This is a genomic window from Petropleomorpha daqingensis (assembly GCF_013408985.1).
Lineage (GTDB): Bacteria > Actinomycetota > Actinomycetes > Mycobacteriales > Geodermatophilaceae > Petropleomorpha > Petropleomorpha daqingensis.
Genome location: NZ_JACBZT010000001.1, coordinates 2,200,341 through 2,255,622, shown reverse-complemented (window position 1 = coordinate 2,255,622; position 55,282 = coordinate 2,200,341). Strand labels below are relative to the sequence as shown.

At 74.0% G+C, this 55,282-nt stretch carries 54 protein-coding genes, 2 tRNA genes and 1 pseudogene (2 of these 57 only partly in view); 30 read left to right on the top strand and 27 right to left on the bottom strand.

Annotated elements, in window-relative coordinates:
* A protein-coding gene (locus GGQ55_RS11125) for a prephenate dehydrogenase/arogenate dehydrogenase family protein (protein WP_179716686.1) crosses the window boundary here: on the top strand, nt 1-623 show its 3' portion. Its footprint begins 274 nt before the window's first position; only the last 623 of its 897 coding nucleotides appear in the window; its start codon lies off the left edge, out of view; its stop codon occupies nt 621-623.
* On the opposite strand, the gene GGQ55_RS11120 is transcribed toward GGQ55_RS11125, so the two are convergent.
* Genes GGQ55_RS11120 through GGQ55_RS11110 form a run of 3 tightly spaced genes read right to left on the bottom strand, consistent with a single transcriptional unit; the run spans nt 575 to nt 3,633 of the window.
* Nucleotides 575-1,432, bottom strand: a complete 858-nt coding sequence (locus tag GGQ55_RS11120) for a YhjD/YihY/BrkB family envelope integrity protein (protein ID WP_179716684.1) — start codon at nt 1,430-1,432, stop codon at nt 575-577. The two genes, GGQ55_RS11125 and GGQ55_RS11120, sit on opposite strands and share 49 nt — an antisense overlap.
* A 48-nt stretch (nt 1,433-1,480) precedes the next feature.
* The gene (locus GGQ55_RS11115) at nt 1,481-1,930 is read right to left on the bottom strand and encodes a MarR family winged helix-turn-helix transcriptional regulator (protein ID WP_179716682.1); all 450 of its coding nucleotides are present in this window, start codon (nt 1,928-1,930) and stop codon (nt 1,481-1,483) included.
* Nucleotides 1,927-3,633, bottom strand: a complete 1,707-nt coding sequence (locus GGQ55_RS11110; protein ID WP_218859251.1) for an MFS transporter — start codon at nt 3,631-3,633, stop codon at nt 1,927-1,929. The genes GGQ55_RS11115 and GGQ55_RS11110 overlap by 4 nt, the downstream gene beginning before the upstream one ends.
* 146 nt (nt 3,634-3,779) lie before the next feature.
* Here GGQ55_RS11110 and GGQ55_RS11105 point away from each other — a divergent pair, with 146 nt between their 5' ends.
* From GGQ55_RS11105 to GGQ55_RS11095, 3 genes are all read left to right on the top strand, one after another.
* Nucleotides 3,780-4,016, top strand: a complete 237-nt coding sequence (locus GGQ55_RS11105) for a DUF2630 family protein (RefSeq protein ID WP_179716678.1) — start codon at nt 3,780-3,782, stop codon at nt 4,014-4,016.
* Between the two features lie 83 nt (nt 4,017-4,099).
* Nucleotides 4,100-5,095, top strand: coding sequence for a UDP-glucuronic acid decarboxylase family protein (locus tag GGQ55_RS11100; protein ID WP_179716676.1), 996 nt, complete (start codon nt 4,100-4,102; stop codon nt 5,093-5,095).
* A gap of 96 nt (nt 5,096-5,191) precedes the next feature.
* Nucleotides 5,192-6,859, top strand: a complete 1,668-nt coding sequence (locus GGQ55_RS11095; protein WP_179716675.1) for a substrate-binding domain-containing protein — start codon at nt 5,192-5,194, stop codon at nt 6,857-6,859.
* Here GGQ55_RS11095 and GGQ55_RS11090 read toward each other — a convergent pair whose 3' ends face one another.
* Nucleotides 6,860-7,330: a MarR family winged helix-turn-helix transcriptional regulator gene (locus GGQ55_RS11090; RefSeq protein ID WP_179716673.1), complete on the bottom strand. Its 471-nt coding sequence runs from the start codon at nt 7,328-7,330 to the stop codon at nt 6,860-6,862.
* 89 nt (nt 7,331-7,419) lie between these two features.
* On the opposite strand from GGQ55_RS11090, the gene GGQ55_RS11085 reads away from it, so the two are divergent.
* The gene (locus tag GGQ55_RS11085; RefSeq protein ID WP_179716671.1) at nt 7,420-8,001 is read left to right on the top strand and encodes an NADPH-dependent FMN reductase; all 582 of its coding nucleotides are present in this window, start codon (nt 7,420-7,422) and stop codon (nt 7,999-8,001) included.
* 50 nt (nt 8,002-8,051) lie between these two features.
* On the opposite strand, the gene GGQ55_RS11080 is transcribed toward GGQ55_RS11085, so the two are convergent.
* The 9 genes from GGQ55_RS11080 to GGQ55_RS11040 all read right to left on the bottom strand — a co-directional run bounded on the left by GGQ55_RS11080 (nt 8,052) and on the right by GGQ55_RS11040 (nt 16,968).
* Nucleotides 8,052-8,975, bottom strand: coding sequence for a glycosyltransferase family 9 protein (locus GGQ55_RS11080; RefSeq protein ID WP_179716669.1), 924 nt, complete (start codon nt 8,973-8,975; stop codon nt 8,052-8,054).
* Entirely contained in the window at nt 8,972-10,366 is a 1,395-nt protein-coding gene (locus GGQ55_RS11075; RefSeq protein WP_179716667.1) for a PfkB family carbohydrate kinase, read from the bottom strand. The genes GGQ55_RS11080 and GGQ55_RS11075 overlap by 4 nt, the downstream gene beginning before the upstream one ends.
* Entirely contained in the window at nt 10,363-11,043 is a 681-nt protein-coding gene (locus tag GGQ55_RS11070) for a D-sedoheptulose-7-phosphate isomerase (RefSeq protein ID WP_366489054.1), read from the bottom strand. Before GGQ55_RS11070 ends, GGQ55_RS11075 begins: the two co-directional genes overlap by 4 nt.
* Nucleotides 11,040-12,242: a glycosyltransferase gene (locus GGQ55_RS11065; RefSeq protein ID WP_179716665.1), complete on the bottom strand. Its 1,203-nt coding sequence runs from the start codon at nt 12,240-12,242 to the stop codon at nt 11,040-11,042. Before GGQ55_RS11065 ends, GGQ55_RS11070 begins: the two co-directional genes overlap by 4 nt.
* Nucleotides 12,239-13,204, bottom strand: coding sequence for a glycosyltransferase (locus tag GGQ55_RS11060; protein ID WP_179716663.1), 966 nt, complete (start codon nt 13,202-13,204; stop codon nt 12,239-12,241). The genes GGQ55_RS11065 and GGQ55_RS11060 overlap by 4 nt, the downstream gene beginning before the upstream one ends.
* The gene (locus tag GGQ55_RS11055; protein WP_366489053.1) at nt 13,201-14,157 is read right to left on the bottom strand and encodes a glycosyltransferase family 9 protein; all 957 of its coding nucleotides are present in this window, start codon (nt 14,155-14,157) and stop codon (nt 13,201-13,203) included. Before GGQ55_RS11055 ends, GGQ55_RS11060 begins: the two co-directional genes overlap by 4 nt.
* Before the next feature lie 44 nt (nt 14,158-14,201).
* Nucleotides 14,202-15,692 carry an HAD-IIIA family hydrolase gene (locus GGQ55_RS28365; RefSeq protein WP_179716661.1) on the bottom strand — a complete coding sequence of 497 codons (1,491 nt, stop codon included), beginning with the start codon at nt 15,690-15,692 and terminating at the stop codon, nt 14,202-14,204.
* Nucleotides 15,693-15,819: 127 nt separating this feature from the next.
* Nucleotides 15,820-16,257 (bottom strand): MarR family winged helix-turn-helix transcriptional regulator, encoded by a 438-nt coding sequence (locus GGQ55_RS11045; RefSeq protein WP_179716659.1) that lies wholly within the window; start codon nt 16,255-16,257, stop codon nt 15,820-15,822.
* Nucleotides 16,258-16,353: 96 nt separating this feature from the next.
* The gene (locus GGQ55_RS11040) at nt 16,354-16,968 is read right to left on the bottom strand and encodes a hypothetical protein (RefSeq protein WP_179716657.1); all 615 of its coding nucleotides are present in this window, start codon (nt 16,966-16,968) and stop codon (nt 16,354-16,356) included.
* Nucleotides 16,969-17,173: 205 nt separating this feature from the next.
* On the opposite strand from GGQ55_RS11040, the gene GGQ55_RS11035 reads away from it, so the two are divergent.
* The 4 genes from GGQ55_RS11035 (at nt 17,174) to GGQ55_RS11020 (ending at nt 21,574) form a co-directional block, all read left to right on the top strand.
* Complete coding sequence (locus GGQ55_RS11035; RefSeq protein WP_179716656.1) at nt 17,174-18,463, top strand: alpha-hydroxy-acid oxidizing protein; 1,290 nt, start codon at nt 17,174-17,176, stop codon at nt 18,461-18,463.
* Nucleotides 18,464-18,694: 231 nt separating this feature from the next.
* The gene (locus tag GGQ55_RS11030) at nt 18,695-19,492 is read left to right on the top strand and encodes an alpha/beta fold hydrolase (RefSeq protein WP_179716653.1); all 798 of its coding nucleotides are present in this window, start codon (nt 18,695-18,697) and stop codon (nt 19,490-19,492) included.
* Between the two features lie 47 nt (nt 19,493-19,539).
* Entirely contained in the window at nt 19,540-21,009 is a 1,470-nt protein-coding gene (locus tag GGQ55_RS11025; protein ID WP_179716651.1) for an NAD-dependent succinate-semialdehyde dehydrogenase, read from the top strand.
* A 58-nt stretch (nt 21,010-21,067) separates the two neighbouring features.
* Nucleotides 21,068-21,574 (top strand): Hsp20/alpha crystallin family protein, encoded by a 507-nt coding sequence (locus GGQ55_RS11020; RefSeq protein ID WP_179716649.1) that lies wholly within the window; start codon nt 21,068-21,070, stop codon nt 21,572-21,574.
* A gap of 1,078 nt (nt 21,575-22,652) precedes the next feature.
* Here the strand turns inward: GGQ55_RS11020 and GGQ55_RS11015 are convergent.
* Nucleotides 22,653-22,832: a hypothetical protein gene (locus GGQ55_RS11015; protein ID WP_179716647.1), complete on the bottom strand. Its 180-nt coding sequence runs from the start codon at nt 22,830-22,832 to the stop codon at nt 22,653-22,655.
* A gap of 55 nt (nt 22,833-22,887) precedes the next feature.
* Here GGQ55_RS11015 and GGQ55_RS11010 point away from each other — a divergent pair, with 55 nt between their 5' ends.
* From GGQ55_RS11010 to GGQ55_RS28355, 6 genes and pseudogenes are all read left to right on the top strand, one after another.
* Complete coding sequence (locus GGQ55_RS11010) at nt 22,888-24,750, top strand: hypothetical protein (RefSeq protein WP_179716645.1); 1,863 nt, start codon at nt 22,888-22,890, stop codon at nt 24,748-24,750.
* A gap of 236 nt (nt 24,751-24,986) precedes the next feature.
* A complete protein-coding gene (locus GGQ55_RS11005) occupies nt 24,987-26,054 on the top strand; it encodes a Gfo/Idh/MocA family protein (RefSeq protein ID WP_218859249.1) in 1,068 nt (355 codons plus the stop codon).
* Complete coding sequence (locus GGQ55_RS11000) at nt 26,051-27,163, top strand: DegT/DnrJ/EryC1/StrS family aminotransferase (protein ID WP_179716641.1); 1,113 nt, start codon at nt 26,051-26,053, stop codon at nt 27,161-27,163. Before GGQ55_RS11005 ends, GGQ55_RS11000 begins: the two co-directional genes overlap by 4 nt.
* A complete protein-coding gene (locus GGQ55_RS10995) occupies nt 27,160-27,816 on the top strand; it encodes an N-acetyltransferase (protein ID WP_179716638.1) in 657 nt (218 codons plus the stop codon). The genes GGQ55_RS11000 and GGQ55_RS10995 overlap by 4 nt, the downstream gene beginning before the upstream one ends.
* A pseudogene (locus GGQ55_RS28360) lies at nt 27,816-28,274 on the top strand (sugar transferase); the annotation flags it as partial. The gene GGQ55_RS10995 and the pseudogene GGQ55_RS28360, both read left to right, overlap by 1 nt.
* A 184-nt stretch (nt 28,275-28,458) precedes the next feature.
* Nucleotides 28,459-28,680, top strand: a complete 222-nt coding sequence (locus tag GGQ55_RS28355; protein WP_179714519.1) for a hypothetical protein — start codon at nt 28,459-28,461, stop codon at nt 28,678-28,680.
* 102 nt (nt 28,681-28,782) lie between these two features.
* Here GGQ55_RS28355 and GGQ55_RS10980 read toward each other — a convergent pair whose 3' ends face one another.
* From GGQ55_RS10980 to GGQ55_RS10970, 3 genes are all read right to left on the bottom strand, one after another.
* Nucleotides 28,783-31,005 (bottom strand): MMPL family transporter, encoded by a 2,223-nt coding sequence (locus GGQ55_RS10980; RefSeq protein WP_179716636.1) that lies wholly within the window; start codon nt 31,003-31,005, stop codon nt 28,783-28,785.
* Nucleotides 31,006-31,225: 220 nt separating this feature from the next.
* A complete protein-coding gene (locus tag GGQ55_RS10975; RefSeq protein ID WP_179716634.1) occupies nt 31,226-31,420 on the bottom strand; it encodes a DUF1059 domain-containing protein in 195 nt (64 codons plus the stop codon).
* A gap of 5 nt (nt 31,421-31,425) precedes the next feature.
* Nucleotides 31,426-31,797, bottom strand: a complete 372-nt coding sequence (locus GGQ55_RS10970) for a cupin domain-containing protein (protein WP_179716632.1) — start codon at nt 31,795-31,797, stop codon at nt 31,426-31,428.
* 93 nt (nt 31,798-31,890) lie between these two features.
* Between GGQ55_RS10970 and GGQ55_RS10965 the strand changes: the two genes are divergently transcribed.
* From GGQ55_RS10965 to GGQ55_RS10955, 3 genes are read left to right on the top strand one after another with little or no spacing between them, the layout of a single operon-like run.
* The gene (locus tag GGQ55_RS10965; protein ID WP_179716631.1) at nt 31,891-32,472 is read left to right on the top strand and encodes a TetR/AcrR family transcriptional regulator; all 582 of its coding nucleotides are present in this window, start codon (nt 31,891-31,893) and stop codon (nt 32,470-32,472) included.
* Nucleotides 32,473-32,495: 23 nt separating this feature from the next.
* A complete protein-coding gene (locus GGQ55_RS10960) occupies nt 32,496-33,272 on the top strand; it encodes an alpha/beta fold hydrolase (RefSeq protein ID WP_179716628.1) in 777 nt (258 codons plus the stop codon).
* 39 nt (nt 33,273-33,311) lie between these two features.
* On the top strand, nt 33,312-34,094 hold the full coding sequence (locus GGQ55_RS10955; RefSeq protein WP_179716627.1) for an alpha/beta fold hydrolase: 783 nt from the start codon (nt 33,312-33,314) through the stop codon (nt 34,092-34,094).
* Here the strand turns inward: GGQ55_RS10955 and GGQ55_RS10950 are convergent.
* The 4 genes from GGQ55_RS10950 to GGQ55_RS10935 form a co-directional block, all read right to left on the bottom strand.
* A complete protein-coding gene (locus GGQ55_RS10950) occupies nt 34,070-34,243 on the bottom strand; it encodes a hypothetical protein (RefSeq protein WP_179716625.1) in 174 nt (57 codons plus the stop codon). The genes GGQ55_RS10955 and GGQ55_RS10950 overlap by 25 nt on opposite strands.
* A gap of 122 nt (nt 34,244-34,365) precedes the next feature.
* Nucleotides 34,366-34,438: transfer RNA gene (locus GGQ55_RS10945), tRNA-Arg, on the bottom strand.
* A 27-nt stretch (nt 34,439-34,465) separates the two neighbouring features.
* A tRNA-Ser gene (locus GGQ55_RS10940) sits at nt 34,466-34,554 on the bottom strand.
* Between the two features lie 162 nt (nt 34,555-34,716).
* Entirely contained in the window at nt 34,717-35,925 is a 1,209-nt protein-coding gene (locus GGQ55_RS10935; RefSeq protein ID WP_179716623.1) for an MFS transporter, read from the bottom strand.
* Nucleotides 35,926-36,033: 108 nt separating this feature from the next.
* On the opposite strand from GGQ55_RS10935, the gene GGQ55_RS10930 reads away from it, so the two are divergent.
* A complete protein-coding gene (locus GGQ55_RS10930; protein WP_179716621.1) occupies nt 36,034-36,555 on the top strand; it encodes a CGNR zinc finger domain-containing protein in 522 nt (173 codons plus the stop codon).
* Between the two features lie 56 nt (nt 36,556-36,611).
* The gene (locus GGQ55_RS10925; RefSeq protein WP_179716619.1) at nt 36,612-38,048 is read left to right on the top strand and encodes a bifunctional phosphatase PAP2/diacylglycerol kinase family protein; all 1,437 of its coding nucleotides are present in this window, start codon (nt 36,612-36,614) and stop codon (nt 38,046-38,048) included.
* Between the two features lie 4 nt (nt 38,049-38,052).
* Here GGQ55_RS10925 and GGQ55_RS10920 read toward each other — a convergent pair whose 3' ends face one another.
* Together GGQ55_RS10920 and GGQ55_RS10915 are read right to left on the bottom strand one after the other, a co-directional pair.
* The gene (locus GGQ55_RS10920) at nt 38,053-38,379 is read right to left on the bottom strand and encodes a hypothetical protein (protein WP_179716617.1); all 327 of its coding nucleotides are present in this window, start codon (nt 38,377-38,379) and stop codon (nt 38,053-38,055) included.
* A gap of 163 nt (nt 38,380-38,542) precedes the next feature.
* Nucleotides 38,543-39,223: a DUF8692 domain-containing protein gene (locus GGQ55_RS10915; protein WP_179716615.1), complete on the bottom strand. Its 681-nt coding sequence runs from the start codon at nt 39,221-39,223 to the stop codon at nt 38,543-38,545.
* A 132-nt stretch (nt 39,224-39,355) separates the two neighbouring features.
* On the opposite strand from GGQ55_RS10915, the gene GGQ55_RS10910 reads away from it, so the two are divergent.
* From GGQ55_RS10910 to GGQ55_RS10890, 5 genes are all read left to right on the top strand, one after another.
* Nucleotides 39,356-39,946 carry a DoxX family protein gene (locus GGQ55_RS10910; RefSeq protein ID WP_179716613.1) on the top strand — a complete coding sequence of 197 codons (591 nt, stop codon included), beginning with the start codon at nt 39,356-39,358 and terminating at the stop codon, nt 39,944-39,946.
* The gene (locus GGQ55_RS10905) at nt 39,943-41,013 is read left to right on the top strand and encodes a PHP domain-containing protein (RefSeq protein ID WP_179722581.1); all 1,071 of its coding nucleotides are present in this window, start codon (nt 39,943-39,945) and stop codon (nt 41,011-41,013) included. Before GGQ55_RS10910 ends, GGQ55_RS10905 begins: the two co-directional genes overlap by 4 nt.
* 344 nt (nt 41,014-41,357) lie before the next feature.
* Nucleotides 41,358-43,310, top strand: coding sequence for a PKD domain-containing protein (locus GGQ55_RS10900; RefSeq protein ID WP_179716611.1), 1,953 nt, complete (start codon nt 41,358-41,360; stop codon nt 43,308-43,310).
* 155 nt (nt 43,311-43,465) lie between these two features.
* The gene (locus GGQ55_RS10895) at nt 43,466-44,092 is read left to right on the top strand and encodes a nucleotidyltransferase domain-containing protein (protein ID WP_179716609.1); all 627 of its coding nucleotides are present in this window, start codon (nt 43,466-43,468) and stop codon (nt 44,090-44,092) included.
* On the top strand, nt 44,086-44,604 hold the full coding sequence (locus GGQ55_RS10890; protein WP_179716607.1) for a 2'-5' RNA ligase family protein: 519 nt from the start codon (nt 44,086-44,088) through the stop codon (nt 44,602-44,604). Before GGQ55_RS10895 ends, GGQ55_RS10890 begins: the two co-directional genes overlap by 7 nt.
* 1,261 nt (nt 44,605-45,865) lie before the next feature.
* Here the strand turns inward: GGQ55_RS10890 and GGQ55_RS10885 are convergent.
* Together GGQ55_RS10885 and GGQ55_RS10880 are read right to left on the bottom strand one after the other, a co-directional pair.
* On the bottom strand, nt 45,866-47,062 hold the full coding sequence (locus GGQ55_RS10885; RefSeq protein ID WP_179716605.1) for an MATE family efflux transporter: 1,197 nt from the start codon (nt 47,060-47,062) through the stop codon (nt 45,866-45,868).
* Between the two features lie 5 nt (nt 47,063-47,067).
* Complete coding sequence (locus GGQ55_RS10880) at nt 47,068-47,964, bottom strand: glycosyltransferase family 2 protein (protein WP_179716603.1); 897 nt, start codon at nt 47,962-47,964, stop codon at nt 47,068-47,070.
* A gap of 182 nt (nt 47,965-48,146) precedes the next feature.
* Between GGQ55_RS10880 and GGQ55_RS10875 the strand changes: the two genes are divergently transcribed.
* From GGQ55_RS10875 to GGQ55_RS10865, 3 genes are read left to right on the top strand one after another with little or no spacing between them, the layout of a single operon-like run.
* Entirely contained in the window at nt 48,147-49,004 is an 858-nt protein-coding gene (locus tag GGQ55_RS10875; RefSeq protein ID WP_179716601.1) for a WecB/TagA/CpsF family glycosyltransferase, read from the top strand.
* The gene (locus tag GGQ55_RS10870; RefSeq protein ID WP_179716599.1) at nt 49,004-50,464 is read left to right on the top strand and encodes a tyrosine-protein kinase domain-containing protein; all 1,461 of its coding nucleotides are present in this window, start codon (nt 49,004-49,006) and stop codon (nt 50,462-50,464) included. The genes GGQ55_RS10875 and GGQ55_RS10870 overlap by 1 nt, the downstream gene beginning before the upstream one ends.
* Before the next feature lie 3 nt (nt 50,465-50,467).
* A complete protein-coding gene (locus GGQ55_RS10865; protein ID WP_179716597.1) occupies nt 50,468-51,613 on the top strand; it encodes a glycosyltransferase family 4 protein in 1,146 nt (381 codons plus the stop codon).
* Here GGQ55_RS10865 and GGQ55_RS10860 read toward each other — a convergent pair.
* The gene (locus tag GGQ55_RS10860) at nt 51,553-52,737 is read right to left on the bottom strand and encodes a glycosyltransferase family 4 protein (protein ID WP_218859247.1); all 1,185 of its coding nucleotides are present in this window, start codon (nt 52,735-52,737) and stop codon (nt 51,553-51,555) included. The genes GGQ55_RS10865 and GGQ55_RS10860 overlap by 61 nt on opposite strands.
* Before the next feature lie 128 nt (nt 52,738-52,865).
* Between GGQ55_RS10860 and GGQ55_RS10855 the strand changes: the two genes are divergently transcribed.
* Nucleotides 52,866-53,339, top strand: a complete 474-nt coding sequence (locus GGQ55_RS10855; protein ID WP_179716595.1) for an acyltransferase — start codon at nt 52,866-52,868, stop codon at nt 53,337-53,339.
* On the opposite strand, the gene GGQ55_RS10850 is transcribed toward GGQ55_RS10855, so the two are convergent.
* On the bottom strand, nt 53,325-54,290 hold the full coding sequence (locus GGQ55_RS10850; protein WP_179716593.1) for a GDP-L-fucose synthase family protein: 966 nt from the start codon (nt 54,288-54,290) through the stop codon (nt 53,325-53,327). The two genes, GGQ55_RS10855 and GGQ55_RS10850, sit on opposite strands and share 15 nt — an antisense overlap.
* A gap of 83 nt (nt 54,291-54,373) precedes the next feature.
* Here GGQ55_RS10850 and gmd point away from each other — a divergent pair, with 83 nt between their 5' ends.
* On the top strand, nt 54,374-55,282 hold the 5' portion of the coding sequence (gene gmd, locus GGQ55_RS10845; RefSeq protein WP_179716590.1) for a GDP-mannose 4,6-dehydratase. Its footprint extends 102 nt past the window's final position; 909 of the gene's 1,011 nt are visible here — the first part of the coding sequence; the start codon lies at nt 54,374-54,376; the stop codon falls past the right edge of the window.

The following is a 55,282-nucleotide window of genomic DNA, read 5'->3' as shown; positions in this document are numbered from 1 at the left end:
TGCTCGCCGAGCTCGGCGCCCGGTACGGCAGCCGGTACGTCGGCGGCCACCCGATGTGCGGCACCGAGCGCTCCGGCCACGAGGCGACCGATCCGGCGCTGTTCACCGGTGCGCGGTGGGCGGTCTGCCTGGAGGCGGGCACCGAGCTGGCGCGCTGGCTGCGGGTCGCGGAGGTCGCCCTGCAGGTCGGCGCCGAGGTGGTGCCGGTGACCGCGGCCGACCACGACGACGCGGTGGCCGCGATCAGCCACGTGCCGCACCTGCTGGCCGCCGCGCTGGCCGCGGCGGCGGCCGAGGCCGGCCCGCTGGCGCTGAACCTGGCCGCGGGCAGCTTCGCCGGCGGCACGCGGGTGATCGGCAGCGATCCGGAGTTCGTGACGGCGATGGTCGAGGGCAACGCCGGCCCGACCGCGGCCGCTCTCGACCGGGTGCTCGCGCAACTGTCCCGCCCGTGGCACGAGCTGGTGGCGGCCGGGCACGCGGCGGTCACCGGGGGCGTCGGCCGCCGTCCGGTGCGGGTGCCCGTCGACCGGCAGGCGCTGCTCGCGCTCGGCCGCGCCGGCGGGGCCGTGACCTACCGGCTGGCCGCGTTCGTCGAGGGCTGGGTGCCGGAGTCGGGCTGAGGGCGGCGCGCGACGGCGCGCTCCTGCCAGACCTCACCGAGCAGGGCACCCAGCACCACCACGACCGCCACCAGGACGAACCAGGTCATCAGGCTGAAGACCACCCCGACCGCGCCGTAGATCCGGTTGTCGTTGGTGATCGCGGTGGAGAAGTAGAGGGCAGAGCCGCCCTCCAGGACGAGCCAGAGCACGGCGGTGACGAGGGCCGGCCGCACCAGGCTCGGCCACGGCCGGGCGCCGCCGAGCAGCAGGTGCATCGACCACCAGAAGAAGGCGGTCGTCACCGCCAGGACGGCGATCCCCTCCAGGACGACCCCGCCGGGGATGCCGTGGGCGACGCGCGCGAGAACGGCGTCGAGGGCGAGCCACACGCACAGCGCCGCGATCCACAGCAGGAGCCGGAGCAGGTCGGTGCGGTGCCGGCGGCGGCCGCCGAGGATCCGCTCGTAGAACTTCTGCACCGAGCTCGCGACACCCAGGGTGCCGGCCAGGGTGAGCACGATGGCCACCGCGACGGCCAGCACCGAGCGCTGCGCGGAGACGTGGAACAGCTGCCCCACGACGCGCGTGGCCTGCTCGTTGAGGCCGAGGTGGCTGGCCAGGTCCTCCTCGATCCGCCGGTTGGCGAAGGAGCTGAGCAGGACCATGAGCGGCAGCGCGGAGAGCAGGAACGCGGAGCCGAACACCGTCGTCTCGGTGATCACGTTCAGGTCCTTGAGCCGGCCCACGACCGACTCGGCCTGCGACCCGGTGTAGCGCTCCCGAGCCGCGGCCACGAGCCGCTCACCTCTCTGGTGCAGCGCTGCCACGCGCAGATCGTCGGGAGCAGCAGGGCCCTCCGACCAGGGCCGAACGGCTCAGGCGCCCTCGTCCAGCAGCCGGTGCAGGGCCGGGGCGGCGGCCAGCAGCGCCTCCCGGTCCTGCGGCGACAACCGGGCGAGCCGGGCGGACAGCTCGGTCGTGCGGTGCGAGCGCAGCCCGCCGAGCAGCTGCTCACCGGCCTCGGTGATGCGGACCAGCCCCGCCCGGGCGTCGTCCGGGTCCGGGCTGCGCTCGACGTACCCGTGCTCCACCAGGCCGGCCACGATCCGCGAGAGGGTCGGCGGGGCGATCCGCTCCCGCGCGGCGAGGTCGCCCAGCCGCATCGGGCCGGAGCGGCGGATCTCGGCCAGGGCCGAGACCCCGCTCGAGCCGAGCGGGGCGGGCTGGTCCGTGGCCAGGCGGGACAGCCAGCGCCGCGCCCGGGACAGCGCGAGCAGCAGGTCGGCGACCTGCGCCGGCGGCACATCGACGTCGGGGGCGCTCATGCGTCCTCGCCGTGCACGTAGCGGCCGCCGCGCAGCAGCGAGGCCAGCGCGCCGATCACCGACATCGCCGCCGCGGCGGTGAAGACGACGACCAGGCCGCTGTGGAACGGGCCGCTGATCAGCTGCGGGAAGAACTCGCCGCCGGTGAGCGTGGCCGCCTGGTGCGCGCTGACCTGGTCGAGCGCGCCGGTCGGGCCGAGCAGCCGCTGGATCGGGTTGTAGCCGAGGAAGGCGGCGAACAGGCTGGCCACCGGGGGCAGCTGGGCCACCCCGTCGGCCACCTGCGCGCTGACCCCCTGGTGCTGCAGCCCCGAGCTCATCGTCGCGGGCAGCGTCGAGGCCAGGCCGACGATCATCAGCGAGAAGAAGATGCCGATCGACAGCGACGTCCCCGAGTTGAAGAACGTGCCGCGCATGCCCGAGGCGATGCCCCGCTCGGAGGCCGGCACGCTGTTCATGATCGCGGTCGTGTTCGGCGCCGCGAACAGCCCGGAACCGACCCCGTTGAGCGCGATGAGCAGCGCGAACAGCCAGTAGGGGAAGTCGACCGGGATGAGGAAGAGCCCGATGTAGGTGACCGCGGTCAGCAGCAGGCCGCCGGTGGCGAACCAGCGGGCGCCGAACTTGTCCGAGAGCGCCCCCGAAGCCGGACCGGCGATCAGGAAGCCGATGGTCAGCGGGAGCAGGTAGACCGCCGCCCACAGCGGCGTCGACTCGAAGCTGTAGCCGTGCAGCGGCAGCCAGATGCCCTGCAGCCAGATGATCAGCATGAACTGCAGGCCGCCGCGGCTGATCGAGGCCAGCAGCCCGGCGAGGTTGCCCGCCGAGAAGGCGCGGATGCGGAAGAGCTTCAGGTCGAACATGGGGTCGGCGACCTTCGACTCGACCACGCAGAAGGCGACCAGCAGGACGACGCCGCCGATGAGCCCGCCCAGCACCCACGGGTTCAGCCAGCCGGTGGTGTGGCCGCCGTAGGGCTGGATGCCGTAGGTGATCGCGATGAGCAGCACCGACAGGCCGACGGCGAAGGTCAGGTTGCCGGGGACGTCGAGCCGACCGGACCTGCGGGTGCCCAGCTCGTGCAGCGACCTGTAGGACCAGACGGTCCCCAGCAGGCCGAACGGCACGCTGACCCAGAACACCGCGCGCCAGTCCAGCTCCGAGAGCAGACCGCCGACGATCAGGCCGAGGAAGCTGCCCGCGAGCGCGGCGACCTGGTTGATGCCGAGCGCGAGCCCGCGCTGCCGGGACGGGAAGGCGTCGGTGAGGATCGCCGTCGAGTTGGCGAACAGCATCGCGCTGCCGACGCCCTGCACGATCCGCCAGACGATCAGCCACAGCGCGCCGCCCGAGCCGGACATCGGGACCAGCCCGAGCGCCAGCGAGGCGACGGTGAAGACGACGAAGCCGAGCGAGTAGATGCGGACCCGGCCGAACATGTCGCCGAGCCGGCCGAAGGTGACCACGAGCACCGCGCTGGCGAGCAGGAAGCCCATGATCATCCAGAGCAGGAAGCTGACGTTGCCCTCCTGCAGAGGGTCGATGCCGATCCCGCGGAAGATCGCCGGCAGGCTGATGATCACGATCGAGCCGTTGATCGTCGCCATGAGCGTGCCGAGCGTGGTGTTGGACAGCGCGACCCACTTGTAGCGGGGGTGGTCCTTGTCCCAGCGCGTGCGGCGGCCGGTGGGCGGAGTGGGCACGGGCGGAGCTGTCTCCACGGCCACGGTGCGGTCCCCTCGAACTGCTCGAAAACTTAGTTGATGTGAAGCAACCATATCCCCCGGCTCGACCAGGCGACCGCCGAGCGGCGAGACTGGGCCGAGACATCGAGCACAGGGAGCAGCCAGTGGACGAGAAGGACATCCTCGGGCGGATCTCCGCCCTGGTCGACGAGGAGCACCAGCTGCGCGGCAGCAGCGGGCAGCACACCGACGACGAGCGCGCACGCCTGTCCCACGTGGAGACCCAGCTGGACCAGTGCTGGGACCTGCTGCGCCAGTGGCGGGCCAAGCGGCAGTACGGCGAGAACCCGGACGAGGCGAGCGCCCGCCCCGAGCAGGAGGTCGAGAACTACCTCCAGTGACGCCGCCCGGGGAGGGCAGGAGTCGCGACTCCTGCCCTCCCCGGCGCACGTGTGCGGTGGGGATCGCCGGGTAGGGCGCGGGCATGGCACAGGGCACCGGTCCGATCCGCGAGGCGCGCAGCATCGGACGGGCGGTGGTCACCGGCGGCGCCGGGTTCCTGGGGTCGCACCTGTGCGAGCACCTGCTCGACCGGGGCGTCGAGGTGGTCTGCCTCGACAACTTCCTCACCGGCTCCCCGCAGAACGTGCGGCACCTCATGGAGCGGCCCGGCTTCCGGCTGATCCGCTGCGACGTCACCGACTTCGTCCACGTGCCCGGCCCGGTGGACCTGGTGCTGCACTTCGCCTCGCCGGCCAGCCCGCTCGACTACCTGAAGATGCCGATCGAGACGCTCAAGGTCGGCAGCCTCGGCACCCTGCACACCCTCGGGCTGGCCAACGACAAGGGCGCCCGGTACGTGCTCGCCTCGACCTCCGAGGTCTACGGCGACCCGCTGCAGCACCCGCAGGACGAGGACTACTGGGGCAACGTCAACCCGGTCGGCCCGCGTGGGGTCTACGACGAGGCCAAGCGGTTCAGCGAGGCCATGACCACCGCGTACCGCACGTACAAGGGCACCGACACCGGCATCGTGCGGATCTTCAACACCTACGGTCCGCGGATGCGCCCGGACGACGGCCGGGCCATCCCCGCCTTCATCGGCCAGGCGCTGTCCGGTCGCCCGCTGACGGTGGCCGGCGACGGCTCGCAGACCCGCTCGATCTGCTACGTCGACGACACGGTGCGCGGCATCCTGGCGATGGCGTTCTCCGCCGAAGCGGGGCCGATCAACATCGGCAACCCCGACGAGCTGTCCGTGCTCCGGCTCGCCGAGTGGATCACGGAGCTGACCGGTTCGGCGTCGCCCATCGAGTTCATCGACCTGCCGGTGGACGACCCGAAGGTGCGCCGTCCCGACAGCACCCGCGCCGAGACGCGGCTGGGCTGGCGGCCCTCGGTCTCCTCGGAGGAGGGGCTGCGGCGCACGGTGGCCTGGTTCGCCGAGGAGCTCGGCGGGAGGTCCGTCGCGGCGGGCTGACCTGGGACGGCGCCACGGGCGGGGCAGGCCCGTTAGTCTGTGGGGCCGGCGCGCTCGGGGGGAGCGGAACGCTGACCCCGACGACTGAGAGCGAGCATGGGCCGACACGCCGCCCCGAAGAGCCCGGAGCACCCGCCGACCCACCATTCCACGTCCGGCCGCCGCCTCGATCCGCGCGTGCTCCTGGCCGGGCTCGCCGTCCTCGTCGTGGCCGCCGGCGGGATCGTGTGGTGGACCGTGGCGTCGGCCGGTGGCTGCGACCCCACCCGGACCGTGCGGGTCACCGTCGCCCCGGAGATCGGCGACCTGGCGAGGTCGCTGCTGTCCGGACCGCAGCAGCTCGACGACGGCAGCTGCGCGCAGGCCGAGGTGACGACGCAGGAGCCGCTGCAGACCGTGGGCGACCTGGGCGCGCTGCAGGCCTCGGCGCTGCCCGAGGTGTGGGTGCCGGACTCGTCGCTGTGGCTGGCCCGGGCGCCGGAGGGCGGGGCCGTCACCGCCGACGGTGCGCTGGCCAGCTCCCCGGTGGTCGTGGCCACGAGCCGCGCCGCGGTCGACCAGCTGGGCTGGACCGGCTCGCCGCCGTCCTGGCCGCAGGCGTTCGGCACCCAGCAGCCGGTGTCGATCCCCGACATCGCCCAGAGCGCGGAGGCGGTCTCGGCGCTGGGCGCCGTCCGGGCCGGGCTGGGTGGCGGCGAGGACGCCGACAACGCGATCGTCGAGGCCGTCCTGGCGGCCGCGCGCGGGCCGGTGACCACCGCGGAGGACGCGCTGGCCGCCGGGAGCAAGGGCGATGTCGACGCGCCGCTGGTCCCGGTCAGCGAGCAGCAGGTCTACGCGACGACGACCGCCGCGGACTCCTCGCAGCTCGTCGCGGTGTACCCGAGCGACGGGTCGCCGTACCTGGACTACCCGGTCGTGCGGGTCGGCTCGCCGTCCGGGGAGCGGTCGGCCGCGGTCGACGCCGTCGTCGCGCGGCTGACCTCCCGGGCCGCGCACGAGAAGGCGCGCGCCGCCGGCTTCCGCACCCCGGACGGCGCCGCCCCGCCGCACGCCACGGACGCCGGGTTGCGCGCCGACGCCCCGCAGCCGATCGCGCTCGACCCCGCCGACGTCCGCACGCTGCTGGCGCGGCTGTCCAGCCTGGTCGCGCCGTCGCGGATCCTCGCCGTCTTCGACGTCTCGACGTCGATGGAGGCGCCGGTGGGCGACGGCACCCGGGTGACCCTCGCCCGCGACGCGGCGAAGAGCGCGCTCACGCTGATCCCCGACGCCTCGGCGATCGGCCTGTGGGACTTCGCCTACCACCTCGACGGCGACAAGGACTACGCCGAGCTCGTGCCGACCCGGCGGCTGGACGCCGACGTCGAGGGCCAGTCGCAGCGCCACACGCTGTCGGCGCAGCTGGACACGCTGCCCGACCGGCTCACGCCGGGTGGGACCGGGCTGTACGACACGACGCTGGCCGCGGTCCGCGCGGCCCAGGCCGACTACAACCCCGACGCCGTCAACAGCGTCCTCGTGGTCACCGACGGGACGGACGACGACGACCAGAGCATCGGGCTGCAGGGGCTGCTGGACACGCTGCGCAGCGAGGCCAACCCCGACCGGCCGGTGAAGGTGATCGGCGTGGCCCTGGGGCCGGACGCGGACCTCGACGTGCTCCAGCAGATCGCCGAGGTCACCGGCGGTGCGGCCTACTCGGCCAAGGACCCGACCGACCTGCAGGACGTCCTCTTCGACGCGCTGCGCCAGCGGCAGTAGCTACGCGATCTCGGGCGCCAGCCGGGTCAGCACGGTGTCGACGACGCCGCCGAGCTGCGCCAGCTGCCCCGGTTCCAGGACGTCGGCGAAGAACCGGCGCACGGTCGCGACATGGCCGGGCGCCGTCGCCACGACCTTGGCGTAGCCGTCGTCGGTGAGCGTCGCGTTGGTGAACCGGCCGTCCTCCGGGCAGGCGCTGCGGACCACCCAGCCGCGGTTCTCCAGGCGCTTGACCCCGTGCGAGAGACGGGACAGCGAGCCGTTGGTCAGCACGGCGAGCCGGCTCATCCGCACGGTGCGGTCGGGGGCCTCGGACAGCCCGGCGAGCACCATGTACTCGAACCAGCTGATGCCCGCGTCGCGTTGGAGCTGGGCGTCCAGCTCCTGCGGCAGGCGGACGAGGACGACGGACAGCCGCAGCCACACGTCGAGCTCCTCGGCGCTCAGCCAGCGCGGTTCCTCCGTGGTCACGGGCTCATCGTACCGATGACTTGACGCTTCAACTCAGCTCTGCTTCGGTACTGACTTGAAGGTTCAAGTCACAACCCTCGGAGGCCCTCATGCCCCGCATCGCCGTCGTCGTCGGCACCACCCGCCCGGGCCGCAATGCCGAGGCCGTCGCCCGCTGGGTCCACGGACTGGCCGCCGCTCGTGGGGACGCCGAGTTCGAGCTGCTCGACATCGAGGAGTTCGACCTGCCGTTGCTCGACGAGCCGCTGCCGCCGTCGCTGGGCCGCTACACCCGGCCGCACACCCACGCGTGGAGCGAGGCCGTGGCCCGTTTCGACGGGTTCGTCTTCGTCACGCCCGAGTACAACCACGGCATCCCCGGGTCGCTGAAGAACGCGATCGACTTCCTCAACACCGAGTGGGCGAACAAGGCGGCGGGCTTCGTGGGCTACGGCGCCGCGGGCGGCAGCCGCGCGGTCGAGCAGCTGCGGCTGGTGCTCGCCGAGCTCCGGGTGGCGACCGTGCGGGCCGGCGTCTACCTGAGCATGTTCACCGACTTCGAGAACTTCACCGAGTTCACGCCGGGCAGCCACCAGGTGCAGTTCCTCGAGCAGACGCTCGACCAGGTCGTGGAGTGGGCGTCCGCGCTGGCGCCGCTGCGCGCCGAGACCGAGTCCGGCGCCGCCGCCTGATCCCTGCCCCGCAGGTCCTGGTGCTCTGCCCCGCCGGACGGGGCAGAGCACTAGCGCGGGCGCAGGAGCACATCGAGGGCGTCGGTCACCTCGTCGACGGCAACCTTCGCCAGCGCCGGGTCCAGTTCCAGCCCCCAGGGGTCGCCGGTGCCGTCGCCGTGCCAGAGGACCACGTGCTGCGGTCGGGACGGCGGTCCCCACAGCGCCGGCGACACCGGCCCGAACAGCACGACCGACGGCCGCCGGTACGCCGTCGCCAGGTGCGCGACGCCGGTGTCGCCGCACACCACCACGCGGGCGGCAGCGACGACGGCGGCGAGCTCGAGGGACGTCGTGCGCCCCGCCAGGACGGCGTCCTCCCCCAGCCCCGCCTGCGACGCCACGGCGCGGGCGAGCGGCTCCTCGGCCGGCCCGCCGGTGATCCGCACGTCGTGCCCGGCGTCGGCGAGGTGCCGGGCGACCGCGGCGAACCGCGAGGGCGGCCACCGCCGGCCCGGGTACGCCGCGCCGGGGTGCACGACCGCCGCGTCGCGCACCGGCGGGGGCACGGCCGGGATCGCGAGGTCGAGGGCGTCGGGGTCGGCCGGCACGCCGAGCCCCTCGGCGACCAGCCGGCACCAGCGGCGGACCTCGTGCTCGTCGGGCCGCCAGACCGGGCCGGGGTAGCCGGGGCCGGCGAACGTGAGCAGCCGCTCGGGGTGCAGCTGGTCGACGATGACGTGCGAGGCCGGGCCCTTGCCGTGCAGGTCCACCGCGAGCTCGGGCGGCGGCCGGTCCCAGTCGAGCGGTTCCAGCTCGCCGGCGGGCAGCACCTCGTCGACGGCGTCGATCAGCGCGGCGAGCGGCTCGAGCGCCGGCGTCGTCGCCAGGATCAGGTGGTGGTCGGGCACCGCCGCGCGGATCGCGCGCAGAGCCGGCACCCCGGTGAGCAGGTCCCCCAGCCCGAGGGGGCGCAGGACGACGGCGGTCTTCACACGCGGGAGCGCTCGACCAGCGCGGTCGTCGAGTGCCCGTCCAGGTAGGGCAGGACGACGGCCTGCCCACCCCAGCGCCGCAGCACCGCCGCCTCGGGCAGGTCGGCGCCGGCGTAGTCGCCGCCCTTGGCCCAGACGTCGGGGCGCAGCCGGTCCAGCACCGCGGCCGGGGTGTCCTCCTCGAAGACGACGACCGCCTCGACGAACTCCAGCGCCTCGAGCACCCGCGCCCGGTCGGTCGCGGTGACCAGCGGCCGCGACGGCCCCTTGAGCCGGCGCACCGAGTCGTCGGAGTTGATGCAGACGACCAGGCAGTCGCCGAGCCCGCGGGCGGCCCGCAGCGTGGCGACGTGTCCCGGGTGCAGCAGGTCGAAGCAGCCTCCGGTGGCGACGACGGTGCCGCCGGCCGCCCGCACCCGCGCGAGCAGCGCGTCCACCGACGAGTCGGCGACGACGTTCGGCTCGTCGACCGCGGCGTCCCAGGCCGAGGCCCCGCCGCGCGCGACGAACGCCGACGCCGCGGCCACCGCGGCGGCCACCGCCTCGCCGGTCACCGCGCCGTCGGCCAGCGCCAGCGCGGCCGCGGCGGCGAACGAGTCGCCCGCGCCGCACGGGTCTCCCCCGGTCACCGGCACGGCCGGCACCACCATCGGCGCGCCCTCGCCGTAGGACAGCAGCGCACCCCTCGAGCCCAGCGTCACCGCGACCGCGGCGACGCCCCAGGACCGGATCAGCGCCTCCGCTCGGACCCCGACCGCGGCCAGTCCGTCGCCGTCGGCCGGGCACCCCGCCGCGGCGGCGACCCGAGCGGCCTCCGCGCCGTTCGGGGTCACGAGCCGGGCGTTGGGCACCGGGTCGGCGCCGCGCGGGTGCGGATCCCAGACGACCGGCCCACCGGCAGCGGCCAGGGCCGCCCGCACGTCGGGCGCCGCCGTCGTCCCCCGGCCGTAGTCGGCCACGAGCACCGCACCCGCCGTCCGGATCACCTCGGCAGCCTCGGCCGGCAGCGCACCGACCGTCGCGACCGGGGAACCGGTGTCCAGCCGGACGACGGAGTGGTCGCCCACCCGCACCCGCTGCTTGACCGCGGTGCCGCCGGACGAGGGGATCGCCACCAGCCGCACCCGGCCGTCGAGCAGCGCCCGAAGTCGCGACGCGCCCTCGTCGGTGTCGATCGGCGCGACCAGCACGACCTCGCGCCTGGGGCGTCCCGAAGGAGACAGAGCGGCGATCACCGCGGCGATCACCGCGGCCAGCGCCGCGCCGCCGGGCCGCTCGCGGCGTTCGACGTCCTCGACGACCGGCACCGGCGCGTCCGGGGTCAGCCGCGACGCCGTCCCTACCAGGTCGACGTCGAGCAGCGCGTCGCCGACCACCACCAACGGCCTCACCGCGCCACCCCCAGCCGGGACACCGGCACCCGGGCCGGCTCGGCGAGCACGGCCGCGTCGAAGGCGGCGCAGACCAGGTGCAGCGCGACCAGGTGGCACTCCTGCACGCTCGCCGTCCACGGGGAGTCGACGCAGATCGCCTCGTCGGCCGCGGCGGCCAACGGGTTCGGCGCCGGGCCGGTCATCGCGAGCACGGTGATCCCGCACTCCCGTGCCCGGCGGGCGGCGGCGACCGCGTTCGGCGAACGGCCGGAGGTGGACATCAGCACCAGCAGGTCGCCGGCCCGCCCGTGCGCCTCGACCTGCCGGGCGAACAGCTCGTCGGCCGGGTAGTCGTTGGCGATCGCGGTCAGCGACGACGTCTCGGCGGTCAGGCAGATCGCCGAGAAGGGCGGCCGGTCGGCGCGGTAGCGGCCGACCAGCTCCGCGGTCAGGTGCTGCGCCTGCGCCGCACTGCCGCCGTTGCCGGCCGCGAGCAGCCGCCCGCGCCCCTCACCGCAGAGCACGTCGGCGAGCAGCCGGCCCCACCGGTCGACCACGTCGAGCTGCGCGTCCAGCGACCGCAGCGCCGCCGACAGCGAGGCCAGGTGATCGGCCCCGGTGAGGTGGGTGCACGCGTCGGGCGAGGGCACCTCGGCGGCGGTGTTCTCGAAGAACGAGTGGGGTGCCGCGCTCACCGGGCCACCTCCGCCAGCCGCGGCGCGGCCAGCACCTGCCGGTAGACGGCCTCGGTGTCGGCGACCACCCGGCTCCAGCGGTAGCGGGCCTGCGCCCGCTTTCCGCCGGCCGCGCCGTACGCGGCGCGGCGGCCGTCGTCGGCGAGCAGCGCCGCGACCACCTCGCCCAGCCGCTGCGGGTCGCGTGCCGGGACGAGGTCGCCGGTCACCCCCTCGGCGACGCTGTCGACCAGGCCGCCGACCGCGGTGGCCACGACCGGCCGGCCGCAGGCCATCGCCTCGAGCGGGGTGATGCCGAACGGCTCGTACCAGGGGACGGCCAGGACGACGTCGGCCGAGCGGATCCAGGCGGGCACGTCGCTGCGCGGGACCGACCCGGTGAACACCAGCCGGTCGGCGACGCCGAGCTCGGCGGCGACCGCCCGCAGCCGGCCGACGAACGGGTCGTCGTCCAGCTCGGCGGTCGGCGGGCCGCCGACGACGACCAGCTCCGCCTCGGGGATCCGGGTCAGCGCCCGGACGGCGTCCTCGTGCCCCTTGCGCTCGACCAGCCGGCCGAGCACGAGCAGCCGCGGCCGATCGGACCGTGCGGCCACCGGCCCGCGAGGTGTGAACACCGACGTGTCCACGCCGCACGGCACGATCGAGGCGCGGTCGCGGGTCAGGCCCAGCCGGCGCAGCTCGAACACCTCGTCGGAGCAGGTCGCCACGACGTGCGCCACGGTGCGGCACAGCGAGCGCTCCAGGTCGATCCGCTGCGGCGGCGAGGGGTCGGCGGGGCCCTGGTGCCGGCGCTTGACCGAACCGAGTGCGTGGAACGTCTGCAGCACGGGGATCTGCCCGGCGGCGGCGACCGAGGCGAGCCCGCTCATCCAGAAGTGCGCGTGCACCAGGTCCGGCGGGTGCTCGGCCCACGTGCGGCGCAGGAACGACGCGAACTCCGGCATGTGCCGCAGCAGCTCGTCCTTGGGCAGCACCGCGGGCGGGCCGGCCGGCACGTGCACCACGTTGCAGCCGTCCTGCGTCACGACGCGCTCGGGCAACGCCTCGTCGTCCCGGCGGGTGAACACCGTGACGTCGTGCCCGCGCCTGGCCAGGCCGGCGGCGAGCGCCGCGACGTGCACGTTCTGACCGCCGGCGTCCACGCCGCCGATCGCGGCCAGCGGGCTCGCGTGCTCGGAGACCAGGTCGATCTTCACCGCGTCACCTCCTCCAGAAGGGCATCCCAATCGCGGAGGAACCGGGCAAGCCCGTACCGCTCCAGCGCGGCGGCGCGGGCCGCCTTGCCGGCCAGCCGGGCGGCGTCCTCGTCGTGCAGGAAGTGCGCCAGCGCCGTCGCCAGCCGCTCCGGATCGGTCGAGAGCACGCCGGCGTCCGCCGGCACCGCCTCGACGGCCTCGGTGGTGGCCAGCGCGACCACCGGCATCCCGAGGTGCATCGCCTCGAGCAGCGAGAGCCCGAGGGAGGTCCAGCGGATCGGGTGCACGTAGACCCGGCGGCGGGCGAGCTCGGCGTGCATCGCGGCCTGCGGCGGGTCCTCGTGCAGCGCGACCCGCTCGGGGTCGAGGCCGTACGCCTCGTGCAGCCCGGTCAGGCCCATCCCGAAGACGTCGAGCGGCGCGGCGTCGGCGAACGACGACAGCAGGTCGGCGCCGACGTGGCGGCCGCGGCGGACCGGCTCGTTGACGACGACGCCCGCCCGGGCCAGCTCGCCGCTGTAGCGCTCCCCCGGGTCGACGATGCCGTGCTCGATCACCGTCGTCGGTGCCCGGCCGTTGTCGTAGAAGGTCCGGTTGAAGTGGGTGACGTGCGCGACCGGGATGTCGTCGCGGTCGGCCAGCGGGTGCCGCGTGTTCGGCACGCCGCCGTCGGGCGCGTTGTGCTCGAGGAAGACGGCGGGCAGGTCGCGGCCGGGTTCGCGGCCGACCCACTCGCGGACCAGCTCGAGGTCGCGCAGCCGCTGGAGGACGACGACGTCGACGTCCTCGTCGCGCAGCTGCGCCGGCGTCACCTCGCGGGCGGACGACGGCCAGTTCCACGTGCGGGCGCGGCCGAGGCCGTCGGGACCGCGATCGGGAGTGACCGGGATCAGGTACTCGTGGCCGCCCTCGACGAAGGCCGTCGTCCACGAGCCGTGCACGTGCCAGAGCAGGACCTTCACGTGCTCACCAGTTTCTCGACGGCAGCGACCACGTCGGCCGGGCTCACCGACGACAGGCAGGGGTGGCCGGGCACCGGGCACTCGCGGGCCCGGGTTCCGGCGCACGGCGCGCGCTGGTCGCCCAGCAGGACGGTGGGGACGCCGTAGGGCGCCCACCGCTCGGCCGGGACGACCGGGGAGAACAGCGACACGACGGGGGTGCCGACCGCGGCGGCCAGGTGCGCCGGGCCGGTGTTGCCGACCACGACGGCGGCGGCGCCGTCGAGCAGCGCGGCCATCTCGGCGAAGGACGCCGACCCGCCGAGATCGACGCCACGCCGGCCGGCGACGAACGCCGTCAGCTCGCGCTCGGCCGGACCGCCGGTGACGAGCACCCGGTGCCCCGCGTCGGCGAGGGCCTCGACCGCCTCGGCGCAGTGCGCGGCCGGCCACGCGCGCGCGGGCACCGAGGCGCCGGGGTGCAGCACGACGGAGCCGGGCTCGTGCGCGACCGGGGGCAGGGGCCGGCGCACCGCCAACCGCCCGTCGTCCCCGGGAGGGAGGTCGAAGCCGGCCGCGCGGGCCAGCGACAGCGCCCGTTCGGGCTCGGGGAGGTCGTCGTCCACGGTGTGCCGGACGTCGAGCAGCGAGCCGGGGTAGTCGACGCCGATCGCGGCGATCCGCGGAACGCCGGCCGTGCGCAGCAGGAGCGCGAGCGGCAGCGGCGACTGGTGGAACGACGTGGCGACGACGGCGACGTCGGGCGACAGCGCGCGGACCCGCTCGGTCAGCCGCGCGAGGTCGGCCGTGTCGACCGGCGGCGGGTCACCGAGGATCCAGGGGCACGCCCAGGTCCAGACCTCGTCGACGCCGGGCAGCAGCTCGGCCGCCGCGGCCCCGGCGGGACCGGCCAGGAACACCACGCGCTCGGCGCCGGCCGCGACCGCCCGCACCAGGGGTCCCTGGAGGAGCACGTCACCTGCGTTGTCGAGTCGGGCGATGAGGGCTGTTCGAACCACTACCACCTGCCCGTCAGCACGTTCTCGATGCCGACGGCCAGTGTCTTGACCGAACGGGTCGCCGCGGCGACCTCCGACTTCCTGGTGACCGGCGTCGGCACGAGGATGCCGACCGCTCCGGCCGCGGAGGCGGCGTCCACGTCCGCCCCGATGTCACCGATCACCACGCACCGCGCCGGGTCGACGCCGAGCTCCGCGCAGGCGTCCTTGACCATGCCGGGGGCCGGCTTGCGGCAGGCGCAGCCGTCGTCCGGACCGTGCGGGCAGTACCTGATGACGTCGAACGGGCCGAGCAGCTCGGCGAGCCGGGCGTTGCAGGCCTCGACCTGCTCGGTCGTGATCAGCCTGCGCGCGACGCCGGACTGGTTGCTGACGACGCCGACCCGCACACCGCGGGCCCGCAGCCGGTCCAGCGCCTCGCGGGCGCCGTCGACCGGCCGCACCCAGTCGGGGTCGCCGTTGTACGGGAAGTCGTGGACCAGCGTGCCGTCGCGGTCGAAGAGGACCAGGTCGGGCAGACCGCGCCACGTCTGCACGCCGCGGTGCTGCACGACGCCCTTCAGCCAGTGCCAGGTGGCGAGCGGAGGGATCGCCGCGCTGGTCAGAGCCATCGTCGTCACTTCTGCGCGGGTGCGGGGTCCGGATGCGATCCGCCGCCAGGCGAACTCGGCCGTGCCGGCCAGCCACGCGCCCGCGGCGAGCGCAGCGGCACGGGGCGTGCGCGCCGCGGCGAACGCGACCGCCGCCACGGCCGCAGCGGTGATCGCCGTGTGCTGGGGCCGGCGGCCGAGCGCGGCGTCGGCCCGCCGGCGCCAGTCCGGGCCGTGCAGCCGCCGCATGAGCACGTCGTCGGCGTTGCCGGCCTGCACGCGCAGGCTGATCCAGCGGTCGACCGGGCGGACCGGGTGGGTGATCCGGCGCCGTCCGCGGACCAGCCGGGCGCCGGTGTCCATCACGCGCAGGGCGAGATCGGAGTCCTCGCGGAAGGCACGGGGGAAGCGCTCGTCGAACCCGCCGACGCGGGCCAGCGCGGTCCGGCGGTAGGCGAGGTCGGCGGTGATCCAGCTGCTGGTGGCCAGGCCGGCGGTGCCGCGCTCCCAGTCGGTGGGCCTGCGGTCCTCCGGCAGCGGCACGTGGACCCGGCCCTGGCTGCCGGCGACGTCACCGGGCAGGCCGTCGAGGTCCTCGGCGAGCCGCTCGTACCAGTCGGGGTCGGGGACGACGTCGTCGTCGAGGAAGGCGATCCACTCGGTGCGGGCGGTGCGCCAGCCGAGGTTGCGGGCGCGGGCCGGGCCGCCGCCACCGGTGCGGACGACGCGCACGGGGGGCAGCCCGTCGCGGGCCACGTCCAGGGGCTTTCCGGCGGGCCGGTCGTCGACGACGAGCAGTTCCGCCGGGCGGGGGCCGGTCGCCGTCGCGAGGGCGTCGAGCAGCACGTCGAGGCTCGGCCGGCCGATGGTCGGCACGACGACGGTGCACTGCACGGACACCGTGGCCCCCTATCCGGACGGGAGCGGCCGAAACGCTACGGGCTTGAAGTTTCCCGAGGGTTGGCGTGCGGGCTACCCGTCCCCACCAGGGAGGAACCGGCGGCGCGGCGTGGCGGTGACGCTGCGGTCAGCGCCGGGTGCGGGCCGCCGCCGAGACCCGGGCGAGCGCGTCGGTCACGACCGGGGCGTCGTCCCCGAGCAGCGTCAGCAGGTGGGCGACGAGGTCGTCGTGCGTGTGCGCGGCGGCCGCGAACCGCTCCCGGCCGACCGGCGTCAGCCGGGCGTGCAGCAGCCGCCGGTCCTCCTGCGAACGCTCCCGCACGACGAGCCCGTCGGCGACCAACCGGTTGATCGTGCTGGTGACCGCCGCCCGGGACATCCCCAGCGCGTCGGCGACCTCACCCATGCTGGCCCGCTCCCCCGGCGCCTCGGCGATCCGGCGCAGCGCCTCGAAGCCCGTGAGCGAGACCCCGTGCCGGTGGTGCAGCGCCGAGTCGACGCGGTGGCTGATCCGGTCGTGGACCTGGACGATCCGCAGCCACGTCTCCGCAGGGAGAGGTCCCATCCCCGGCAGTCCGGCCGTGTCGCGGGGAACGCCTCGCGGCGGCGCGTCCCGCGGGGAGGTCACCGGCTCATCGTCCCTCGTGCCGACGCCGGGCGCTCAGGCGGACGGCGTGTCCCGCCGGCGGGTGGCGACGAACGCGAACCCGCCCGCGACGCCGGCCAGCGAGACGCCGGCGGCGATCAGCGCCCAGTCCGGCGGCCGGTTCACCGGCGCGACCGGCTGCGAGGCCGCGGCCGGCCGGACCTGCAGGTCGCCGCGCTGGGGCCCGCGGTCGCCGGAGGACGCCGGCACCGTCGCCGGGGCGTCGGTGACCCCGGCCAGGGACGGCGCGATCGCCGCGCAGTCCTCCTGCGCGGGTCGCGTGAAGCTGTAGTCCTGGAGCTCGTCGGTGAAGGTCGCGCCCGAGCCGTCCCGCGCGGTGAAGACCAGCCGGCTGTCGATGGTCTCGCCCCAGTCGACGTCCCCGGTGTGCAGCAGGACCGTCTCGCCGGGGGCGAGGTCGGCGGAGTCCTCGCCGTCCGGCTGGCGGGTGCTGGCCAGGACGACGGTGTACGGGACCGTGCCGTCGACCACGCGGATCTCCACCCCGCCCGGGTGGCAGCTCGGCCCCGACACGACGGCGTAGTCCGGCCGGGCCGGATCGTCGGCGGCCGCGGCGGACGGCGCGAACGCGATCCCGATCAACGCGAACCCTGCGGCAAGCGGTGCCACCCGGCGCACAACTCTAGGCGTCGGCCTTCCCGGCACGGCGTCTCCCTCGAACCTGCCGGAGACCCTGCCCTGCGATTGCGTGCTCCCCCAGATCCCGGCCGTGTCATTCTCACCTGGGTGTGACGGAAAGTCGCCCCCCTGTCACAGGCCAGCGGGCGTGTCGCGCGGCGTGTCGGCAAATAGTTCGCCTGGCTACGGTGACGCCGTGGACTCAGCAGCGGGAACCGGGCGCCGTCGGCAGAACGAGGTCTACCGGGCCGGCGTGTACGGCCGGCACCCGCGGGTGCCGACGACGGCCCGCGGCCTGCAGCGGCTGGCGAAGCGGAAGCTGAACCCGCGCGCCTACTCCTACGTGGCCGGCGGTGCCGGCGACGAGGCCACGCAGCGGGCCAACCGGGCCGCCTTCGACAAGTGGGCCGTCGTCCCCCGCGTGCTGCGCGACGCGAGCGACCGCGACACCTCGATCGAGCTGTTCGGACGACGGCTGCCCGCGCCGCTGCTGCTCGGCCCCGTCGGCGCCCTCGAGCTGGTGGACGGCGAGGCCGACCTCGCCGTCGCCCGGGCCGCGGCCGCGGCCGGCGTGCCGATGGTCTTCTCCAACCAGGCCTCGGTGCCGATGGAGACCTGCGCCGCGGCGATGGGTGACTCACCGCGCTGGTTCCAGCTGTACTGGTCGACCTCCGACGAGCTGGTGGAGAGCCTGCTGCAGCGCGCCGAAGCGGCCGGCTGCGACGCGGTCGCGGTCACCCTCGACACGACGATGCTGGGCTGGCGGCCCCGCGACCTCGACCTGGGCCACCTGCCGTTCGCGCTGGGCAAGGGCATCGCGCAGTACACCTCCGACCCGGTGTTCCGCCGGTTGGTCGAGCGGCGGGTGGCCGACACCGCCGACCAGCCGCGCGAGCCGCAGCCGCTGCCCACGCCGTCCGCCGTCCGGGCGCTGGTCGGGATGGCGCGGGCCTGGCCGGGACCGCTGCTGGCCAACCTGCGCTCGCCGCTGCCTCGGGCCGCCGTCGAGACCTTCCTCGGCATCTACTCGCGGCCGTCGATCTCGTGGTCGGACCTCGCCTGGCTGCGCTCGAGGACCCGGCTGCCGATCGTGCTCAAGGGCATCCTGCACCCGGACGACGCCCGCCGGGCCCTGGACGAGGGCGTCGACGGGATCGTGGTGAGCACCCACGGCGGCCGGCAGGTGGACCGCTCGATCGCCGCCCTCGACGCGCTGCCCGACGTCCTCGCCGCGGTCGACGACCGGGCGCCGGTGCTGATCGACAGCGGGATCCGCAGCGGCGCCGACGTCTTCACCGCGGTGGCGCTGGGGGCGCGGGCGGCGCTGCTCGGCCGGCCGTTCGCGTGGGGGCTGGCGCTGGCCGGGGAGGCCGGCGTCCGGCAGGTGGTCGAGGACGTGCTCGCCGAGTTCGACCTGACCCTCGGCCTGACCGGCCACACCCGCGTCGACCAGCTCTCCCCCGCCGTCCTCCGCCGCGTCTCCTGACAGCAGAAATCGCGACTTCTGCGGTGGACACGCCCGGGGACGACGACACGCCGACCGGGGGTTGACCCGCCTGCGTGACCCCGGTCACAGTGTGTGCGGGCGGGGGAAGCCGGCAGAGAGTGGCCACCGACTGCTCGGTGGACCGACCAACGCGGCCAGACCGTCAGGACCGGCCCCCCGCCCCACAAACGGCCCGTGTCACATCGGCACGGGCATTCGCGTCTCCTGGGCATGAGTGCACTCGCGCACAGCCGGAGCGGATCCGGCGCGCCCCTGGTCCTGCTGCATGCCCTCGGCCTCTCGCGGGCGTCCTGGGCGCCGGTCCTCCCGGCGCTCGCCGAGCACTTCGACGTCGTCGCGGTCGACCTGCCCGGGTTCGGCGACAGCCCGCCCCTGGCGGAGGAACCGAGCCCGAAGGCGCTGGCCGCCGCGGTCGCCGCGTTCCTCGACGAGCAAGGCCTCGCCGTGCCGCACGTCGTGGGCAACTCCCTCGGCGGCTGGGTGGCGCTGGAACTGGCGGCGCTGCGGCCGCTGGCCTCGCTGACGCTGCTCTCACCGGCCGGGATGTGGCCGGGCGACACCCCGCTGTACTGCCGGGTCAGCCTGCGCGGCTCCCGTTGGCTGTCGGTGCACGCGGGTGGCCTGCTGTCCCGCGCGGTCGACACCCGCGTCGGCCGCATCGCCGTCCTCGGGCAGACCCACGGCCGACCGACGCGGCTGAGCCCGGCCCAGGCGAAGGGCGCGCTGCGGGCCATGGCCACGGCGCCGGGCTTCGACGCCGTCCTCGCCGCCACCCTGCACCGGCACTACGCGGCCGACGCCCCCTTCACCGCCCCGGTGACCGTCGCCTTCGGGGACCGCGACCGGCTGCTGATCCGCCGTCGGTACCGCCGGCTCCACGAGCTGCCACCGGACCGACGCGTGGCCGACCTGCCTGGTTGCGGGCACGTCCCCATGGCCGACGACCCCGCAGCGGTGGCGGCGCTGGTGCTCGCCTCCGCCGGCCGGGGAGCGGTCGCGACCGGCTGACCGTTCGGCGCAGGATGGGACCAGCACCCCAGCGGAGGAGGGTCCCCATGGCCGATCTGTACGCCGACGTCCCGGGCGTGAGCCGCCCGGTCCCGACCGGCCTGTTCATCGCGGGCGAGTGGCGCCCGTCGTCGTCCGGCGCGACGTTCGACGTCCACGACCCGGCGGACGCCGGCGTCCTGGCCCAGGTCGCCGATGCGACCCAGGACGACACCGCCGCGGCGATGGACGCCGCCTACGCCGCGCTGCCCGAGTGGTCGGCGACCCCACCGCGCAAGCGCTCGGAGATCCTGCGCCGCGCCTTCGAGGCGATGCACGCGCGCGCCGACGACCTCGCGCTGCTCATGGTCCGCGAGAACGGCAAGGCGCTGACCGACGCCAAGGCCGAGCTGACCTACGCCGCGGAGTTCTTCCGGTGGTTCTCCGAGGAGGCGGTGCGCATCGACGGCGACTACCGGATCGCCCCGGCCGGCGGCACCCGCACCGTCGTCACCCGGCAGCCGGTCGGCGTCTGCCTGCTCATCACCCCGTGGAACTTCCCGGCGGCGATGCTCACCCGCAAGCTCGGACCGGCGCTGGCCGCCGGCTGCACGTCGCTGGTCAAGCCCGCCGGCGAGACACCGCTGACCGCGCTATTGCTGGCCGAGCTGCTGGCCGAGGCCGGCGTCCCGGACGGCGTGGTCAACCTGCTGCCGACGAGCAGGTCCAGCGACGTCAGCAAGGTCGCGATGAGCGACTCCCGGCTGCGCAAGATCAGCTTCACCGGGTCGACCGAGGTGGGCCGGGTGCTGCTCAAGCAGGCCGCCGACCAGGTGCTGGTCAGCTCGATGGAGCTGGGCGGCAACGCGCCGTTCGTCGTCTGCGCCGACGCCGACCTCGACGCGGCGGTCGAGGGCGCGATGCTGGCCAAGCTGCGCAACGGCGGCGAGGCGTGCACGGCGGCCAACCGCTTCTACGTCGAGGCGCCGGTCGCGGAGGAGTTCGGCCGGAAGCTGGCCGAGAAGATGGGCGCGATCAAGGTCGGCCGCGGCGACGAGGACGGCGTCGGGCTCGGTCCCCTGGTCAACGAGGACACCGTGGAGAAGGTGGAGCGGATCGTCCGCGAGACCGTCGCGGCCGGAGCCCGCACGGTGATCGGCGGCGAGCGCCCCGACGGCCCGGGCTGGTTCTACCCGCCGACCGTGCTGCTCGACGTCCCCGCCGGTTCGCCGGCCACCGAGGAGGAGATCTTCGGCCCGGTGGCGCCGATCGTGCCCTTCGAGACCGACGACGAGGTGCTGGCCAACGCCAACGGCACCGAGTACGGCCTGGTCGCCTACGTCTACACCGGCGACCTGGCCCGCGGACTGCGGCTGTCGGAGGCGCTGGAGTTCGGCATGGTCGGGCTCAACCGCGGCGTGGTCAGCGACCCGGCGGCGCCGTTCGGCGGGGTGAAGCAGTCGGGCATCGGCCGGGAGGGCGGTCACGAGGGGATCGCCGAATACCTGCAGGCGAAGTACATCTCCTTCCCGCTGTGAGGCACTGGACGCGGCTGCCGCGCGTTGGGCAGACCACGAACGGGCGAGAGGAGACACCGTGAACGGACAGGGACGCTGGGGCGGGCCACAGATCGACTTCGGCCGGCTCGAGGAGATGTTCGACGACTGGGTCCGGACGATGCGCGAGAACCGTCCCCACGGGTCGGTCTGGGCGCAGGCCACCCGGGCCGACCGCACCGCGCCGCGGGAGGACGCCGCCGACGGACCGAGCGCGAGCGAGGCCATCCTGGTCGACGAGTACCGGGACGGCGGCGTGCACGTGGTGCGTGCGGCCCTGCCGGGCATCGATCCCGATCAGGACGTCGAGCTGACCGCCGAGGACGGCGCGCTGCGCATCACGGTGAAGGAGCGCGCGCAGGACGGCCGCGACTACGTCCGGCGGGAGCTGCGCCGCAGTGCCTCCACCCGCACGCTGCCGCTGCCGGAGCGGGCGAAGCCGTCCGACATCTCGGCGACCTACCGCGACGGCGTCCTCGAGATCCGCATCCCGCTTGCCGAGCCTCCGGCCGCCGAGACGACCCGGATCACGGTCACCCGGGAGTAGTCCTCCCGACCGTGCTCGTGCCCTGCTTCCGCGACGGAGGCAGGGCACGAGCGCGTGGACGCTGCATCAGCAGCGCACGTCACGCATCGCAGTCGATACGGACGGATCCCGTCACAACGTTCCGGAACCCTGTCCAGCTGTAGCTCGGTTCGGCGCGCTACCGGTCACGGACGGTGATGACAGCACCGGGGCCGTGCACAGGCGCGGGGCAGGGACTTGCTCGGGACCCACCCTCGGACAAATGTCCGCATCCGCCAAGCGCGTCCACAGCCGGAGCCGTCTCGTCGGAAGCGCGAGGAGGAGGACAGCGGCCCCGGCATCCTGAGAATAGGGGCCCGTCCGTGTCAGCAGGCTGTCCGAGGTCGTCGCTGGGCGGTACGCCGCCCAGCACGACGACCGTCGCACAGTCGGCTGACCGACAATCGGCCGAGCCTCGAGTGTGGGTCCGCTACCCGGTCGTCGTCTTCCTCCTCGCCTGCGGCTGGGCGTTCCTCGCTTTCCTGGCCGGAGCGGCCCGGGCCACCCCGGCAGCGCAGGGCAGCACCGTCACGGCGACAGCTGCGACGAGCGCCAAGTCAGGGGCCGACAAGCCGAGCAACACCCCGCCCGGCCAGGACAGCACTCCACCCGGACAAGGCGGTACCTCACCCGGCCAGAACTCTCCGCCCGGTCAGATCGACGGCAGCGCCACCCCGCCCGGACAGGACCAGACTCCGCCGGGACAGAGCGACACCCCGTCCGACCAGAGCACGGTTCCGCCCGGACAAGACGGGACCCCGCCCGGACAGGCCAACACCCCACCCGGCCAGAGCGACACCCCGCCGGGACAGGTCGACGACAGCAGCGCTACGCCGCCCACCGCCGACCCTCCGGCCGACGCAGCCGCCGGCACTCCGCCGCCCACCGAGACTCCAGCCGACCCTCCGGCCGACCCAGCCGACACTCCGGCCGACCCAGCCGACACTCCGGCCGACCCAGCCGCCGCTCCGCCCGGCCAGAGCCAGACCCCTCCCGGCCAGAGCCAGACCCCTCCCGGCCAGAGCGAAACCCCCACCGACCAGACCCACATTCCTCCGGGTCAGAGCGACACCCCGCCCGGCCAGAGCACGGTTCCGCCGGGCCAGGTCGACGACAGCACCACCACGACCCCGCCGTCCGCTGAGCCGCCAGCCGACTCAGCCACCAGCACGCCGCCCGGACAGGCCAAGATTCCGCCCGCGCAGAACAACACCCCGCCGGGCCAGGTCGACAACAGCATCCCGCCAGGCCAGAGCGACACTCCGCCCGGCCAGAGCCAGACCCCGCCCGGCCAGGTGGACGACAGCACCACCCCGCCCGGCCAGGGCCACACCCCGCCCGGACAGAGCGACACCCCGCCCGGCCAGAGCCAGACCCCGCCCGGCCAGGTCGACGACAGCACCACCACCCCGCCGATCGCCGACCCTCCGGCCGATCCTCCGGCCGACCCGCCCATCAGCACCCCGCCCGGCCAGGCCCACACCCCGCCGGGGCAGAGCGACACCCCGCCCGGAAAGGGCGACACCCCGCCCGGCCAGAACCAGACCCCGCCTGGCCAGGTCGACGACAGCACCCCCCCGACGACTACCGACCCGGCCGCCAGCACTCCGCCCGGACAGGCTCACACCCCACCCGGACAGGCCAACACTCCTCCCGGCCAGAGCGACACCCCGCCCGGCCAGAGCCAGACCCCACCCAGCCAGGTCGACGACAGCACCACCCCGCCGGCCACCGACACCCCGGCCGACCCGACCACCGACACCCCGACCGACCCGCCGACCAACACCCCACCCGGCCACAGCCACACCCCACCGGGACAGACCCGGACCCCGCCCGGCCAGAGCCAGACCCCACCTAGCCAGGTCGACGACAGCACCACCCCGCCGGCCACCGACACGCCGGCCGACCCGATCACCACCATCCCGCCCGCAGAGGTCCACACCCCGCCGGGACAGACCCGGACCCCACCTGGCCAGAGCGACACCCCGCCCGGCCAGCCCCAGACCCCACCGGGACAGACCCAAACGCCGCCCGGACTGGCCACCGACGGCAGCGACGTCGGCACGCCGCCCGCGGTCAACCCTCCGGTTGAGCGGCCCACGAGCACCCCGCCGGGCCAGACCCAGATCCCGCCCGGCTTGAGCACCACCCCTCCTGGGCAGGCCGACACTCCGCCCGGGCAGGCCGACACTCCGCCGGGGCAGAGCACCACCCCGCCCGGCCAGTCCGAGACCCCGCCCGGGCAGGCCGAGACCCCGCCGGGGCAGAGCACCACCCCGCCCGGCCAGTCCGAGACCCCGCCCGGCCAGTCCGAGACCCCGCCCGGCCAGTCCGAGACCCCGCCGGGGCAGAGCACCACCCCGCCCGGCCAGTCCGAGACCCCGCCCGGCCAGTCCGAGACCCCGCCGGGGCAGAGCACGATCCCGCCCGGCCAGTCCGAGACCCCGCCCGGCCAGTCCGAGACCCCGCCGGGGCAGAGCACGATCCCGCCCGGCCAGTCCGAGACCCCGCCCGATCAGGCTGACAGCACGAGCGCGACCGGCCAACAGGCCGGACAGCCGTCGCCAGCGACGCAGCCGACCGAGCCTCCGCAGACGCCAGCCGGCAGCACGCCCGCCACGGACAACGCGGCCACCTCCGTCACGCCGGTCGTCCTGGCCGCGGACACCGCCGTCTCCCCCGAGCCGCTCGTCACGTCCGCTCCCACGGCAGAACTGCTCCCGGCCGGCTGCGCGGGGCTGGACGGCGTCGTCACGCTCGCGGACGTCGTGAACCTGGCCTACGTCCGGGCCCTCGTAACGGTGACGGAGAGCGCGATCCCCCACGGGCACGCCACGACCGTCGTGAGCCAGCCGACGCGTGTGACGTCGTCCGCCGACGAGCCGCTGAACAGCCCGACCGGGCCGTCGGCGCCGTTCGGACCGGCCGGCCCCATGCCCGTTCCCCCGCCGCCCTCGCCGTCTGCGGGCTCCTGCGCCGGGACGAACGTCGGTACCTCAGAACGCGGCAGCCGGAACGCTCACGGCGCGACCGACGCCGCTGCACCCCTGGCCGGCGCCGACTGGTCGGCGCCGTCGTCCGCGTCCTCCTTCTTCGTCTCCGACGACGGGGCGCGACCGACCGGCCTGCCCGACGACCCCGGAAGCCCACCCGGCTGATCCAGGCGCGACGCCTGTCCTGATCGCCGCCGCGGGCTCGCGCCCCGGCATCCCGGCCGACCGGCCCTCCGGTCGACCGGCTCCAGCGGACTACTGGTCCCCACCTGTCTTCCTCCCGCGTTCTCCGCGGGCAACCTCAAGGACCTCCTGAGATGAGGAATGAGAAGCCCCTCCACGGCACTTCCGCCCTACCCACTCCCCACCGCCCTGCTCCGGTCCCGCCCACGACGCAACCCGTGTCCCTCGCCGTGGTCGGATACGGCTACTGGGGCTCGAAGCACGTGCGCGTGCTCAGCAGCGTGCCCGGCGTCGACCTGACCATCGTCGACGGTGAGCCCGAGCGCCTGGCCGACGCGGCCGCTCACCACCCCAACGTCCGGACGGCGACCCGTCTGGGCGACGTGCTGGGCTCGGTCGACGCCGTCGTCGTCGCCACCCCTCCCGGCACCCACACCGGACTGGCACGCCGAGCCATCGAGGCCGGCCGGCACGTGCTCGTCGAAAAGCCCCTGGCCACCTCGGTCGAGGACGCCGAACTGCTGGTCCGGGCCGCCCACGAGAACGACGTGCAACTGATGGTCGGGCACACGTTCGAGTACAACGCGGCCGTCTGGAAGCTGCGCGAACTGGTCCGCTCGGGCTCGCTCGGCCGGATCCTCTACGTCGACACCGCCCGGCTGAGCCTCGGCCGGTACCAGCGCGACGTGAACGTGATCTGGGATCTCGCACCGCACGACATCTCGATCGTCTCGTTCGTCCTCGACGAGATGCCGGAGCAGGCGACGGTGTGGGCGCACAGCCACATCAGTTCTCAGCACCCGGACGTCGCCTACCTGCGGCTGGACTTCCCCCGGTCGCAGACGCACGCCTACGTGCACGTGAGCTGGCTGACGCCCAGGAAGGTCCGACAGGTCACCGTCGTGGGCGAGAAGCGGATGGCGGTGTACGACGACATGTCGGACAACGAGCGCATCCGCATCTACGACATCGGTGTCGACGTCGCGGCGATCACCGATCCGGCGGACGCCTTCGCGCTGCCCGTCTCGTACCGGACCGGCGACATCATCTCCCCGTACATCGCGTTCGAGGAGCCGCTGCTCGTGCAGGACCGGCACTTCATCGCGTGCCTGCGGTCCGGCACCCGGCCGCAGACGCCGGGCGAGCGCGGTCTCGACGTGGTCCGTGTGCTCGCCGCCACTGACGACGCGCTGCGCAACGAGGGCCGTGCGACGTCCCTGGTCGGCGTGACCGAAGCTCCCTGGGGCGCGGACCTCGAGGTCCCGGTTCCTGGGATCGCATCATGATCAGCCCGTTCATCCCGTTCCTGGACCTGCGGGCCGGCAACGAGGTGGTGCGCAAGGAGCTCGACCGGGCGTGGCGCGACGTCCTCGGGCACGGCCGCTTCACCGGCGGTCCGGAGGTGGAGATCTTCGAGAGCGAGTTCGCCGAGTACTGCGACAGCGCGCACTGCATAGGGGTCGGCAACGGCACCGACGCGCTCGAGCTGATCCTCGCCGCACTGGGGATCGGGCCCGGCGACGAGGTGATCGTGCCCGGCAACACCTTCGTGGCCACCGCGGAGGCGATCTGCGCGGCGGGCGCGTTCCCCCGCTTCGTAGACGTCCGGCCGACCACGCTGGAGATCGACCCCGATGCCGTCGAAGAGGCCATCAACCCGCGCACGGTGGCGATCATCGCCGTCCACCTCTACGGGCAGATGGCCGAGGTCGACCGGTTGGAGAGCATCGCGGCCCGGCACGGGCTCGTGCTGCTGGAGGACGCCGCCCAGGCTCACGGGGCCCGGTTCGGCGGCCGGCGGGCCGGCAGCATCGGTCGGGCGGCCGCCTTCAGCTTCTACCCGGCCAAGAACCTGGGTGCCCTCGGGGACGGCGGCGCGGTGCTCACGGACGACGACGAGATCGCGTCGCGGGTGCGGCAGCTGGCCAACCACGGCCGGGCGCGCGAGAGCCACTGGGTGCACGACGTCAGCGGCCGCAACAGCCGGCTGGACACCCTGCAGGCGGCCGTGCTCAGCGTGAAGCTGCCGAAGCTCGACGAGCAGAACCACAAGCGCCGGGTCCTGATGCAGCACTACCGGGAGCAGCTGCCGCGCCGCTGCATGCCCCTGGCGCAGCACGGGCTGGCGGAGTCGGTGCACCACCTCGCCGTGGTGCAGGTGCGCGACCGGGCCGCCGCGACGCACGTCATGAGCGTCGCCGGAATCGGCTGGGGGCTGCACTACCCGGTGCCCTGCTACCGGCAGCCGGCCTTCGCCGAGTTCGTCGACGAGAAGCTGCCGGTCACCGACCGGGCAGCGGAGCGGATCCTGTCGCTGCCGCTCTCACCGACGATGACCGTGGCGCAGGTCGACCGGGTGTGCCAGGTGCTCTCCCGTCTGCGGGGCCGGTCATGACGGCGCTGACCACCGGGGTGCAGGTGGGAGCCGGTCTCCGCACGGACAGCGGCGTGCGGATCGGCTACGCCCCGGCTCGCCCGACCGACGGACGGCTGGTCGTCGGGGAGGCTGCCCGGCTGCGCAGTGGCACGGTCCTGTACCTGGGATCGCGCTTCGGCGACCGTTTCGAGACCGGTCACCACGTCGTCGTCCGGGAGGAGTGCGACGTCGGCGACGACGTCTGCATCTGGTCCGGCACGGTGATCGACTACGGCTGCCGGATCGGCAACGGGGTGAAGATCCACGCCAACTGCTACGTCGCCCAGTTCACCGAGATCGGCCCCGATGCGTTCCTCGCCCCCGGCGTGACCATCGCCAACGACCTCTACCCGGGCAGCGAGGAATCGCGGAACGTGATGTCCGGGCCGGTCATCGGGGCGGGGGCCCGCCTCGGGGTCAACGTCACGGTCCTGCCGTTCGTGCACATCGGCGCCGGGGCGCTCGTCGGGGCCGGCGCGGTCGTCGCCCGCGACCTGCCCGAGGGGTGCGTCGCCTTCGGGAACCCGGCGACCGTCCGCGGCTCCGTCGCCGGGCTCGTCCCGGTCGAGAGCCGGGTTCGCCCGGTCAACGGGAGCGCCTCCCGCTACCGCTTCACGGAGGGGAGGCCCTGATGCTGCACACCCCGCAGCGGGCGCCCGCAGCCGTGCGGCACCCGCCGCCCGCCGTCCGCCATCCCGGCCCGGCCACCCGGGTCCTGGACGTGACGGTGGCCGCCGTCCTCCTCGCACTGCTGTGGCCGGTCCTGGTCGCCGTGGCTGTGGCCGTGGCGGTCCGGTGCACCTCCCGCGGCCCCGTGCTGTTCCGCCAAGAGCGGCTGGGGCAGGGCCGCCGTCCATTCGTGATGCTCAAGTTCCGCACGATGAGCGCCGGCTGCGACGACCGGCTGCACCGCGAGTACGTCCAGGCGCTGCTCGCCGAACCGGCGGTCGTCGTCCGGACCGGCGACGGGCTGTACAAGCTGCCGGACGACCCGCGGATCACGCGGATCGGCCGGTGGCTGCGCCGGAGCGGCTTGGACGAGCTGCCTCAGCTGGTCAACGTGCTGCGCGGCGAGATGGCGCTCGTCGGACCACGGCCTCCGCCGGGCGGACGGTCGCTGATCTGCGCCCTGCTACCTCTTCGGGAGACCTCCATGACCGACACCGCCGTCGCCCTGATCGGCACGGGCCCGGACCTGGGGCTATCACACGCTCGGTCGCGCGGCCGGCGTCGACTTCCCGTACCTGCTCAACCTCGACCAGCTCGGCGAGGAGGTGCCGCCGGCGACCGCGCGGGCCGGCGTGCGGTGGGCGCGGTTGTCCACCGACGTCCCCAACGCCGTGCGGGACATCCGCCGGGGCACCCTGCGGCTGCGCGAGTACCTCACCTCGCTGCGCCACGTCGACGAGGAGGCGGTGTTCTCGCTGCGCGACCCGCTCCCGGGCCTGTGCGAGATCGCCCTGCTCCCCTCGATGGCCCGCCGCCGCGGCCTGTGAGGGGGCGGCGGTGATCAGGTGACCTGATCGAAAGCTGTCCTCCCGCACCAGCGTTGGTGCGGGAGGACAGCCGTTGATCAGGTCACCTGATCAACGCTGCGCTCAGTCGCGGGTGAGGACCAGCGGTTCGTCGACCCGCGGCCTCGGGATCTCCACCGAGGGCGCCGGCACGGTCTCGTGGGACAGCGTCGGCAGCCAGTTCAGCCAGCGCGGCAGGTACCAGTTGCGCTCGCCGAGCAGCTGCATCACGGCCGGCAGCAGCAGCGCCCGGACGACGGTGGCGTCGAGCAGCACCGCGACCGCCAGACCCAGGCCGATCTGCTTCATGTTCGTCGTCGACAGGGTCACGAAGGTGCCGAAGACGAACACCATGATGATCGCCGCGCTGGTGACCACCCCGGCCGACGAGGTGATCCCGTGCCGGATGGCGTCGCGCGTGGACAGGCCGCGGTCATGGCCCTCACGGATCCGGCTGAGGATGAACACGTGGTAGTCCATCGACAGGCCGAACAGGATCACGAAGAGCATCAGCGGGATCCAGGTCACGATGGCGCCGGTGTTCTGCAGCCCGATGAGCGAGCCGCCCCAGCCCTCCTGGAAGACCAGCACGAGCGTGCCGTAGGCCGCCGCGACCGACAGCAGGTTGAGCACGATCGCGGTGACCGCGACCACCAGCGAGCGGAACGAGACCAGCAGCAGCCCGAAGGCCAGCACCAGCACGAACGCGAACACCCACGGCGTCCGCTCGGCGAGCAGCCCGCGGAAGGCCACGGAACCCGCCGTCTCGCCGGTCACCACCGCGGTGGCGCCGTCCACGCTGCCGACCGTGTCGTCCACGATCCGCTCGAGCTCGTGCAGCGCGTCGACCGACCTCTGCTCCTCGCCGTCCCCGACCAGGGGCACCGAGACGACGGCGACCTGCCCGTCGTCGGTGGTCCGGACGTCGATCGGCTCGTTCATGTCGCCGGTGCCCAGCGCCCGCGAGCGCAGCTCGCCGATCGCCGCCTGCATCTCGGGCGTGGCGACCGACCGCGCCTCGACGACGACCTCTGCCGGTGACGAGCCGCCGGGGAACGCCTCGGCGATCCGGTTGTACGTCTGGATGATCGGCAGGTCCTGCGGCAGGTCCTGGATCCCCTCGTTGCGCAGGTGCAGCCCGATCGCCGGGACGGCGAGCGCGACCAGCGTGCCGCCGGCGACGACGGCGGCGATCACCGGCCGGCGCAGCACGAACCCCAGGACGACGGACCAGACCCGCGACGGCCGGGCCGAGCCGCGGTGCAGGAACGGGATGCGGCCCCACTCGATGTGGTCGCCGAGCCACGCCATGGTCGCCGGCAGCACGGTCAGCGAGCCGACCACCGAGCACGCGACGACCAGGATCGTGGCCAGGCCGATGCCGGTGAAGACCGCCGAGCCGGTGAGGAAGATGCCGGCCATCGCGACGATGACGGTCAGCCCGGAGATGAGCACCGACCGGCCGGAGGTCGCGGCGGCGATGTCCAGCGCGTCCAGCGCCCCGGCCCCGCGGGCCCGTTCCTCGCGCTCGCGCTTGAGGTAGAAGAGCGAGTAGTCGACGCCGACGGCCAGGCCGATCAGCAGCATGACCGTCTGCGCGGTGGCGTTGACGTGCCAGATCTGGCTGGCGAAGGTCAGCAGCCCCAGTGCCCCGATGAACGCGGTCAGCGCGAACACCAGCGGCAGCAGGGCGGCGACGACGGCGCCGAAGGTCAGCAGCAGGACGGCGAGGGTGATCGGGATCGCCAGGTACTCGGCGCGCTGGAAGTCGCTGTCGAGCGCGTCGTTGAGCGCGGCGTCGGAGCTGGCCCCGCCGAACTCCTCCACGCGCACCGTCGGGTGCCGGTCGCCGACTCCGGCGACCGCGTCGAGGATCGGGTCGATCTTCCCGTCGGCGTCGTCCGCGTTCCCGGCGATGTCGAAGGTGACCAGCGCCGAGCGGCCGTCGGCGGAGGTCAGCGGCGCCCCGGACAGCGGGCTGGCCACGTTCGTCACGTTCGCCGTCCGGCCGAGGGTGTCGACCAGGTCGGTGAGCGCGGCGGAGGCGGCGTCGGAGGTGGCCCCCTGGCGGCGCTGGACCAGGACCATCTCCGACGCCGGGTCCTTCCACCCGTGGGCGTCGAGGATCCGCTGCGCCTGCGCGGTCGGGCCGACGTCGCCCTCCGCGCGGGTGATCTCGGCGCGCTGGACCAGGCTGCCGAGCACGATCGCCAGGACGACGAAGCCCAGCCAGCCGAACACCGCCGTCTTGCGGTGCCGCGCGCTCCAGCGTCCCGCGCGCGCCGCGATGTTGCGTGAGGAGGTCACGTCCGTGTCCCTTCAGGTGGGAAGAGCTGCCGCATCGAACCTGCCGTCGGGCGGGGCGCGCGCACATCCCGCCACCTGGCCGGTGGGCGGTCGGGCCAGCCCGAACACCGCCGCGGCAAGCCTCGCGGCGAGGCGTTCTCGGCCACCATCGGGGAAGGCCCCCATCCACCCCTGGACTGGGGGCGGTGGGGGGCTTCGGGGACTTCCCGGACCGGGCGGGTCAGGCCAGGGCGGGCTCGGCGTCGACGAGGGAGGCGCGGATCGCCTCGCGCAGTCGAGGAGTGTTCGCGTGCCCGTGCTTGTCGACGGCGTGCATCACGGCGGCGTCGAGGACTTCTTCCTCCTCGCCGGCGATCGTCAGCGTGCAGTTGATCTCGCTGGGGATGGTGCGGCAGTCGACCATCCTGCGGCTCATCGCCGTCACTTCCTGGCGTAGTTGCTGGCGCCGTACCAGTCGACGACGACGGCGGGCTCGTCGCCGACCACCCAGGCGTCGTGGCCCTCGGGCAGCGAGGTGACGTCGCCGGGGCCCGCGTCGAACTCCGTGCCGTCAGCCATGACGATGTGGACCGTCCCGCTGACGTGGTACTGCATGTGCGGGGCCTGGCAGAGGTCGGTGCCGGCGATCGGCTTGACGTCGTTGGACCAGCGCCAGCCCGGTTCCAGGATCAGCCGGCCGATCTCGACGTCGCCGAGCTTCACGATCTCCGCCCGGCCGTGCGGGAACTCGCGTACTTCCACCGGCGCCCCGAACGACTGGTGCTCGGTGCGCTGCGTGAGGGTCTCGGGCATCGGGTGCCTCCGGGTGCAGGATCTGCTGGATGGAGTGCGGCCGCGCGCGTAGCCTTACTTACACGTAAGTCAGGCACCAGGGTCGGAGGTCCCATGACCGAGGACGTCGACGTCCCGACGAAGGTGCGCATCCTGGACACCGCCGAGCGGATGCTGCAGGTGCGCGGCTACAACGGCTTCAGCTACGGCGACGTCGCCGAGGAGCTCGGCATCACGCGGGCCGCGCTGCACTACCACTTCAAGGGCAAGGCGGAGCTCGGCCAGGCGCTGATCGAGCGCTACGCCACGCGCTTCTCCGCCGCGCTGGACGACCTCGACGACACCGCGCCGGACGCCACCGCGAAGCTCCGCGGCTACGCCGACCTCTACCTCGACGTCCTCCGCCGCGACCTGATGTGCCTGTGCGGCATGCTCGCCGCCGAGTACAAGACGCTTCCCGAGCCCCTGCAGGCATCGGTGTCGGCGTTCTTCGAGACCAACACCGGGTGGCTGCGCGGGGTACTCGAACAGGGCAGCGCCGAGGGCAGCCTGCGGTTGCTCGGCAGTCCGGACGACGTCGCGGCGATGGTGCTCGGCGGCCTCGAGGGCGCGATGCTGATCACGCGTCTGGACGGCGACGTCAAGCGCTTCAGCGCCGCCGCCGACCGCCTGCTGAACGGCCTCGTCCCGGCCTGACAGCGCTGCTACGGTCCGCGGCCGTGCGCACCTTCCGCGCCGGCGGGGTGGCGGTCAGCGAGCGCGGCGCCGGCCCGCCGATCCTGCTCGTGCACGCCGGCGGGTCCACCGGCGCGGTCTGGAACCCGGTCGCCGAGCGACTGGCCGGCGCGTTCCGGGTGCTGGTCTACGACCGGCCGACCTACCGCACGCCGAGGCCGGTCGGCGGCGCCGAGGCGGTGGCCGCCGAGGTCGCGGACCTGCTGACCGTCGCCGGCGCCGTCGACGAGCCGTTGCTCGTCGTCGGCCACTCCTCGGGCGCGGTGGTCGTGCTCGAAACAGCACTGCAGCAGCGGTTCGCGGGGTTGCTGCTGTACGAGCCACCGGTCGGGCGGCCCATCGACGGCGAGGCGCTGCGGCGGGCACGGGCGGCGCTGGACCGCGGTGATCCGCGCGAGGCGATGATCATCCACGCCCGCGACATCGTCGGTGCCCACAGGCTCGGCGTCCTCGTGTTCCGGCTGCTGCCCTTCGTCGGGCGTCCGCTGCTGGCCCACGCGGCGGGGCAGATCGCCGACGACGAGGCGCTGGAGTCGCTCGGCGTGGGGGTCGACCGGTACGCGGCGGTCGACGTCCCGGTGCTGCTGCTCGGCGGTGAGCGCAGCCCCGCCCACCTGCGGGCGGGGCTGGACGCGCTGGCCGCCGTCCTCCCCCGGGCCGACCCGGTCGAGATCCTGGCCGGTCAGGGGCACATCGCGACCGTGCGCGCCCCTGACCAGGTGGCCGTGGTCATCGCCGGCTTCGCCGGCCGCGTGCTCTGAAGGGTTCCCCCCTCCGGGCCGGACGCGGGACGCTGCCGTATGGCGACCTACGTGCAGACCGGCGCGGTGAACACCTGGTACGACGAGCGCGGGGACGGCGATCCGCTGGTGCTGCTGCACGGCGGGCTCGTCGACGCGCGGTGGTTCGACCCCAACATCGAGCCGCTCGCCGAGCGGTTCCACGTCTACCTGCCGGAACGGCGGGGGCACGGGCACACCGCCGATGTCGACGGGCCGATCACATACCGGGTGATGGCCGACGACACCATCGCCTTCCTCGACGAGGTCCTCGGCGGGCCGGCGCATGTGGTCGGGCACAGCGACGGCGCGTTCGTCGCGCTGCTGGTGGCGATCCAGCGGCCGGATCTGATCGACCGGCTGGTAATGATCAGCGGCGGGTTCGACAAGTCGGGCGAGGCCAGCCCGGACATGGAGTTCGACGCCGCCGCGGTGGTGGCGTTCCTCGGCAAGGCCTACGGCGAGGTGTCACCGGACGGCGAGGCGCACTTCCCGGTCGTCGTCGCCAAGATCGGCGAGCTCATGAAGTACGAGCCTCACCTCGACATCGCCGACCTGCGGCAGGTCACCGCCCGCTCGCTGGTGATGTTCGCCGACGACGACCTGATGACCCTCCGGCACGCGGTGGACATGTTCGACGCTCTGCCGAACGCCGAGCTCGCCGTCGTCCCGGGGACGTCGCACTTCCTCACCCAGGAGAAGCCGCACCTGGTGAACGCGATCCTGCTGGACTTCCTCACCAACGACCCCGTGCCGACGGTGGCCCCGATCCGGCGGGCTCAGAAGGAATGGGCCTCGTCGTAGCCGTAGTCCTGGTCGAGTTCCGGGGTGCGCTGCGGGGTCGCACGGCCGGGCTCGGGTTTCGGGGGCTCGGCGGGGCCGGACGGACGGCGGATGTCGGCGTGCACCTCGTCGTACCCGTAGTCGCCGAGTGGTTCCTGCTGCGGCTCCATGAGCAGATGGTTCTCCCGCCGTGGTCTCCGCACAACCGACGGCTGCGCCCACAGCGGCCCGGAAACGAATCTGCGCGCCTCCCCCGTCGGGGAAGCGCGCAGATCGGTGTCTCAACCAGACGCGCGCCCGAAGGGACTCGAACCCCTAACCTTCTGATCCGTAGTCAGATGCTCTATCCGTTGAGCTACGGGCGCATGGTCGTGCTGTTCAGTTGTGGTGCGCGGAGGCTCCGGGATTTGAACCCGGGATGGGGATTAACCCAAACCGCATTAGCAGTGCGGCGCCATAGACCGGACTAGGCGAAGCCTCCCGGGGTCCGAGTCCCCTCGGAACCACCGAGAGAGAAGACTACCAGCGGCCCGGAGTCGTCCGCCGACCCCCCTGACCACCGAGGCCGAGTGAGCAGTTGCGGTCGGCGACACGCGGCGGCGCGCCGACGCGGGCGACCGCAACTGCTCACTCGGCAGGCGGGTCAGACGGCGACCGGCGTGCGCGGGCCCGGCGTCCGCAGCGACGGACGACGACCCGGCACGAGCGTGAGCGCGACGGCCAGCGCCGCACCGACGGCGGCCAGGGCCAGCGACGCCGGAACCCCGAGCGAGGACTCGATGAGCGCGCCGCCGACGGCCGCGCCGATCGCCGAGGCGCCGAACGCGATCGTCGACAGCCAGGTGAAGGCCTCGGTGGTCGCATGTGCCGGCGCGATCGTGCTGACCAGCGAGCTCTGCACCGTCAGCGTCGGGGCGATCGCCGTCCCACCGAGGAACAGCAGCGCACCCAGCACCAGCGGGCTGGACACCGTGACCAGCGGCGCGAGGCCGATCGTCACGCCCAGCAGCCCCCAGCGGTACAGGCGGGGCAGCGAGACGCTGACCACGCGGGCGCCGAACCAGAGGCCGCCGGCGACCGAGCCCAGCGACCACACGGCCAGCAGCACGCCGGACATGCCTGGCGTGCCGGCCCGCTCGGCGAACGCCGGGATGGCCACCTCGAGCGCGCCGAAACCGAGCATCAGGGCCGAACCGCTGAGCAGGATCCGCGGCATGCCGGGAGCCAGCACCGTGGAGAGCATGCCGCCGGCGCGCTCGGTCGACGGCGTCCAGCGGCGCATCGCCCCGGACGTCGCGATCGCGATCGCGCCATAGGTGGCGAGGACGCCGGCCACCACGACCGCGATCGCCGGGGTGGCGAGCACGGTGAGCGCGGCGACCGTCGTCGGGCCGGCGACGAAGACCATCTCGGTGAACGTGGCGTCCAGCGCATAGGCGGTCGGCCGCACGGCCGGGTCGACCCGCGACCACAGCGCGCGGACCGTGCCGGAGACCAACGGCGTCGAGGCGCCGGCGGCGAACGAGCCGGCCACCGCGGCCCAGGACGGCGCCCCGCCGAGCACGACGGCGATCAGCCCACCGAGCAGCAACGGGTAGACGCAGGCCTGCGCGAGCAGCACCCGACGCGGGCCCTTGCGGTCGGCCAGCCGGCCGAGGATCGGCGCCATGAGCGCCATCGCGATGCCGTGCGTGGCCGACGCGAGCCCGGCTACCGCATAGGAACCGGTCTGCTGCTGCACCATGAGCAGCAGCGCCAACGGGACCATGGCAGAGGGCAACCGGCCGGCGAAGCCGGCCACCAGGAGCACCGGGGCGGACGGCAGCCGCCAGACGGTGAGGTACGCACGCACGGGAGAACTCGTTTCAACTACTTGCTGGAAAGTGGAATCTGTAGGTGGTCAACCATCGTTGACCCCCTACGTAATCCCGACGGTAACGAGCCGGAGGTAGGGAGTCAAATGGACTACGACACCTACGGGTCAGGTGCTGTCGAAATAGCCATCGACCTGGCGAACGCCCAGCTAGAGGCCCCGGAGACCTTTCTCACATCCCACGCCGAGTGGTTCGCACCCGGGACGGCGCTGACGCTGAGCGGTCGCGACGCCGGGAAGGTGCGCGAGACCTCGCAGCTGATCCGCGCGGTCGCGCTCGCCGACTCGCAGGAGGCGGTGATCGCGCGGCTCAACGAGCTGCTCGCGCTCGCCCGGCCGCGCCCCTACGCCACCGACCACGACGGCGAGCTGCACCTGCACTACGCCAGCGCGGACTCCCCGGCGCTCGAGCAGCTGACGACGACGGTCGCGATGGGCCTGTCGCAGGTGGTCGTGCAGCACGGGTGGCAGCGCCTGGGCGTCTGCTCGGCCGAGCACTGCGACAACGTCTACGTGGACACCTCGCGCAACGCCAGCCGCCGGTACTGCTCGAACACCTGCGCCAGCCGCTCGACGGTCGCGGCCTACCGCGCCCGCCGGAAGGCCTGACTCGGAGGCTGACGCGCGAGGAAACCTCGCACGTCAGCCTCCGCTAGCGTCCCCTCATGCCACATCCGCGCACGTGGGACGCGCGCCTGCACGCGCTCATCGGCGACATCCCCTCCTCGCCGGCCGATCGCTGGCTGCGCCGGCTGTCCAACGCCGCCAACCACGGGCGGATCTGGATCGCGATCGCCGTCCTGCTCGGGCTGAAGAAGGGCTCGCCGAGGCGCGGCGCGATCCGCGGACTGGGTTCGCTGAGCATCTCCAGCCTGCTGGTCAACGTCGTCCTCAAGCGGATCTTCGGCCGGGTCCGGCCGGACCTGGAGAACCTGCGCACGACCGACCGCCGGCTGCGCCGCGAGCCGGGCACCCTCTCCTTCCCGAGCGGGCACTCGGCGTCGGCGGCGGCGTTCGCCACCGGCGTCCTCATGGAGAACACGGTGGCCGGCGCCGCGCTGGTGCCGGTCGCCGCCGCGGTCGGCTACTCGCGGGTGCACGTGGGCGTGCACTACCCCGGCGACGTGCTCGCCGGCTTCCTCGTCGGCGGAGCGGTGGCGGTCGGCACCCAGCACTGGTGGCGGGTGCGCCCGACGGAGCCGGCGCGGGTGCGGCCCTCCTCCGAGGCGCCGGGGCTGCCCGAGGGCGACGGGCTGGTGGTGGCGGTCAACCCGCGGTCGGGCACCGACGACTACGACCCGTCCGAGGAGATCAAGCGGCTCCTCCCCCGCGCCGAGACCCGCGAGATCTCCGAGGAGCACGGCGTCACCGAACTGCTGCAGGACGCCGCCCGCTCCGGCGCGCAGGCGCTCGGGGTCGCCGGCGGCGACGGCAGCGTGGCCGCGGCCGCCGCGGTCGCGCTGGAGCACGGGCTGCCGCTGGCCGTCGTCCCGGCCGGGACGCTCAACCACTTCGCCCGGGACGTCGGCGTCGACACGCCCGAGGACGCCGCCGAGGCGGTCAGCAAGGGCTCCGCCGTCCGGGTGGACGTCGCCGAGGTGAACGGGACGCCGTTCCTCAACACCGCGAGCATCGGCGTCTACCCGCAGGTGGTCGAGCACCGCGACGCGCTCACGCACCGGATGGGCAAGTGGGTCGCGATGACCGTGGCGGCCGCGCAGGTGCTGCGGTCGGCCGCGCCGCTGGACGTCGTCCTGAACGGCAAGCCCGCGAAGGTGTGGATCCTGTTCGTCGGCAACTGCTGCTACACCCCGCGCGGGCTGGCCCCGGCCTGGCGGCCGCGGCTGGAGGACGGCCTGCTCGACGTCCAGTACCTGCGCGCCGACATCCGGTTCAGCCGCACGCGCGCGGTGCTCGGCACGCTGCTCGGCATCAGCGACCGCAGCGCCGGCTACGTGCAGGGGCAGGTGGAGTCGCTCGACGTCGTCGTCCGGTCCGGCGAGGAGCAGGTCGCCTTCGACGGCGAGACCGGCGACACGGCGACCGAGTTCCGCTTCCGCAAGGGCGCGACCCTCACCGTCTACTGCTGCCGCACCGACTGATCCCTCAGGGACGGCGGCCGAGCAGGTCCTCCAGCGCCGAGGTCGCGCCGTGCAGGAGGTCGCCCGCCGCGAGCAGCCGGTCGTAGTACTCGCGGCTGCGGCCCGGCTCGTCGCTGAGCATCGCCGTCCCACGAGCCGCGTCGTCGAGCCGCGCGAGCACGGCCGCGTTCTTCTTCTCCGCCCGCCAGCCGGTGTACGGGCGCCCGTCCGGGAGTCCGGCGGCCACCCAGATCTGCCGGTGCGCGTGCTCCGACCGCCGCACGCCCCGGGCGACCAGCTGCCCCGCGACGTCGCTGATCGCCTCGAACCGCGAAGAGTCGACCGTGGTCATCGCAGCGTGAGCTCGCTGCCGAGCAGAGACACGGCGCGGTGCAGCGGCGAGACGGACACGCGAGAGCCCCCGTGACAGAGCTGGTGCATCGACCGAGCGGTGCACCAGAAACTAGCTCTGCGCGTGCGCTGTGAACAGTCCTTCCCGAACGGATCGTCGCAGCTCAGAGCGCCATTTCGGGACTCCGCGGTCCTGTCCGCCGGCGCGCGGCGGCCTGCCAGCGCACGGTCACGAGCAGCACCAGCGCCGCCAGCGCCTCCCCGAACTCCTCCACGAACGTCGCGGCCGCCGCCGACAGCGCCCCTGGCTGCGCCTGCACCGCCGCGATCAGCCAGGTGACCGCATCCAGCCCGATGGCCGCGAGCGCGTAGAGGGCGAGCGCGGTCACCACGGGCCGGGTGGCGGAGACGGCCCACCGTCGTCCCAGCACGGCCAGCGCACCCAAGCCCAGGGCGGCCAGCACCACGGAGACCAGCAACGTCAGGACGGCGGAGTCCGCCTTGGCCAGCGAGTGCCAGCTGAAGAACTTGGCCAGAGCCAGGACGACGCCGACCCCCGCGACCGCCCGCCACCACAGCGCCCGACGGCCGACGCACCGGCGCGCGGCGAACCACGCCAGCGCCGCGGTCCCCACGAACAGCGCGGTCGTGACCAGGCGGGGGACGCCGCCCAGCGCGTCGAGGTCGAACAGCCGGGCCGGGCCGCCGCAGTGCCCGAGAAAGGTGCACCGGATCCGCACGAACAGGCCGGCGCAGTAGAGAGCCACGAGCGCGGCACCGAGCGCGTAGACCCACCAGGTCTCGCGCAGCCTGGGCCACGGCGGGAGGGGAAGGTCGCGCCGCACCCCGGCGATAGTGCTCGCGAATCAGCCGCAGCGGGAGGTGTGCTGCGCCACTACGGTCGCCGACAGGAGATTGTCCCGGCGATCACCGGGGCATGGGTCGCGCAAACGATCACCCGAGGGAAAGAGGTCCCCATGTTGGTCCGCCGGATCGCCCGGCCGATGCTCGCCGCCCCCTTCGTCGTCCTCGGCTTCCAGGCGCTGAAGAACCCGGGCGGCCGGGTCGAGATGGCCCGACCCATCGTGGAGAAGGTCACCGAGGTCGCGGACAAGCAGCTGCCGGTGCAGGTGCCGAAGGACCCCGAGCAGTGGGTGCGGATCAACGCCGGCGTCCAGGTCGGCGCGGGCGCGCTGTTCGGGCTCGGCCGGCTGCCGCGGCTGTCGGCGCTGCTGCTCACCGGCTCGGTCGTGCCGACGACGCTGGCCGGGCACCGCTTCTGGGAGAAGGAGGGCGCCGACCGCCAGCAGCAGCTCATCCACTTCCTCAAGAACCTCGGCCTGGCCGGGGCCCTGCTGATCGCCGCCGTCGACACCGAGGGCAAGCCGTCGGTCGGCTGGCGGGCCCGCCGCGCCGCCCACCGGGCGACCGAGGCGACCGAGAAGCAGCTGGCCAAGGCGCAGAAGAAGGCCGAGCGGGTGCAGAAGAAGGCCGCCAAGCAGGCGAAGCAGGCCCGCAAGGAGGCCAAGAAGCAGGCCAAGAGCGCCAAGAAGAAGGTCACGTCCTGACCTCGTCGGATCCCGCGGCCGCGCTCCGGAGGATCGCCTTCCTCCTGGAGCGCGCCCGCGAGCCGTCCTACCGGGTGCAGGCGTTCCGCTCGGCCGCCGTCGTCGTCGACGCGATGGACGACGCCGAGCTGAAGCGCCGCATCCGCACGAACACGCTCAAGGACCTCAAGGGCATCGGCCCGAAGACGGCGACCGTCGTCGTCCAGGCGGCGAAGGGGCAGGTCCCCGACTACCTCGCCGACCTCGAGGAGAAGTTCGCCGAGCTCGTCCCGCTGGCCGACGACGTCGCCGAGTTCCGGGCCGCCTTGCGCGGCGACCTGCACACGCACTCGGACTGGTCGGACGGCGGCTCACCGATCCGCGAGATGGCCGAGGCCGCGCTCGCGCTCGGCCACGAGTACATGGCGCTGACCGACCACTCCCCCCGCCTGACCGTGGCCAACGGGCTGACGCCGGAGCGGCTGGAGAAGCAGCTGGACGTGGTGGCCGCGCTCAACGAGGAGCTTGCGCCGTTCCGGATCCTCACCGGCATCGAGTGCGACATCAACGTCGACGGCTCGCTCGACCAGACCGACGAGCTGCTCGAGCGGCTCGACGTCGTCGTCGCGAGCGTGCACTCCGACCTGCGCGCCGAGTCCGCCGCGATGACGGCCCGGATGCTCACCGCGGTCGCCAACCCGCACACCGACGTCCTCGGGCACTGCACCGGCCGGCTGGTGATCGGCCGCCGGCAGCGGGACGGCACGCAGCGGCCGCGGCCGGAGTCCCAGTTCGACGCGGAGGCCGTGTTCGCCGCCTGCGTCGAGTTCGGGACGGCGGTCGAGATCAACTCGCGGCCGGAGCGGCTCGACCCGCCCAAGCGGCTGCTGAGGCTCGCCGTCGAGACCGGCTGCCTGTTCGCCATCGACACCGACGCGCACGCCCCCGGCCAGCTCGACTGGCAGGGCAACGGCTGCGAGCGCGCGGTCGAGTGCGACGTCGACCCCGACAACGTCATCAACACCTGGCTGGCCGAGGACCTCCTCGACTGGACGGCGGGTAGCCGCACCCCGGCTCTGACCTGCTGACCCCTCGTCGCCCTGGTCGTGCAAGGGCCGGGCCCGTACCTCCTCTTCGGTACGCATCCGAGACCGTGACGGATCGGTCTCATCCGTTCCGGAGACCGTTCGTCCCTTAGCGTCCGGCCACCGCGCGGCTGGTCGCGCGGTGCCGCGGCCCCCAGTTGGCGGGCGGCCGCCCATCGAGGGGGAGCGCTGTGAGATCGAGGTCCCGGCGGCTGCATGCCGTCATCACCACCGGAGCACTGGCCGCGGCGGTCGCCGCAGGATCCGTCGCCCTTGCTCCCAACGCGTCGGCCGCACCGAACGTATGCACCAACAACCAGGGGTACTTCTGGTCGAACGAGCAGGACATGGCCGATTCCCAGGGCGGCAGCTGCCGCAGCACGTGGCTCGTCGACCCGGGGATCGGCCATTTCGTGACCCGGACCGAACTTGTCCAGCAGCACGCCGACCTGTACCAGTCGCAGGGCTTCACGCGGCAGTTCCTCTGGTACGCACCGGAGCAGAACGTCACGGTGCCGGCAGGTTCGCCCCAGCGCTGGTCCGCCTGCGTCACCAGCTCGAGCAGGAGCGGGAACGCGTGCCTTCCCGGCAACGTCGACACGACTCCCGACCACACGATCTCGTTCGACTTCGGCGGGCGCGCGGTCTCCCTCACCTCGCTGGCCTGGGCGGGCAACTTCATCGCGCGGGTGTGCGGCAACACCAGCCTCCCGCTGCCGTCCGGGAGTGCTCCGGCACCCGTGCCGACGATCAACGGGCTGAAGTTCGACGACAGCAACCGGAACGGCAACCACGACGCCGGCGAAGGTGGAGTCGGTGGCATCTCTTTCGAGCTGATCCGCACGTCCAGCCTCTTCGGTGACCAGACCCCTGGCCCCGTGGCGACCACCCAGAGCGCTGCCGACGGAACCTTCGGCTTCGCGCTGGACGGGGCCGGCCCCGGCACCTACGTCGTGCGGGAGCTCCCCCAGAGCGGCTGGGTGAACACCACCGCACCTGCACAGGTCGTCACGGTTCCGGCCGGCGTGGGCAACGCCGGCTTTGGCGTCACCTTCGGCAACCGCGCTCAGCACCCACCTGCCGCCGACGCCGGCCCGTCCCAGACCGTCGACCAGACCGGCCCGTTCGGCGCCGCCGTGACCCTCGACGGCTCAGGCAGCACGGATCCCGACGGCGACCAGCTCACCTACACGTGGACCGGCCCGTTCGGCACCGCGACCGGGGTGACGCCCACGGTCACGCTCCCCGTCGGCACCTGGACGATCACGCTGACCGTGGACGACGGGCTGGCGGCCGACAGCGACACCACGACGGTCACGGTGTACCCGCCGATCACCGCGGCCGGACGCGACCTGGCAGGCGACGAGGGTGCACCGTTCGCCGGACCGGTGGCGACCTTCACCGACCCGGACCCCGAGGGCAGCGCGGCCGAGTACTCCGCGCTGATCGAGTGGGGTGACGGCACGCCTGCGACGCCCGGCACGATCGAAAAGGGCGACGACGGGGTCTTCACCGTCACCGGGGACCACCTCTACGTCGAGGAAGGCAGTTTCGCGGGATCGGTGTCGATCGCCGACACGAACAACCGCTTCAACTCCGCGATGCCCTCGTTCACCGCCACGATCGCCGACGCGCCGCTGACCGCGTCCGGCCTGGACCTGAAGTCGACCGGAGTCCAGGATCTGGAGGTCGCGACCTTCACCGACGCGAATCCCTACGGTCCCCTCGCGGACTTCACCGCCACCATCGACTGGGGTGACGGCACGGCCGTCTCCCCTGGTGTGATCACTGGGCCGACCGGCGGGCCGTTCTCCGTCGCCGGGTCGCACACGTACGCGACCCTCGGTCCCAAGACGATCAAGGTGCACATCGTCGACGAGGGTGGCCAGACCGCCGACGCCACGACGTCCCTGCTCCTGTACGCCCTCAGCTCCGGGGGCAGCTTCGTGATCGGTGACCAGGACGCGGTCGTGGGCAACACCGTCACGTACTGGGGCGCGCAGTGGTGGAAGGTGAACCACCTGAGCGGCGACTCCGCGCCGGCGGCGTTCAAGGGGTTCGCGAACTCCGCGGCGGGGACCACCGATGTCACGAGTTGGACGACCGACCCCGGCAACAGCGCGCAACCGCCGGCGTCGGTGCCGACGTACCTCGCGGTGATCGTGTCGTCGTCGATCGGCCAGAGCGGCTCGACGATCAGCGGGAACGCACCACACGTCGTCATCGTCCGGACTGATCCCGCGTACGCCGGGAATCCCGGTCACGAGGGCGTCGGCACGGTGGTCGCGGTCCTCCGCTGACCGCAGGGTGCGGGGTGGCCCGACGAGCCGGGTCACCCCGCACCGCACCATCCGTCGCGTCACCCGATGCGCTGGAACCCTTCTCCTCGATCTGGGCTCCGACCCGACCTCGCCGGTACGGTCCGCCGCCAAGGACGGGAACGGGGACCGAACGGATGGATGTGGCACAGCAGCGCACGTACGGCAGGGCCACCGCGGTGGCCCTGGGCCGTCGTGGCCTCCGCTGGCTGGAGCGCGGGCGCCTGCGCGGGCTCACCACGCTCGGTCCGGTCCAGCGATTCCGGAACGGCATCAAGCCGCCCGTCGGCCCCGACGACGTGCTCGCGTGGGTCACCGCGCTCGACGAGGCCGGCGTCCGGTGCTGGCTGGCCGGCGGCTGGGGTGTGGACGCCCTCGTCGGCCGCCAGACGCGGGTGCACCGCGACCTCGATCTGGTCATCGACCGCGCCGACGCCGAGACGGCCCTGCGCGTCCTGCACGCCGGCGGTTTCGCGCACGTCCGGCCGGCCGTCGGCGGTGCCGACCGGTTCGTACCCGGGCACTTCCTGTCCCACCGCGAACTGCTGCAGCGGCCGGACCTGCTGACCCTCGACGTGCACCCCGTGGACCCCGTGGCGTGGGCCGCCCACCTCGGCGTTCCCGAGCCCTTCACCACCGGGACGGTCGCCGGCCGGACGGTGGGCTGCCTGTCCGCGGCGGCCCAACGGGTGGGTCACCAGGGCTTCGCGCCCGCCGCGCGGCACCGGGCGAACCTCCGCCTGCTCGACGAGCTCCGGTGCTGAGCCGGGCGGGGCTGCGCCGGCGGTTGCGTCGACTCGGCGACGGCTCGGCCACCGCTCTCGTGGTGCCCTTCCGAGGGCTCCCGCTCGACGAGCCCGCCCCCGGCGCACCACCCCGGCACGTCACGGTGCTCTTCCCGTTCGTCGGCGTCCGCCGGGCCGACGAACGGCTCGCCGCACGACTGCGCGAGATCTTCGCGCCCGTGCCGGCCTTCGACGTGGAGTTCGCCTCCGTGCGTCGGTTCCCCGACGCCCTCTACCTGGCTCCCGAGCCGGCCGACCGTTTCCGCGCCCTCACCGCGCTGGCCGTGGCGGAGTGGCCGGACCACCCGCCCTACGAGGGCCGGTTCGCCGAGGTCGTCCCCCACCTGACCCTCGCCGAGGGCGCCGAGCCGGCCGGTCTGGCCGAGCGGGCAGAGGCCCTGCTCCCGCTCACAGCCCGCGCCGCGGCGGTCGAGCTGCTGGTCCCGACCCGCTCGGGCTGGGCGACCGCGCTCTCGGTGCCGCTGGCGTAGACCCTGCAGGCCGCGACCAGCGCGGCCAGCAGCGCGAACGTCACCGCGCTCGCCCCCGGGTTCATGAAGATCGGATTGGCGAAGGCGCTGACCGCGGCGGCGTTCACGGCGCCGAGCAGGACGACGACCGTGCGCCGCTGCCAGGCGTCGTCCACCTCGCGCAGCGTGCGCAGTGCCAGCCCGTTCGCGAACAGGAACAGGCCGAGCAGCAGCGCGGCGGCGACGAACCCGCCGCCCAGCGTGATCGAGAGGTAGTCGTTGTGCACCGGCACCACCCGGTCGGTGCCGCTGAGGTTGCCCACCACGGTGATGTCGCCGGTGAAGAAGTGCGAGAACACCGGGCTGGTCAGCCGGGACAGCGCGGTCCGGTACAGCGCCTCCCGGGTGTCGCCGTTGTCGATCTTGCCGACCAGCTGGAAGTAGGACTGGGTCAGCGCGATCAGCCGGTCGACGTTGAGGACGGCGAGCACCGTCCCGGCCATCACCACGACCGCGAGCACGACCCGCGTGCCGGTCCGCGGCGCCCAGCGGGCGAGCAGCACTGTGCCCAGCGCGGTGCCCGCGGCGAGCAGGTACGTGGCCGCCGGGTAGGTGCTGAACGCGAAGACGGCTGCCGCCAGCGAGGCGACGACGAGCAGCCGGTCGCGGGCTGCCAGCGCGGCGGCGATGCCGAGGACGACCACGAACGCCTTCTCGTGGTTGAGGACGTCGATCTGCGTCGCCGGCAGGACCCCGAGACGCGACAGGCCCGAGCCGAGCGCGAACACCGTCCCGGCGACGGCCAGCGCGCGCAGTCCCAGCCGCCAGTCGGCCGGCCCCCGACCCCGCACCGGCGGCAGGCAGGCGATGACCATCGGCCCGATGAGGGGCAGCGTGCCGTTGACCGTGCCGAGGGCGAACCGGCCGTAGAGCGTGCCGAGCAATCCGTAGCCGAAGAGCACCAGGGCCGTCGTCCGGAGCGCCCGGCTGCGCGCGTCGGGCGCGGCGCCGAGCAGGACGACGGTCGCGACGACCGCGGCCGTGGCCAGGTAGCGGGCCGCGCCGGGAGCGATCGAGCGGCCGGCGGTGTCGGTGAGCAGGACGGCGAGCCCGGCCAGCAGCGGCAGCGTCCAGGCCGCGCCGCGCGCCAGGGAGCGCAGGAGCGGCGCGGCCAGGACGAGCACTGCGAGGCCGGCGACCGGCAGCAGCGCCGCCGGCACGGCGACCGCCCCCGCGACGACGACCGCGATCCCCACCCCGGCGGTCACGAGCAGCCGGGCCGTCATGCCACCGGCTCCGGCACCGGCTCGTCCGCCGGGGTCGCCTCCACGCGCCGCAGGGCCAGCACCGCCCAGACGCCGCCCAGCAGCCCGGCGGCGGCGGAGGCCCAGAAGAAGCCCTCCGCTCCCCACGGCACCACGGCCGCGACGGGCAGGACGAGCCGCACGACGCCGATCACGACCTTGGCACGCAGCGACGAGCGGGCGGCGCCGCGGGCGCGCAGGGCGACCAGGGGCCCCATGGACAGCCCGCCCGCCACGAACGCGGCGGCCGCGGCCGGCAGCACCGGCCGGAACGGTTCCCACGCGTGCCCCAGCAGGGCGGCCGGCCACGCGGCCGGCACGACCATGACCAGCACGGCGTAGAGCGCGCACCCGGCGGTCAGCGCCGCGGACAGGACGACGGCGGGGGCCAGCAGCCGGGTGCGGCGGGCGGTCACGAACTCGGGCACCGCGAGCACCGCCACCGCCTGGGCCGCGGTGGACATCGGTCCGTAGAGCACTCCCTGGGCGCGCACCAGCAGCGGCAGCAGCGGTAGGCCGAGCGCCGAGACCACCAGACCGGAGGACTGCCCCATCCCGAAGGTGACCGACCACTCGGCGGCGTAGACCCAGTGCCGCGGCCGCAGCGCGCCGAGCTCCAGGCGCGGTCCGCGCGCCAGCGCCGCGAGCACGAGGGCTCCGCTGACCACGAGGAGCGGCACCAGCGCCCACGGCCCCGACCCGGTGACGAGGACGACCACCAGCCCGGCGACGGCGGCGACGAACTGCAGCAGGCTGTACGGCGCGGCCGCGCGCGCCCGGCCGGCGCCGATCCAGGCGCCGCGCGTGGAGTCGGTCGGGACGACGAGGAGCGTGAAGGCCAGGCTGAGCAGGCCCACGACCGTGTCCGGGCGCACCAGGGCGGCCGAGACGGCTGCCGAGAGCAGACCCACCAGCACGCCCGTCGCGGCCGAGCGGCGCACGTGCCCGCGCACCGCGTCGCCGTCCCAGGCGGGCAGCTCCTGGGCGACCGGCTCGGTGGTGATGCTCCGGCAGAAGCCGACAGCGAGTGCGTGCACGAGGAAGACGACGGCGAACTGCGCCGCGCCCTCCGCCGAACCGCGCAGCACGGCGACGGAGAGGGCGAGCGAGGTCAGGCTGCCGGCCGCCTGGTCGGTCAGACCCCAGGTGAGCCGGCGCAGCCGGTGCCGGCCCATCCGGATCATCCCCGGGCCACCGACCGTGCCGCGAGCTCCGGGTTCAGCCGGCAAACCGCCTTCCGGACGTCGGGGTCCCCCGGCTGCCCGGTCAGCGGGGCCCCGGAGAAGAAGCGTGCGGCCGTCTCGCGGACGTAGCCGTGGTTGAGCAGCTTGCGGCCGATCCGCCGGCCGCGGGCGGCCAGGTGCCGCCAGGCGGGGAGGTCGATGCCGAACTCCGAACGCATCCGGTCCTGCTCGACCCGGGTCAGCTCGGTGAACCGCGCCGTCACCTGACCCGGGTGGCGGGTGAAGCCGGACATGACGACCGGCTCGTACCGGAAGCGGGCGCCGGCCGCGTCCAGGCGCAGCCACAGGTCCCAGTCCATGATCGTGCGGATGTCCTCGCGCCACCCACCGACCTGCTCGAGCAGCTCGCGTCGGATGAAGGTGGCGCAGGACGGCACGTAGCAGCTGCCCCGCCGCAGGACCTCGGCCGAGTACCCGTGGTTGGCCACCAGCCGCAGCAGGCGCCCCTCGAGGTCGACCTCCGCCCAGTCGCCGTACAGGACGTCGACGTCGTCGGCGCGCAGCCGCTCCTGCACCCACTCGAGCACCCCGGGCAGGTAGAACTCGTCGGCGTTGAGCCAGCCCACCCAGGTGCCGTCGGCGTGTGCCAGGGCCTTGTTCAGCGCGTGCGACTGGCCGCGGTCGGGTTCGGAGCGCCACACGACCGAGGAGGCCGCCTCGAGCAGCGGCACGGTGCCGTCGTCGGAGCCGCCGTCCATGACCACGTGCTGGGCCCCCGTGCCGGCGACGCTGGCCAGGTTGGCGGGCAGGAAGGAAGCGGCCCGGAAAGCCGGGGTGAGCACGGTCAGGAACGCCGTGTCGGTGGCGCTGCCGGCCTCGGGTGCCGAGGTCACTGTGGTTCTCCGCTCGTCGTCCAAGTCGTCGTCCGGAGTATCAGCTGGTCAGAGGACCTCTGGACCGTTCCGAGGGGACCCGCTCCCCCCTCCGGGTCACGTCCGGGCGTCAACCGTTCCGGGGAAGCTCCCCGAGCGGGTGTGCTTGTCGGCAAGGACCACCGCTCGGAAGGGGAACCCGGATGTCGCCCGGCACCCGCGCGACCCCGTTGGCCGGGATGTCGTTCGCCCATCTCGACCTCGACGCCGCCACCCGGCTGCTGCTCTCCCCGCAGGGGCTGCGCACCGGCGTGCCCTGGCGACTGGTCAACACGTGGTCGATCGCCCTGGCCCACCGGCAGCGGGGCTACGCATCGGTGCTGCGCGGCGACGGCGTCAACCTCGCCGACGGCAAGCCCGTGGCCTGGGTGCTCCGCGCACTGGGCCGCCGGCACGGCTCGTCGACGGTCGCAGCGCAGGTCCGCGGCCCGGACTTCTTCCCGCACGTGCTCGACGTCGGCCGCCGCGCGGCGGTGCGGCACTACCTGCTCGGCGGCACCGCCGAGACGCTGGAGAGGCTGCAGACGGTGATCGCCGAGCGCTTTCCCGGCTGCCGGGTGGTCGGCGCCGAGGCGCCGCCGTTCCGTCCGCTGACCCACGACGAGCGGGCGGCGCAGGACGAGCGCATCCGGTCCAGCGGCGCCGACGTCGTCTGGGTCGGGCTGGGCACGCCGAAGCAGGACATCGAGGCGCAGCGGCTGGCCGCCGCCCTCGACCGACCGGTGGTCGCCGTCGGCGCCGCGTTCGACTTCCTGGCCGGGACGAAGTCCGAGGCGCCGCGCTGGGTGCAGCGCGCCGCGCTGGAGTGGCTGTTCCGCTTCGCCAGCGAGCCCGGCCGGCTGTGGCGGCGCTACACGCTCGGGCTGCTGTTCTTCGCGCGGGTCGCGCTGCGCGACCTGCGCCGGCCGGTGGTCCGATCGCTGCCGGTCGGGTCGCTGCGGCGGCCGCAGCCGGGCATGCGCCTGGCCGAGGAGTTCGCCGTCGAGCGGGTGGGGGCGTGATGGACGCGCGGAGGTACCTGCGGCTGGCCCGCCGGGCATGGGCGCTGCTGCTCGTCGGTGTGGTGCTCGGCGGCGGTGCGGCCTTCGGCGTGAGCGCCGCGCTGCCCGAGCGGTACACGGCGACGACGCAGCTGTTCGTCTCCACCACCGGCGCGGACGATCTCAGCACCGCCGTGCAGGGCAACTACTACGCCCAGGGCAAGGTCGCCTCGTACGCCCAGCTGGCCACCAGCAAGGAGCTGGCGTCGGCGGTGATCGACGACCTCGGCCTGGACGCGACGGCGCAGCAGGTGATGTCCCGGCTGTCGGCGACCGTCGTGACGGACACGACGATCCTCGACATCACCGTCACCGACGACACCGCGCAGGGCGCCTACTCGATCGCCCGCTCCGTGGACACGCAGTTCGCCGACCTCGTCGACGACCTCGAGACGCCGCGCGGCACCACCACCTCGCCGATCAAGATCACGGTGATCGCGACCCCGGAGCTCCCCACCGCGCCGAGTTCGCCGAACCTGCGCGCCAACGTCGCCCTGGGCGCGGTGCTCGGCCTGGTGCTGGCCGTGCTGGTGGCCGTCGTCCGCGACCGGCTCGACACCACGGTCAAGGACGACGACACCGCCTCCGCGCTGACCGGCGCCCCGGTGATCGGGCACGTCCCGGTGGCCGCCCATCTGTCCGAGGGACAGCCGCCCGCGCCGCACACCAGCTCGCCCGCGGCCGAGGCGATCCGGCACGTGCGGACCAACCTGGCCTTCCTCGACGTCGACCGGCCGCCGCGCACCATCCTGCTGACCAGCTCGGTGCCCGGTGAGGGCAAGACGACGCTGGCCGGGCACCTCGCCGTGGCGCTGGCCGAGTCGGGCAACCGGGTGGCGCTGGTCGAGGGCGACCTGCGCCGCCCGCGGCTGACCCGCTACCTCGGCCTGGTGTCCGGGGTCGGCGTCACCAGCGTGCTGACCGGCGCGGCGGAGCTGGACGAGGTGCTGCAGCCGGTCCGCGACGGCGCTCTGGAGGTGCTCGGCGCGGGGCCGCTGCCGCCCAACCCGAGCGAGCTGCTCGCCTCCGAGGCGTTCGCCACGCTGCTGGCGGAGCTGGCCGGCACGCACGACGTCGTGCTGATCGATGCACCGCCGCTGCTCCCGGTCGCCGACGCCGGCGCGCTCGCCGGTCTCGTGGACGGCGTGCTGCTCTGCGCGCGCTGGGGCAAGGTCGACGCCGAGGACCTGCAGCGCAGCGCGGCCTCCCTCGACCGGCTCGGCGCGCGGCTGCTCGGCGTCGTGATGACGCAGGTCCCCCACCGCGCGGCGCCGGTCGCCTACGGGTACGGCGTCCAGCCGGCGAGCACGCGGCGCCGCTGGGCCCGCCGCCGGGCGCCGCAGGGCCCGGCGATCGCCGTGCCGCCGGTGCGCCCGCGCACCGCGCAGAGCACCCCGCTCGCCGAGAGCCGCGGCCACTGAGCCGTGCGGATCCTGCTCGCGTCCGTCGAGGACGCCCGCGACGTGCGCGCGTGGTCGGGCACGCCGTTCCACCTGGCCGCATCGCTGCGGGCGGCCGGGGCGGACGTCGTCCTGGCCGGACCGCTGGGTGAGCGGTTCGGGCTCCCGCTCAAGGTGCTGCAACGCCTGCGCAACTCCGTCGCGCCCGGTACCTGGTCGCGGTTGCGCGAGCCGGTCGTGCTCGACGGCTACGCGCGGCAGGTGGAGCGCGCGATCTCGGCCACGTCGCCCGACGTCGTCCTGGCCCCGGGCACCCTTCCGGTGGCGCGGCTGCGCACCGACGTCCCGGTCGTGACCTACACCGACGCGACGTTCGCCGGCCTGGTCGACTTCTACGCCGACTACACCGGCCTCTCCCGGCGGTACCTGCGCATGGGGCACGCGATGGAACGGTCCGCGCTGGAGCGGGTGTCGCTGGCGGTCTACTCCTCGGCGTGGGCGGCCCGCTCGGCGGTCGCGGACTACGGCCTGCCCCCGGACAAGGTGGCCGTGGTGCCGTTCGGTGCCAACGTCGCCGACCCCGGCCCGCTCGCCGACCGCCGGGACGACGGGTGCCGGCTGCTGCTCGTGGGGCGCGGCTGGGAGCGCAAGGGCGCTGACCTCGCGGTGGCCACCACCGCCCGGCTGCGGTCGCTGGGGGTCCCGGCCACCCTGGACGTCGTCGGCTGCCGGCCGCCGTCCGTGGTCGCCGTGCCGGGCTTCGTCACCGTGCACGGCAGCCTGGAGAAGGACGACCCGCAGGCCGCCGCCCGGCTGGCGGAGCTGTACGCGTCGGCGGCGTTCTTCCTGCTCCCCACGCGTGCCGACTGCACGCCGGTCGTGCTGGCCGAGGCCCAGGCGCACGGGGTCCCGGTGATCACCGCCGACGTCGGCGGGACGGCGTCGATGCTGGCGCCGGGCCGGTCCGGATGGGTGCTGCCGCCGGCCGAGTTCGTGGACGCGGCGGCCGCGCGCATCGCGGGCGCGTGGGCGCGGCCGGCCGAGCACGCCGCGCTGCGGCAGGGAGCGCGCGAGTTCTACACCTCGACGCTGAACTGGCCGAGCGCGGCTCAGGCTCTGCTGACGCTCCTCCGCGAGCGGGTGGTGGGCACGCCGATCGCCTCGGCGTAGACCTCCTCGAGGGCGGCGACGTGCGCCGCCTCGGTGTACCGCGCCTCGAAGGCGCGGCGCGCGGCCGGCCGCCCGCCGGCGAAGTCCGCGTGCGCCCGCCGGACGAGCTCAGGGGTGACCGCGTCGACCGCCAGGCCCGCGCCGTCCTGCCCGGCCATGGCGGCCGCCGCCGAGGGGTGCGTGGCGAGCACGGGGGTGCCGGCGGCCAGGGCCTCGGCGTAGACCAGGCCGAACGGGTCGGGCCAGCGGCTGGGGAAGACCAGGCCCCGGCTGCGGCCGAGCAGGTCGAGCACCTCCGGCCGGGACAGCGGCGGGCGGACGTCCACCTGCTTGCCGCGCGCCGCCGCCCGGACGTCGTCGGCCGCGGGACCGTCGCCCACGACGACCAGCGGGATCTCGGCGGGCCAGGCGTGCACCGCGTCGGCGATCCCCTTGTCGGCGGTCAGCCGACCGGCGTAGAGCCAGGCGTGCCCGCCGGGGCCCGGCGCGGGTGCCAGGTCGTCCGGGACGAAGTTCGGCAGCACCCGCAGCCGCTCGGCGGGCACCCCGGCCGCGACGAACCGCTCGGCCTGGGACGGCGAGAGGGCGGTGAGGACGGCCGCCGAGCGCAGCACCGGGTCGTCGGCGCCGCGCTGGCCGAGGGTGAGCGGGAGCGTGGCGAGCCGGGAGCCGCGGTAGCAGCCGTGCACGAGACCACGGTGCCGGCCGGAGTCGACGCACTCGGTGCACACCGCACCGTCGCGGTACAGCGTCGCGGCAGCGCACAGCGGCCGGTAGTTGTGCAGGGTCGCGACGAGCGGCACGTCCAGCCGCGCCGTCCACCGCCGGCCCAGGTTGGGGAAGGTGTTGTGCAGGTGGACGACGTCCGGGGCCCAGTCGCGCACCGGCGCGCGGCCGGCGCCGGTCGCGACGGTGACCGCCTGGCGGAGCGCCCCGAGCGGGCCGCCCACGTCGTCGCTGGCGGCCGCGAACAGGCGCACCTCGTGACCGCGCCGGAGGAGGGCCGCCACCTGGGCGTCGACCATCGCGTTCTCACCACTGGGCGAGTCGCTCCGGTAGAAGCTGTGCACGACGGCGATCCGCAACGGGGACGACGTCCCCCTGGAGAGCGATGCAGCCGCCATTTCCCTGCCTTCCACCGGTACCCCGACATTACGGTTTTCGGGCGGCCGTTCGAAGAATGGCTCGCCCGAAATAGGGGGACGGGATGCCTTCAGCGCGCAGCGCACTGAGCGGACTGCTCCGCCGGTGCGTGATCCCGTCGCGCTGGCTGCCGGAGGGGCTGCGGCCGCCGCTGCTCCGGCTGGCGGGGATCCCCGTCGGCGCCGGCACCCGGATCGAGCACAGCGTCTTCTTCAAGGGCGGCCGGGTGCGCATCGGCGAGGGCTGCTACCTCAACAGCGCGACGATCGTCGACCCCGGCAGCGCGTCGGTCGAGATCGGCGACGGGGTCGCCATCGGCGCGGGCGCGGTGATCGCGGCCGCGACGCACGACCTCGGCCCGTCGGCCAACCGCGCGGCGGCGAACCGGTCGGAGCCCGTGGTGATCGGGACCGGGGCCTGGCTGGGGGCGCGCGTCGTCGTCCTGCCAGGGGTGACGATCGGTCGCGGGGCCGTCATCGGCGCCGGCGCGGTGGTGACCCGCGACTGCGCACCCGATGCCTCGTACGCCGGCGTCCCCGCCCGGCTGCTGCGCGAGCTCGACCAGGGCTCAGGCGGCGCGTAGCGCCCCGGCGGCCAGCTGCTCCACGTACCAGGCGTAGGTCTGCTCGAGGCCCTCGCGCAGGCCGATCTCGGCCTTCCACCCCAGGTCGTGGATCCGGCCGACGTCGAGGAGCTTGCGGGGCGTGCCGTCCGGCTTGCTCGTGTCGAACTCCAGCGCACCCTCGAACCCGACGACGTCGGCGACCAGTTCGGCGAGCTCGCGGATCGGCAGGTCCTCGCCCACACCGACGTTGATCGGCGCCGGGTCGTCGTAGTTCTCCAGCAGGAACAGGCAGGCGCGGGCCAGGTCGTCGACGTGCAGGAACTCGCGCCGCGGGGTTCCGGTGCCCCAGACGGTGACCGACGCGGCGCCCTGCTCCTTGGCCTCGTGGAACCGGCGGATCAGCCCGGGCAGCACGTGCGAGTGCGTCGGGTGGAAGTTGTCCCCCGGCCCGTAGAGGTTGGTCGGCATCGCCGAGACGTAGTGGACGCCGTGCTGGCGGCGAAGCGCCTGCACCTGGAGCACTCCGGAGATCTTGGCGATCGCGTAGGCGTCGTTGGTCTCCTCGAGCGGCCCGGTGAGCAGGCTGTCCTCACGGATCGGCTGCGGGGCCAGCTTCGGGTAGATGCAGCTCGACCCGAGGAACAGCAGGTGGGTCGCGCCGTGGCGGGCGGCCGCGTCGAGCACGTTGACCTGCATGCGCAGGTTGTCGGAGAGGAAGTCCGCCGGGTAGGTGCTGTTGGCGAGGATGCCGCCGACCTTCGCCGCGGCCATGACCACGGTGGCCGGCCGCTCGGCGGCGAAGAAGGCCTCGACGGCGTCCGCGTCGCGCAGGTCCAGCTCGGACGACGTCCGGGTCAGCAGGTGGCCGAACCCCTGCTCCCGGAAGTGCCGCAGCACCGCCCCGCCGACCAGTCCGCGGTGTCCCGCGATGAATGCCGGCTTCCCCCGGTCGAGCGATGCACCCGCCATTTCCCTGCCTTTCTTCGCTAGCGCGACCTTACGTTTTCCCGGGCGCGACTCGAAACAACGGGTCGCCCGAATGAGGGGGAAACGTGACGAGCACTGCCTTTCTCACGGGCATCACGGGTCAGGACGGGTCGTATCTGGCCGAGCTCCTGCTCGAGAAGGGCTACGAGGTCCACGGGCTCATCCGCCGGTCGTCGTCCTTCAACACCGGGCGCCTCGACGACGTGTACGAGGACCCGCACGACCCCGACCGGCGGCTGTTCCTCCACTACGGCGACCTGTCCGACGGCGTCTCGCTGATCAACCTGCTGCGCGACATCAACCCGGACGAGATCTACAACCTCGGCGCCCAGTCGCACGTGCGCGTCTCGTTCGACCAGCCGGTCTTCACCGGTGACGTCACCGGGATCGCCGCGATGCGCCTGCTCGAGGCGGTCCGCGCAGCCGGTGTCGGCTCGCGCATCTACCAGGCGTCGTCCTCGGAGATGTTCGGTGCGACGCCGCCGCCGCAGGACGAGCTCACGCCGTTCTACCCGCGCAGCCCGTACGGCGTCGCCAAGCTGTACGCCTACTGGGCCACCCGCAACTACCGCGAGGCCTACGGCGTCTTCGCGGTCAACGGGATCCTGTTCAACCACGAGTCCCCCCGCCGCGGCGAGACGTTCGTGACCCGCAAGGTGACCCGCGCCGTGGCGCGGATCAAGGCCGGGATGCAGAAGGAGCTCTACCTGGGCAACCTCGACGCGGTCCGCGACTGGGGTTACGCACCCGAGTACGTCGAGGCGATGTGGCGGATGCTCCAGCACCCGGAGCCCGAGGACTTCGTGATCGCGACCAACACCGCCTACACGGTGCGCGACTTCGTCGAGCTCGCCTTCGAGCACGCCGGGCTCGACTGGCGCGAGCACGTGCGCTACGACCCGCGGTACGAGCGGCCCACCGAGGTGGACGCGCTCATCGGCGACGCGACCAAGGCGAAGACGCTGCTGGGCTGG

What these genes read in the sequence shown, in the direction of transcription:
- GGQ55_RS10870 (WP_179716599.1), top strand. Translation starts at nt 49,004, where the DNA reads ATGGACGCGCGGAGGTACCTGCGGCTGGCCCGCCGGGCATGGGCGCTG.
- GGQ55_RS10975 (WP_179716634.1), bottom strand. Translation starts at nt 31,420, where the DNA reads ATGAGCCGCAGGATGGTCGACTGCCGCACCATCCCCAGCGAGATCAAC.
- GGQ55_RS10970 (WP_179716632.1), bottom strand. Translation starts at nt 31,797, where the DNA reads ATGCCCGAGACCCTCACGCAGCGCACCGAGCACCAGTCGTTCGGGGCG.
- GGQ55_RS10895 (WP_179716609.1), top strand. Translation starts at nt 43,466, where the DNA reads ATGGATGTGGCACAGCAGCGCACGTACGGCAGGGCCACCGCGGTGGCC.
- GGQ55_RS10965 (WP_179716631.1), top strand. Translation starts at nt 31,891, where the DNA reads ATGACCGAGGACGTCGACGTCCCGACGAAGGTGCGCATCCTGGACACC.
- GGQ55_RS10930 (WP_179716621.1), top strand. Translation starts at nt 36,034, where the DNA reads ATGGACTACGACACCTACGGGTCAGGTGCTGTCGAAATAGCCATCGAC.
- GGQ55_RS11100 (WP_179716676.1), top strand. Translation starts at nt 4,100, where the DNA reads ATGGCACAGGGCACCGGTCCGATCCGCGAGGCGCGCAGCATCGGACGG.
- GGQ55_RS10910 (WP_179716613.1), top strand. Translation starts at nt 39,356, where the DNA reads ATGTTGGTCCGCCGGATCGCCCGGCCGATGCTCGCCGCCCCCTTCGTC.
- GGQ55_RS11000 (WP_179716641.1), top strand. Translation starts at nt 26,051, where the DNA reads ATGATCAGCCCGTTCATCCCGTTCCTGGACCTGCGGGCCGGCAACGAG.
- GGQ55_RS10920 (WP_179716617.1), bottom strand. Translation starts at nt 38,379, where the DNA reads ATGACCACGGTCGACTCTTCGCGGTTCGAGGCGATCAGCGACGTCGCG.
- GGQ55_RS10860 (WP_218859247.1), bottom strand. Translation starts at nt 52,737, where the DNA reads ATGGCGGCTGCATCGCTCTCCAGGGGGACGTCGTCCCCGTTGCGGATC.
- GGQ55_RS11085 (WP_179716671.1), top strand. Translation starts at nt 7,420, where the DNA reads ATGCCCCGCATCGCCGTCGTCGTCGGCACCACCCGCCCGGGCCGCAAT.
- GGQ55_RS10925 (WP_179716619.1), top strand. Translation starts at nt 36,612, where the DNA reads ATGCCACATCCGCGCACGTGGGACGCGCGCCTGCACGCGCTCATCGGC.
- GGQ55_RS11115 (WP_179716682.1), bottom strand. Translation starts at nt 1,930, where the DNA reads ATGAGCGCCCCCGACGTCGATGTGCCGCCGGCGCAGGTCGCCGACCTG.
- GGQ55_RS11015 (WP_179716647.1), bottom strand. Translation starts at nt 22,832, where the DNA reads ATGCTGTTGTCGACCTGGCCCGGCGGGGTGTTGTTCTGCGCGGGCGGA.
- GGQ55_RS10955 (WP_179716627.1), top strand. Translation starts at nt 33,312, where the DNA reads ATGGCGACCTACGTGCAGACCGGCGCGGTGAACACCTGGTACGACGAG.
- GGQ55_RS10850 (WP_179716593.1), bottom strand. Translation starts at nt 54,290, where the DNA reads ATGGCGGGTGCATCGCTCGACCGGGGGAAGCCGGCATTCATCGCGGGA.
- GGQ55_RS11025 (WP_179716651.1), top strand. Translation starts at nt 19,540, where the DNA reads ATGGCCGATCTGTACGCCGACGTCCCGGGCGTGAGCCGCCCGGTCCCG.
- GGQ55_RS11030 (WP_179716653.1), top strand. Translation starts at nt 18,695, where the DNA reads ATGAGTGCACTCGCGCACAGCCGGAGCGGATCCGGCGCGCCCCTGGTC.
- GGQ55_RS10885 (WP_179716605.1), bottom strand. Translation starts at nt 47,062, where the DNA reads ATGGGCCGGCACCGGCTGCGCCGGCTCACCTGGGGTCTGACCGACCAG.
- GGQ55_RS10900 (WP_179716611.1), top strand. Translation starts at nt 41,358, where the DNA reads ATGGCCGATTCCCAGGGCGGCAGCTGCCGCAGCACGTGGCTCGTCGAC.
- GGQ55_RS10995 (WP_179716638.1), top strand. Translation starts at nt 27,160, where the DNA reads ATGACGGCGCTGACCACCGGGGTGCAGGTGGGAGCCGGTCTCCGCACG.
- GGQ55_RS10875 (WP_179716601.1), top strand. Translation starts at nt 48,147, where the DNA reads ATGTCGCCCGGCACCCGCGCGACCCCGTTGGCCGGGATGTCGTTCGCC.
- GGQ55_RS11045 (WP_179716659.1), bottom strand. Translation starts at nt 16,257, where the DNA reads ATGGGACCTCTCCCTGCGGAGACGTGGCTGCGGATCGTCCAGGTCCAC.
- GGQ55_RS10950 (WP_179716625.1), bottom strand. Translation starts at nt 34,243, where the DNA reads ATGGAGCCGCAGCAGGAACCACTCGGCGACTACGGGTACGACGAGGTG.
- GGQ55_RS11095 (WP_179716675.1), top strand. Translation starts at nt 5,192, where the DNA reads ATGGGCCGACACGCCGCCCCGAAGAGCCCGGAGCACCCGCCGACCCAC.